The 57,671-nt window shown below is 69.7% G+C and carries 48 protein-coding genes and 1 pseudogene (1 of these 49 running past the window's edge); 17 read left to right on the top strand and 32 right to left on the bottom strand.

From position 1 onward, the window contains the following. The 9 genes and pseudogenes from ACJJV7_RS00905 to ACJJV7_RS00865 form a co-directional block, all read right to left on the bottom strand. Positions 1-332, bottom strand: the 5' portion of a protein-coding gene (locus tag ACJJV7_RS00905; protein WP_405373017.1) for a hypothetical protein. It extends 796 nt beyond the left edge of the window; 332 of the gene's 1,128 nt are visible here — the first part of the coding sequence; the start codon lies at positions 330-332; the stop codon falls past the left edge of the window. 67 nt (positions 333-399) lie between these two features. Continuing rightward, a complete protein-coding gene (locus ACJJV7_RS00900) occupies positions 400-1,857 on the bottom strand; it encodes a hypothetical protein (RefSeq protein WP_405373016.1) in 1,458 nt (485 codons plus the stop codon). A 116-nt stretch (positions 1,858-1,973) separates the two neighbouring features. After that, positions 1,974-4,418, bottom strand: a complete 2,445-nt coding sequence (locus ACJJV7_RS00895) for an ATP-dependent helicase (RefSeq protein WP_405373015.1) — start codon at positions 4,416-4,418, stop codon at positions 1,974-1,976. A 57-nt stretch (positions 4,419-4,475) separates the two neighbouring features. Continuing rightward, complete coding sequence (locus tag ACJJV7_RS00890) at positions 4,476-4,904, bottom strand: ATP-binding protein (protein ID WP_405373014.1); 429 nt, start codon at positions 4,902-4,904, stop codon at positions 4,476-4,478. Beyond that, positions 4,897-5,226: an STAS domain-containing protein gene (locus tag ACJJV7_RS00885; RefSeq protein WP_405373013.1), complete on the bottom strand. Its 330-nt coding sequence runs from the start codon at positions 5,224-5,226 to the stop codon at positions 4,897-4,899. The genes ACJJV7_RS00890 and ACJJV7_RS00885 overlap by 8 nt, the downstream gene beginning before the upstream one ends. Positions 5,227-5,249: 23 nt before the next feature. Beyond that, positions 5,250-7,192 (bottom strand): annotated as a pseudogene (locus ACJJV7_RS00880) (glycosyltransferase). A 2-nt stretch (positions 7,193-7,194) separates the two neighbouring features. Further along, a complete protein-coding gene (locus ACJJV7_RS00875) occupies positions 7,195-8,367 on the bottom strand; it encodes a PP2C family protein-serine/threonine phosphatase (RefSeq protein WP_405373012.1) in 1,173 nt (390 codons plus the stop codon). Positions 8,368-8,425: 58 nt separating this feature from the next. After that, positions 8,426-9,901: a glycosyltransferase family 2 protein gene (locus ACJJV7_RS00870; RefSeq protein ID WP_405373011.1), complete on the bottom strand. Its 1,476-nt coding sequence runs from the start codon at positions 9,899-9,901 to the stop codon at positions 8,426-8,428. 57 nt (positions 9,902-9,958) lie between these two features. Then, complete coding sequence (locus ACJJV7_RS00865; protein WP_405373010.1) at positions 9,959-11,062, bottom strand: FUSC family protein; 1,104 nt, start codon at positions 11,060-11,062, stop codon at positions 9,959-9,961. Positions 11,063-11,202: 140 nt separating this feature from the next. Here ACJJV7_RS00865 and ACJJV7_RS00860 point away from each other — a divergent pair, with 140 nt between their 5' ends. From ACJJV7_RS00860 to ACJJV7_RS00850, 3 genes are all read left to right on the top strand, one after another. After that, the gene (locus ACJJV7_RS00860; RefSeq protein WP_405373009.1) at positions 11,203-12,699 is read left to right on the top strand and encodes a serine/threonine-protein kinase; all 1,497 of its coding nucleotides are present in this window, start codon (positions 11,203-11,205) and stop codon (positions 12,697-12,699) included. 302 nt (positions 12,700-13,001) lie between these two features. Next, on the top strand, positions 13,002-14,717 hold the full coding sequence (gene ctaD, locus ACJJV7_RS00855; protein WP_405373008.1) for a cytochrome c oxidase subunit I: 1,716 nt from the start codon (positions 13,002-13,004) through the stop codon (positions 14,715-14,717). Positions 14,718-14,859: 142 nt separating this feature from the next. Beyond that, on the top strand, positions 14,860-15,576 hold the full coding sequence (locus ACJJV7_RS00850) for an SDR family NAD(P)-dependent oxidoreductase (RefSeq protein WP_405373007.1): 717 nt from the start codon (positions 14,860-14,862) through the stop codon (positions 15,574-15,576). Here ACJJV7_RS00850 and ACJJV7_RS00845 read toward each other — a convergent pair. The 7 genes from ACJJV7_RS00845 to ACJJV7_RS00815 form a co-directional block, all read right to left on the bottom strand. After that, positions 15,530-16,774 carry a glycosyltransferase family 4 protein gene (locus tag ACJJV7_RS00845; RefSeq protein ID WP_405373006.1) on the bottom strand — a complete coding sequence of 415 codons (1,245 nt, stop codon included), beginning with the start codon at positions 16,772-16,774 and terminating at the stop codon, positions 15,530-15,532. The genes ACJJV7_RS00850 and ACJJV7_RS00845 overlap by 47 nt on opposite strands. Further along, positions 16,771-17,658 carry an ATP-grasp fold amidoligase family protein gene (locus ACJJV7_RS00840; RefSeq protein ID WP_405373005.1) on the bottom strand — a complete coding sequence of 296 codons (888 nt, stop codon included), beginning with the start codon at positions 17,656-17,658 and terminating at the stop codon, positions 16,771-16,773. Before ACJJV7_RS00840 ends, ACJJV7_RS00845 begins: the two co-directional genes overlap by 4 nt. Before the next feature lie 40 nt (positions 17,659-17,698). Further along, entirely contained in the window at positions 17,699-17,965 is a 267-nt protein-coding gene (locus ACJJV7_RS00835) for a hypothetical protein (protein ID WP_405373004.1), read from the bottom strand. After that, entirely contained in the window at positions 17,962-18,291 is a 330-nt protein-coding gene (locus tag ACJJV7_RS00830) for an ATP-dependent DNA ligase (protein WP_405373003.1), read from the bottom strand. Before ACJJV7_RS00830 ends, ACJJV7_RS00835 begins: the two co-directional genes overlap by 4 nt. Next, positions 18,291-18,482: a hypothetical protein gene (locus ACJJV7_RS00825; protein WP_405467798.1), complete on the bottom strand. Its 192-nt coding sequence runs from the start codon at positions 18,480-18,482 to the stop codon at positions 18,291-18,293. The genes ACJJV7_RS00830 and ACJJV7_RS00825 overlap by 1 nt, the downstream gene beginning before the upstream one ends. Before the next feature lie 431 nt (positions 18,483-18,913). Then, positions 18,914-19,384: a hypothetical protein gene (locus ACJJV7_RS00820; protein WP_405373001.1), complete on the bottom strand. Its 471-nt coding sequence runs from the start codon at positions 19,382-19,384 to the stop codon at positions 18,914-18,916. Between the two features lie 39 nt (positions 19,385-19,423). Then, positions 19,424-19,918 (bottom strand): GNAT family N-acetyltransferase, encoded by a 495-nt coding sequence (locus tag ACJJV7_RS00815; RefSeq protein ID WP_405373000.1) that lies wholly within the window; start codon positions 19,916-19,918, stop codon positions 19,424-19,426. A gap of 95 nt (positions 19,919-20,013) precedes the next feature. On the opposite strand from ACJJV7_RS00815, the gene ACJJV7_RS00810 reads away from it, so the two are divergent. Continuing rightward, positions 20,014-20,217, top strand: coding sequence for a hypothetical protein (locus tag ACJJV7_RS00810; RefSeq protein WP_405372999.1), 204 nt, complete (start codon positions 20,014-20,016; stop codon positions 20,215-20,217). Positions 20,218-20,259: 42 nt separating this feature from the next. Here the strand turns inward: ACJJV7_RS00810 and ACJJV7_RS00805 are convergent, their stop codons facing one another. Continuing rightward, a complete protein-coding gene (locus ACJJV7_RS00805) occupies positions 20,260-21,579 on the bottom strand; it encodes an APC family permease (protein WP_405372998.1) in 1,320 nt (439 codons plus the stop codon). Next, on the bottom strand, positions 21,576-22,649 hold the full coding sequence (locus ACJJV7_RS00800; RefSeq protein WP_405372997.1) for a YihY/virulence factor BrkB family protein: 1,074 nt from the start codon (positions 22,647-22,649) through the stop codon (positions 21,576-21,578). The genes ACJJV7_RS00805 and ACJJV7_RS00800 overlap by 4 nt, the downstream gene beginning before the upstream one ends. Before the next feature lie 190 nt (positions 22,650-22,839). On the opposite strand from ACJJV7_RS00800, the gene ACJJV7_RS00795 reads away from it, so the two are divergent. Beyond that, complete coding sequence (locus tag ACJJV7_RS00795) at positions 22,840-24,081, top strand: maltokinase N-terminal cap-like domain-containing protein (protein WP_405372996.1); 1,242 nt, start codon at positions 22,840-22,842, stop codon at positions 24,079-24,081. A 1-nt stretch (position 24,082) separates the two neighbouring features. Here ACJJV7_RS00795 and ACJJV7_RS00790 read toward each other — a convergent pair whose 3' ends face one another. From ACJJV7_RS00790 to ACJJV7_RS00780, 3 genes are all read right to left on the bottom strand, one after another. Then, on the bottom strand, positions 24,083-24,286 hold the full coding sequence (locus tag ACJJV7_RS00790; protein WP_405373043.1) for a DUF3072 domain-containing protein: 204 nt from the start codon (positions 24,284-24,286) through the stop codon (positions 24,083-24,085). A 191-nt stretch (positions 24,287-24,477) separates the two neighbouring features. After that, on the bottom strand, positions 24,478-26,772 hold the full coding sequence (treS, locus tag ACJJV7_RS00785; RefSeq protein ID WP_405372995.1) for a maltose alpha-D-glucosyltransferase: 2,295 nt from the start codon (positions 26,770-26,772) through the stop codon (positions 24,478-24,480). Between the two features lie 94 nt (positions 26,773-26,866). Beyond that, positions 26,867-27,139: a biopolymer transporter Tol gene (locus ACJJV7_RS00780; RefSeq protein ID WP_405373042.1), complete on the bottom strand. Its 273-nt coding sequence runs from the start codon at positions 27,137-27,139 to the stop codon at positions 26,867-26,869. Positions 27,140-27,292: 153 nt separating this feature from the next. Here ACJJV7_RS00780 and ACJJV7_RS00775 point away from each other — a divergent pair, with 153 nt between their 5' ends. Next, positions 27,293-27,715, top strand: a complete 423-nt coding sequence (locus ACJJV7_RS00775) for a hypothetical protein (protein WP_405372994.1) — start codon at positions 27,293-27,295, stop codon at positions 27,713-27,715. Between the two features lie 90 nt (positions 27,716-27,805). Here the strand turns inward: ACJJV7_RS00775 and ACJJV7_RS00770 are convergent, their stop codons facing one another. From ACJJV7_RS00770 to ACJJV7_RS00750, 5 genes are all read right to left on the bottom strand, one after another. Then, entirely contained in the window at positions 27,806-30,904 is a 3,099-nt protein-coding gene (locus tag ACJJV7_RS00770; RefSeq protein ID WP_405372993.1) for a S8 family serine peptidase, read from the bottom strand. 171 nt (positions 30,905-31,075) lie between these two features. After that, positions 31,076-32,161: an ABC transporter permease gene (locus ACJJV7_RS00765; protein WP_405372992.1), complete on the bottom strand. Its 1,086-nt coding sequence runs from the start codon at positions 32,159-32,161 to the stop codon at positions 31,076-31,078. Then, on the bottom strand, positions 32,158-33,090 hold the full coding sequence (locus ACJJV7_RS00760) for an ABC transporter ATP-binding protein (RefSeq protein ID WP_405372991.1): 933 nt from the start codon (positions 33,088-33,090) through the stop codon (positions 32,158-32,160). The genes ACJJV7_RS00765 and ACJJV7_RS00760 overlap by 4 nt, the downstream gene beginning before the upstream one ends. A 9-nt stretch (positions 33,091-33,099) precedes the next feature. Then, entirely contained in the window at positions 33,100-34,329 is a 1,230-nt protein-coding gene (locus ACJJV7_RS00755; protein WP_405372990.1) for an MFS transporter, read from the bottom strand. Between the two features lie 91 nt (positions 34,330-34,420). Next, on the bottom strand, positions 34,421-35,413 hold the full coding sequence (locus ACJJV7_RS00750) for a glycerophosphodiester phosphodiesterase family protein (protein ID WP_405372989.1): 993 nt from the start codon (positions 35,411-35,413) through the stop codon (positions 34,421-34,423). Positions 35,414-35,548: 135 nt separating this feature from the next. Between ACJJV7_RS00750 and ACJJV7_RS00745 the strand changes: the two genes are divergently transcribed. The 6 genes from ACJJV7_RS00745 (at position 35,549) to ACJJV7_RS00720 (ending at position 44,156) form a co-directional block, all read left to right on the top strand. Next, positions 35,549-36,448: a Bax inhibitor-1/YccA family protein gene (locus ACJJV7_RS00745; RefSeq protein WP_405372988.1), complete on the top strand. Its 900-nt coding sequence runs from the start codon at positions 35,549-35,551 to the stop codon at positions 36,446-36,448. Positions 36,449-36,581: 133 nt separating this feature from the next. Beyond that, positions 36,582-37,802 (top strand): ROK family protein, encoded by a 1,221-nt coding sequence (locus tag ACJJV7_RS00740; protein ID WP_405372987.1) that lies wholly within the window; start codon positions 36,582-36,584, stop codon positions 37,800-37,802. 123 nt (positions 37,803-37,925) lie between these two features. Next, positions 37,926-39,284 carry an extracellular solute-binding protein gene (locus ACJJV7_RS00735; RefSeq protein WP_405372986.1) on the top strand — a complete coding sequence of 453 codons (1,359 nt, stop codon included), beginning with the start codon at positions 37,926-37,928 and terminating at the stop codon, positions 39,282-39,284. Between the two features lie 7 nt (positions 39,285-39,291). Beyond that, positions 39,292-40,239, top strand: a complete 948-nt coding sequence (locus ACJJV7_RS00730) for a carbohydrate ABC transporter permease (RefSeq protein WP_405372985.1) — start codon at positions 39,292-39,294, stop codon at positions 40,237-40,239. A gap of 1 nt (position 40,240) precedes the next feature. Further along, positions 40,241-41,089, top strand: coding sequence for a carbohydrate ABC transporter permease (locus ACJJV7_RS00725; RefSeq protein ID WP_405372984.1), 849 nt, complete (start codon positions 40,241-40,243; stop codon positions 41,087-41,089). A gap of 37 nt (positions 41,090-41,126) precedes the next feature. Further along, positions 41,127-44,156 carry an alpha-mannosidase gene (locus ACJJV7_RS00720; protein WP_405372983.1) on the top strand — a complete coding sequence of 1,010 codons (3,030 nt, stop codon included), beginning with the start codon at positions 41,127-41,129 and terminating at the stop codon, positions 44,154-44,156. 58 nt (positions 44,157-44,214) lie between these two features. Here ACJJV7_RS00720 and guaA read toward each other — a convergent pair whose 3' ends face one another. Genes guaA through ACJJV7_RS00700 form a run of 4 tightly spaced genes read right to left on the bottom strand, consistent with a single transcriptional unit; the run spans position 44,215 to position 48,347 of the window. Next, the gene (gene guaA, locus ACJJV7_RS00715) at positions 44,215-45,795 is read right to left on the bottom strand and encodes a glutamine-hydrolyzing GMP synthase (protein WP_405372982.1); all 1,581 of its coding nucleotides are present in this window, start codon (positions 45,793-45,795) and stop codon (positions 44,215-44,217) included. After that, positions 45,792-46,313 (bottom strand): DUF3817 domain-containing protein, encoded by a 522-nt coding sequence (locus tag ACJJV7_RS00710; protein ID WP_405372981.1) that lies wholly within the window; start codon positions 46,311-46,313, stop codon positions 45,792-45,794. Before ACJJV7_RS00710 ends, guaA begins: the two co-directional genes overlap by 4 nt. Positions 46,314-46,323: 10 nt before the next feature. Then, the gene (locus tag ACJJV7_RS00705; protein WP_405372980.1) at positions 46,324-47,229 is read right to left on the bottom strand and encodes an SURF1 family protein; all 906 of its coding nucleotides are present in this window, start codon (positions 47,227-47,229) and stop codon (positions 46,324-46,326) included. Continuing rightward, a complete protein-coding gene (locus ACJJV7_RS00700; protein WP_405373041.1) occupies positions 47,229-48,347 on the bottom strand; it encodes a GuaB3 family IMP dehydrogenase-related protein in 1,119 nt (372 codons plus the stop codon). The genes ACJJV7_RS00705 and ACJJV7_RS00700 overlap by 1 nt, the downstream gene beginning before the upstream one ends. Before the next feature lie 89 nt (positions 48,348-48,436). Between ACJJV7_RS00700 and ACJJV7_RS00695 the strand changes: the two genes are divergently transcribed. Further along, the gene (locus ACJJV7_RS00695) at positions 48,437-49,525 is read left to right on the top strand and encodes an FAD-dependent oxidoreductase (protein ID WP_405372979.1); all 1,089 of its coding nucleotides are present in this window, start codon (positions 48,437-48,439) and stop codon (positions 49,523-49,525) included. A gap of 29 nt (positions 49,526-49,554) precedes the next feature. Here ACJJV7_RS00695 and ACJJV7_RS00690 read toward each other — a convergent pair whose 3' ends face one another. Together ACJJV7_RS00690 and guaB are read right to left on the bottom strand one after the other, a co-directional pair. Next, positions 49,555-51,705 carry an acyltransferase family protein gene (locus ACJJV7_RS00690; protein WP_405372978.1) on the bottom strand — a complete coding sequence of 717 codons (2,151 nt, stop codon included), beginning with the start codon at positions 51,703-51,705 and terminating at the stop codon, positions 49,555-49,557. Positions 51,706-51,789: 84 nt separating this feature from the next. Then, entirely contained in the window at positions 51,790-53,292 is a 1,503-nt protein-coding gene (gene guaB / locus ACJJV7_RS00685; RefSeq protein ID WP_405372977.1) for an IMP dehydrogenase, read from the bottom strand. 231 nt (positions 53,293-53,523) lie between these two features. Between guaB and ACJJV7_RS00680 the strand changes: the two genes are divergently transcribed. From ACJJV7_RS00680 to ACJJV7_RS00665, 4 genes are read left to right on the top strand one after another with little or no spacing between them, the layout of a single operon-like run. Continuing rightward, positions 53,524-54,843, top strand: coding sequence for a branched-chain amino acid ABC transporter permease (locus ACJJV7_RS00680; RefSeq protein ID WP_405372976.1), 1,320 nt, complete (start codon positions 53,524-53,526; stop codon positions 54,841-54,843). A gap of 6 nt (positions 54,844-54,849) precedes the next feature. Next, positions 54,850-55,830, top strand: a complete 981-nt coding sequence (locus ACJJV7_RS00675; RefSeq protein ID WP_405372975.1) for a branched-chain amino acid ABC transporter permease — start codon at positions 54,850-54,852, stop codon at positions 55,828-55,830. Then, on the top strand, positions 55,820-56,821 hold the full coding sequence (locus tag ACJJV7_RS00670; RefSeq protein WP_405372974.1) for an ABC transporter ATP-binding protein: 1,002 nt from the start codon (positions 55,820-55,822) through the stop codon (positions 56,819-56,821). The genes ACJJV7_RS00675 and ACJJV7_RS00670 overlap by 11 nt, the downstream gene beginning before the upstream one ends. Next, positions 56,818-57,585 (top strand): ABC transporter ATP-binding protein, encoded by a 768-nt coding sequence (locus ACJJV7_RS00665; protein WP_405372973.1) that lies wholly within the window; start codon positions 56,818-56,820, stop codon positions 57,583-57,585. Before ACJJV7_RS00670 ends, ACJJV7_RS00665 begins: the two co-directional genes overlap by 4 nt. Positions 57,586-57,671: the final 86 nt, after the last annotated feature.

Here is a 57,671-nt window from a genome sequence, read left to right as displayed (position 1 = left end):
TTCTCGGGAAGATCAGCGAGCGCCTGCAGCACGAGCGTGTTGTCGGGCATGCCCGGGTGGCCCTCGGTGCGGGGCGGTGCCTCGGCGGGCACGACCGGGAGCGGCGCCCCCGGCGCGGGCGCAGGGCGCGGAGCGGGACGCGCCGGCTGCCCGTAGGTGGACATCGAGATCGGCACGAACGGAACGGGCTCCGCCGTCGCGGCATCCGCTTCGGCGGCACTGACGGCGGCGTTGACGTCGTCGTGGACGTCGGAGACAGCGGCATCGCCGTCGACCGCGGCGTCTGCCGGCTGCTCGGACGGGTTCTTCGGGCGACGGGAGAACAGGGCCATGCGTTCAGAGTACGCGCCCCCGCGCCGTCGCTGTCCGCCCGCTGCGTCGTCAGAACAACCTGCAACCTCAGCGCAGCGGTGCGCGGTAGCCAGCTCGCTTCGCGGCGGCGGTCGTCGCGAAACACTCCTCGGGGTGGGTGCGACTGAAGTATGTGCTTCCGGGAACGTGGTAGATCCAATCGCCGGCGCCCTGATTGCCCTTGATGGGATGAGACCTCGGGCAGGATGTCCTGCTCGACGGTGCCGCCGGACCAGACGGTTTCTTGGCGACGGCAGGCTTCGCGACGGCGATGACCTTCGCCGCAGCCTTCACCTTCGCGGTGGCCTTCGACAGCTTCGCGACGGTGGTGTGGCCGGCCTTCTTGCCTGTGACCTTGACGGTGACGGCCTTGCCTTTGACTGTCGCCGTCGGGGTGTAAGTCGACTTCGTGGCTGCGGAGATCGCCTTGCCGTTCGCGTACCACTGATACGAGAAGGTGGTGCCCGGGGTCCACTTCCCAGGCTTGACCGTGAGCTTCGCCTTGACCTTCGCCGAGCCGGCGATCACGGGAGTCGCCGCAGTGGCCACCTTGGTGGTCGCCTTCGACGTCTTCGACGCCTTCGCGTAGCCGGGCTTGGTGCCGGTCATCGTGACGCTCAGCGCCTTGCCCGCGACGGCCGGGGTGGCTTTGTACGTGGAGCGGGTCGCCCCGGCGATCGCCTTGCCGCCCGCGAACCACTGGTATCCGAAGACGGTGCCCGAGGTCCAGGAGCCGGGCTTGGCGGTCACGGTGCTCCCGACGACCGCGGCGCCGGTCAACGAAGGCGTGCCGGCCGACAGTCGGTTCAGGACGGCCGCCGTCGCGTAGCTCGACTTGAACTGCCACTGGTCCTGGTGCGGACGCCCGAAGGCGTCGATCTCGCCGTACACGACCACCGCGAGGCGGTCGCCCGCCAGCGCCGGGGTGACCGCGAAGGAGGACGTCTTCGTCGTGCCGATGAGGTGATCTCCGGCGTACCAGTCGTAGAGGAGAGCGGTCCCGACGGGCCATGCGCCCGGGGTGGCGGTGATCGTCTGCCCGACGACAGGCGCCCCCGGAAGCGTCGGATAGGTCGCCGCACCCTGGACGGATTCGAGATCGGCGTTCACGTCGGTGAGGGAGCTGCCGGGCGTGACCTGGATCTCCGCGGCGGAGTCGAACCCCATCGCATCGTTCCACCATTCCCGCCAGTAGGTTTCACCGTCTTCGTCGTAGTCGGTGTCTGTGAAGGCGAGCCGGTAGGCGCCGGCCGGGAGTCCGGTGAACGAGTACGTCCCGTCGGCGCGGATGCCGGCCTCGAAAGTCGCGACGACGGCGCCCGCGTCGACCTGATAGGCGGTGGCGAGCCCTGACTCCCAGCCGATGTCGTCCGCCGACACGACTCCGCTGATGGAGCCGGTCGCTTCGTCCGCGACGGCGGCCTGGGGCAGTGCCCAGATCGTCGTCGCACACAGCACGGTCGTCGTGACGGCGGCCAGGATGCGGCGGCGCGCAGTGATCTTCATCGATGTCCCCCCAGGAAGGGCGCCAGTACGCGACGCCGTCCTCCCACCCGGAGGATGAGAGAAGTCTCACATAGGGAGTTCGCTCGGTGGCTAACAGTCAGATCACGACAGCGGTCTCAGATCTTGGTGATCGGCGCGACCTTGATGAGCAGCTTCTTGGGACCGGCGGTGTCGAACCGGACGTGGGCCACCCGCTTGGCTCCTTCACCCGTCACCATGTCCACTTTGCCCTCGCCGAAATCGTCGTGTCGGATGCGGTCGCCCGCGGTCAGCTCGAGGTCGCCGTTGTCGCGGACCTTCGACGGGATCCGGTTGGCGAACTTCGCGATCGACCCTGACGGCTTCTCGCGCTTCGGCAGCGGCACGAGGTCGTCGCCGTACCGGTTGCCGCCGCCGAACCGGGAGCCACCTGCGGCGACTCGCCCGTTGATCGCCCGAGACTGCATCCCGCCACGCGAGTTGACGTCGCCGGGCGACTGGCGCCAGTCGATGAGGGCGTGCGGAATCTCCTGGAGGAACCGGCTCGGCATCGCCGCGGTCACCTCGCCGAACTGCGCCCGGGTCATCGCCAACGAGACGTAGAGGCGCTTGCGCGCCCGCGTGAGCGCGACGTAGAACAATCGCCGCTCCTCCTGCGGACCGCCGGGCTCTCCTGCCGAGATCCGGTGCGGGATGAGGTCCTCCTCGACGCCGGTGACGAAGACCGCATCGAACTCGAGGCCCTTCGCGGTGTGCATCGTCATCATCGAGACCGAGCCGGACGAATCGTCGAGGTCGTCGGCATCGGCCACGAGGGTCACCTCGGTCAAGAAGTCGAGCAGCGTTCCCTCGGGGTTGTTCCGCGCGAACTCGCGCGTCACGGCGACCAGTTCGTCGAGGTTCTCGACGCGCGCCTCGTCCTGCGGGTCTTTCGACATGCGCAGAGCGTCGTAGTAGCCCGACTTGTTCAGCAGGACGTGGAGTCCCTCGGTCACCGTCGTGGGCGGGGCGACCTCTCCCGAGCTCGGGAGCATGATCTCGGATGCCTCCGCGATCACCGCATCGAGCTGCGCGATCGCCTGCTGGACCTTGGCTCCGACGCCGAGCGCCGAGGCGTTGGCGAGCGCGTCGCGGAAGGTGATGCCCTCGGATGCCGCATACCGCGCGATCGCGGTCTCGGTCACGTCGCCGATACCGCGACGCGGCTTGTTGAGAATGCGCCGGACCGCCATCTCGTCGGCGGGGTTCGCCACCGCCACCAGGTAGGCGAGCGCGTCTTTGATCTCGGCGCGCTCGTAGAACTTGGTGCCGCCCATGATCTTGTACGGCACCGCCGAGCGGATGAAGATCTCCTCGAGCGCGCGCGACTGGGAGTTGGTGCGGTAGAAGACGGCGACCTGCGCATAGTCGACGCCGCGTCGGCGGAGAGCCTCGACCTCGTCGGCGACGAACTGCGCCTCATCGTGCTGCGAGTACCCGGTGAACCCGACGATGGGGTCTCCGTCGCCGACATCGGTCCACAGCTTCTTGTCCTTGCGGTCGAAGTTGTTGCCGATCACCGCGTTCGCGGCCGACAGGATGTTCTGCGTCGACCGGTAGTTCTGCTCGAGGAGCACGACTTTGGCGCCGGGGAAGTCGCGCTCGAACTCGCTGATGTTGCGGATGTCAGCTCCGCGGAAGGCGTAGATCGACTGGTCGGAGTCGCCGACGACGGTGAGGGACGCACCCTCGAGCTCGGGGGCCTCGTCGGGCTCGAAGATCATCATCCCGCCGCTGGAGAAAGCGTCGCCGGCCTTTCCGACGACGGGACGGGTGAGCTCGTGGATCAAGGCGTACTGGGCGTGGTTCGTGTCCTGGTACTCATCGACGAGGATGTGCCGGAACCGCTTGCGGTAGACGTCAGCTACGTGGGGGAAGGCGCGGAAGAGGTAGACCGTCTGCGCGATGAGGTCGTCGAAATCGAAGGCGTTCGATTTCTGCAGCGCGCGCTGGTAGTCGCCGAAGATGTCGACGAACACCCGCTCGGCGGGGTCGCTCATGTTGGCGTGCCGCGCGTACGACTCCGCGTCGGACAGCTCGTTCTTGAGCTTGGAGATGCGACCCTGCACGGCGGCCGGCGTGAAGCCGAAGGCATCCCCTTCGTGCTGCTTCACGAGTCGCTTGATCAGCGCACGCGAATCACCGGAGTCGTAGATCGTGAAGCTCTTCGTGAACCCGAACTGGTCCGCCTCGCGGCGGAGGATGCGCACGCACGCCGAGTGGAAGGTCGAGATCCACATGCCCTGGGCGCTGTCGCCGATGAGGGCCCGGACACGATCGCGCATCTCGCCCGCGGCCTTGTTCGTGAACGTGATCGCGAGGATCTGACTGGGGTACGCCTCCCGCGTGCGCAGGAGCGAGGCGATCCGCCGGGTGAGGACACTCGTCTTGCCCGAACCGGCGCCGGCGACGATCAGGAGGGCGGGACCGCGGTGCGTGACCGCGTCGCGCTGCGGCGGATTGAGCCCCGCGAGCAGGTCTTCGTCGGGGCGGTCGTCCGCGCGGGCAGCTCCCAGGACCATGGGCGTGATGGATTCGGTCATGTCCGCCTCAGTCTACGTTCGCCCGCCGACACCGTTCCGGGCGCCGCCCTCGTCGAATCAGAGAGGTGGCGAGTCATCACGACGCAGGCGCCGCAGGCGCCACACGTTACCCTCGCCCGGTTCATGGGCCAGCTCGTCGAGTGCGGCGAGAGCGAGCGCCAGGCCCCGCCCGGACTCCGCATCGGCATCGGGCATGTGCACGTCGTCAAGGCGGATCAGCGCGGGGTCGGCATCATCGGCGAGAACCGCGGTGAGGGCGCTCTCGTCGACCGAGAGGTGGACGGAAACGTGCGGCGGAGACATACCCTGCGCGTGTTCGACCATGTTGGTGACGAGCTCGCTCACCGCTAGGGCAAACAGCATCCGATCATCGTCGGAGACCTCCGGAACGGCGACCCACAGCCGTTCGACCGCATCGTGGACAGTATCGACCAGTCCGAGCTCCGCCGTATCCTCGACGCGCACTTCGGCGATCGGCTCACTCATCGAAGGCGCCGCCCGCCGTCGGATAGGCACGCAGCACCCTGTCGAGGTTGGTGAGTTTCAGAACCATGCCCACGGCCTCCGGGACCGCGGCGATACGAAGGTCGCCGCCCGCGAGGCGCGCCACTTTCAGCCCTCCGATGAGCGCACCGATGCCCGAGGAATCGATGAACTCAGTCGCCGCCAGATCGATGGCGACCCGGGCCGCACCTGACGAGACCAGGTCGTCGATGGCCGACCGAAGCCGCGGCACGCCGGGCGCGGTGAGGCGCCCCGATACGGCGACGATCGCGTGGCTTCGTTCGACGGTCACGGTGATGTCCATACAACTCCTCTATCGATGGGGGGTCAGTCGAGTGCGGCCTCGGGCTGTCGATACCCGCGGTACCGCGCGGCCTGGATCAGCACGCTCAGAACCAGGATGTCGTACGCGACCCAGACCGTGTTCACCAGCGTTCCGGTGCCATCGGCCGTCCCCCCGATCACACGACCGATCCCCACGACGACGGCGACCCCCAGAAGCGCCATCGCGGTCAGCTGTGGCCAGATCATCCGCCAGGGCGGTCCGCCGGAGGCTCGGCCGTCCTTTCGCGTCACGACGAAGGTCAGGGACCTACCGAAGACCACGTTTGCGAAGGCCGTGACGCACGCGTTGATCCAGACCGGAAGAGGGCGAGTGAGTACTGCTGACCTCGCCAGGTCCTGATTCCTTTGGCGACCACGACGAAAAGAATCTGATTGACGATGAAGTAGGGGAGGAACCGCGCGAAGAAGTCCACCGACCATGCCGTCACAGGCAGCACACCCAGCAGGAGATAGATGATCGGCGCCGCGAGGTAGATGACGGCGGCGAACCCGCTGAGGTAGCTCCACATCGTGCCGAAGTACATGAGGCGCTGCCCGAGGCTGAGACCTGCCTTCGCGAGCGGATTGTCGCGGAGGAACACCTGCATCGTGCCTTGCGCCCACCGAAGCCGCTGAGTAAGCATCGTTCGGAGGTCCTCCGGCGCGAGCCCGTGAGCCAGGATCTCGTGGTGGTAGACGCTCTTCCACCCCAGCGAGTGGAGCTGCATCGCGGTCGCCATGTCCTCGGTGACGGAGATCGTCGCGAGCGGCTGGAGGGGCTGCGCTTCCCCCGGGCGGTCGATTCGGACGGCATCGACGAGTGTGTCGACGGCTGCCACGGCGGCGAGGGGGGACAGTTCCCGCACAGCGAGCGCCTCCAGCGCCTCGTCGTCGATGACGAAGGCCTCCAACTCTGCGTCCCGCTGGAGTGCGAGGGTGGCGAGCTCGGCGACGTCAGCGCGAATTCCCTCGATGTCGACGGACGCCAGTCGACGAGTCGCCTGCTGCAGACGCCCGTGGACCTCGGCCGTGACCTCCGCGATCGGAGCACCGACGGCGATATCGGCTCGCGCCTTCTGGACGGCGGCGGTGAGGTCCGCGATCTCGCGTGCCACCTCCGGGGCGATCGTGCGATCGGATGCCGCGCGGCGCAGCATCCGATGCGAGGTCTTCAACGCCCGGACGACCGAGGTCTCGAGGTCTCGCACGTAGCCGACTATTCCGAGCTGCATGAGCGCATCGCGTCGAAGAATCGCATTCGACCCGCAGAAGAAGGCGGCATTCCAGCCGTCCTTCCCCTGCTGGATCGGCCCGTAGAACAGCGGCGCCTGACTGCCGAGGGGATCCGCTTCATCGACGTTGACGAACCACTGCGGGGTCTGCACGAGGGCAACCTCGTCGTCGTCGGCGAAATACCCCAGCGTGTTTTCGAGGATGAGCGGGTCGGGCACCTGGTCTGCGTCGAGGATCAGGAGAAACTCTCCGTCGGTCTGCATCAACGCGTTGTTCAGGTTGCCGGCTTTGGCGTGCCGCGGCTTGTCGACCCAGTCCGACGAGCGGGTGATGTAGCCGATGCCGGCTCGTCGGGCGGCTGCTTCGAGATCGGCTCTGCTGCCGTCGTCCAGAATCCACGTCTCGTGCGGGTATGTGATGCGCTGCGCCGCGAGAGCGGTGGTCATCACCATGTCGATCGGCTCGTTGTATGTCGCGACGAAGACATCGACCGTACCCGCGGGGACAGACGTCGGCCGTGGGCGTTCCTTCGCTCGCCACATCGTGACAGCGAACAACAGGGTGTCGATGAGGCTGTACGTCTCCGCGATGATCAGCGGCACGGCAATCCACCACGCCTCCCAGTTCACGGAGGCTAACCACCGCCAGGCGACGTAATTGACACCCAGGAGGACCGAGAGCAGCGCCAGGACGCGAATCACGACGAAACGCATTGTCACGGGTTCCGTCGCACGACCAGGAGGGTGACGTCATCGGGCGCCTTCGACGACCGCGCGAGATCGATCCCGACGGCGACCGCGCCCTCCGGCCCATGTGAGCGAAGCGCCGCGAGCACTTGTCCGAACGGATCGTCGATGTCCAGGATGTCGAGGAGCCCATCGCTACAGCACACCAGGGTGTCCCCCGGTTCGAGGACGACGCGTGCGACTCTGCGAGGCTCGTCCGCACCGAGGCCGAGCGGAAGGCCTGTCGTCGGAATGCGCTCCCAGGAATCGTCGCCCCGGAGGACAAAGGTCAGGGAATGACCGGCATCCACGAGGTCGACCGTCCCGCTCGGCCCGTCGATGTCGGCAGCGACGGCAGTGACGAACATGTGGAGTTCGGCGAGGTCTTCCGTCATCTGCCGATCGAGGTCCTCGACGGCCTGGAGCAGCGGCCGCTCGGGAGCTGTTCGAAGGGACGCACGGACACCCGCCGCGATCAGTCCTGCACCGATTCCCTTCCCCATGACGTCGGCGAGGACGAACCGCACCCGGTCGTCGATGCGGCGCCAGTCGTACACGTCGCCCATGACCGAGCTCGCGGCGAACGCGTCAGCGGCGAGTTCATACCCAGGCAATTCAGGCGCACGACGAGGGAGAAGCGCACGCTGCACCTCGCCGGCTCGGTCGAACTCATGCTCGCGTGCGATCTCGGTCTGCACCCACCGTGCCATCTCACGAAGAAGGTCTCGCTGGTCGGCGTCGAGATGGCGCGGCTTCGTGTCGATGATGCACAGCGTCCCGATAAGCTCGCCGCCCGGCGCCTCGAGCGGCTGCCCGGCATAGAAGCGGAGGTGCGGGTCACCGGTGACAAAAGGGCTCGCACTGAATCCGGTGTCCGTCGTTGCATCCTCGACGACGAGCATCGAGCCCTGTGCGACGGTGGCGCCGCAGAAGGACCCTTCGCGCGGCGCCTCTCGGATTCCGTCGAAGCCCTGTTCGGAGAGCCGCCACTGCCTGTCACGGTCGAGTAGCGTCACGCTGACCATCGGGACGGCGAAGAGTTCGCGCGCAAGTCGGGTGACACGGTCGATGCGCTCGTCCGTGGGGTGGTCGAGGATGTCTAATTCGTCGAGAGCACGTTGACGCGCTCGCTCCTGTGGCGGCTGGATGTCGTACGTGAACATGAGATGAGCCTCATACGGGTGCGCCACCGAACGCAACCCCGCACCCCATCCCGATAGGTCAGATGCGGGCTCCGACACGAGAGACCGCGATGACCGATCGAGCGGCGGTCGGCACCCGCAGCACCGAGAAGGTGAGGGCGAGCACCAGCGGGAGGAGCGGTGCGGCGAGTCCGAGCGCGCTCCCCGACGCGAGCACCGCCACCGTCATGATGAGGAGCGCGATCACGAGGTCGGGCCTGAGCATCGTGAGCCGTTCGCGCACATCCGACCCCACGGCCTTCTTGGGCGTCACGGTGAACACGGCGCGTCGCCCCACCCCGACGCGGAGCGCTGCGCCGAGCACCACGAACGTGGTCGAGGCGTAGAGCGCCCCGCCGAGCAGCGCGAAGACCACCCCTGCCGCGGTGCCGTGCTCGCGCACCCGCCGCACCGCCTCGGGCAGCAGCGGCAGGAGCGCGCTCGTCGCGCCCGTGACCATCATCCAGACCGGCGGTGGGCTGCCCGCCGCTGCGACCGTGGTGCCGGCGACGACGGCGACGATCCCGGCGACGGCCGCGGCGGGCACGAGGGCCGTCTCGATGACGATGTCGAGCGTCTCGCGGAGCGGGATGCCACGGGCCCATCCGCGGACGCGCAGCAGCTCGACGGCGCCCTCCGTCGTCTTCCGCATCTGAGCGCGGAACGCTCGGTAGTCGACGGGGTAGTCCTCGGTGAAGGTGGCGGCCACGTCGACGACACGCCAGCCGCGACGCCGGAGCGCGATCGTGAAGGCGAGGTCTTCGGCGACGACGGTGGGGAAGCCCCCGGCATCGTCGATCGCCGTCGCGCGGACGAGTGCCCCGCGCCCGAGGAAGGCGGTCACGCCGCCGGCGGCGCGACCGCGGCGAGTGACCCCGAGGTGGGTGGCCAGGAGCGGGCCGAAGTAGCGGGAGAACCAGGTCGTGCCCCGCGCCGCCACGGGCATCGCCTGCGCGACCGCGACGTCGGGCGAGGCGAGCACGGCGCTGCAGGCGGCCACGAGTCCGGCGGGGAGCACGACGTCGCTGTCGCAGATGAGATAGGCGTCGTACTGTCCGCGGAGCGCTGCGACCGCATGGTTCAGGTTGCCCGCCTTCGCGCCGACGCGATCCGGGCGCCGGAGGATGCGGCATCCGAGCTGCGCAGCGAAGCGGTCGATACGGTCGCGTGTGGCCGGGCCTCGCGAATCATCCAAAATGACGATGTCGGCATCGCCGTGAGCGCTCAGGGCGATCGCCGACAGATCGACGTCGTCGGTGACGCAGTAGAGCGCGGCGACCCGCAGATCGGATGCCGGCAGGTCGCCGAACCGGTCGGCGCGATGACCCGCGGCGCGGATCCAGAGCACGGCCGCCCGCAGCCCCGTCCCCCAGATGACCACGCTCGCCGCGACCAGGACGAGGGCGGCGGGCCGCGGCTGGGCCGTGGTCGCCCATCCGAGGAGGAGGCCGGAGAGCGTCAGCCAGACGATGACGGCGAGGAAGACGCTGAGGTCGACGCGGCGAGGAGAGGTCACAGGGGCGATTTTATGCATACTGAGTATCTATAAACATCCGGGAACCCTGAGTATCTCTCAGGACAGCGCGCGGTAGACCCGTCGCGACACATCGGTCATCCGGCCGAGCGACGCGGCGAGCCACCAGCCCGGCTGGTCGTGATTGTCGGATGCCGTGCCGGGTTCGGGCAGCGACGCGGCATAGGCGTCGATCGCCCGCCACGCGGCATCCATCCGCGTCTCCACCTCATCGTCTCCGGGCGGCGTCGCCACCAGCTCGGCCACGCGTCGCACCGCATCGGCGAGGAGGCCGTGGTCGCCATGCCTGACGTCGAGTTCGTCCTCCTGCGCCAGCACATCGAGGATGTCGCGGGCGAGGTAGGTGGTCCGCTCCAGCCCCCACCAGCGCTGGGCGTTCTCGTCGCGGACGCCGCCGACACCACGCGCCCGGATGTTGGCGCGCTCGGAGCGCGATGCCTCTTCGACGTCGGCGGCCACCGCGGTCGCCATCTCGGCGAGCGCATCGCCGTCTTCTCGCAGCGATCCGACCGTAGGGCTCCCCTGCCCGAGGGAGTCGGCCGCCCGGTCCAGGGCTGTGGTCACTGCGGCGCGGAGCTCCGACAGGCGGTCGCGCGCTGACCGGAGGTAGAGCGGCGGCACGAGCACGAAGTTCGCGATGACTCCGACGAGCACGCCGAACGCCATCGTGAACATGTATGACGAGGAGAACCCGTCGGCGTCGTGCCCGCTGAGGAGGAGGACGAACAGGCCGGCGAGCGCGATCCAGTCACGACCGACCCCCAGAACACGGATGCCGCCGAGTGCGACGCCCGCGAAGACGACGACACCCACGGCGACGAGGCTCGGAGCGCCGACGGCGACCAGTCCGAGGCCCACAAAGCCCACCGCGATGCCGCACGCGAGGCCGATGAGGGCCTGTGCCCCGGCCCGAGCCGTGTCGGCGACCGTCGGATACATGCTGACGAGCACGCCGAGTGGTGCGTAGTACGAGTACTCGGAGTCGGCGAGCGGAATCCAGGGGGCGAGGTACCAGGCGACCACGGCGGCGACGGCGGTCTTGAGGGCCAGGATGAGCCGGCGCGGAGCGAAGGTGTCGCCCCCCGCGCGACGGACCGTGAGGGCGAGTTGCGCGGCGGTGTGGCGCGGGGTGGGGCGGGACATGGCGCTCACGCTAGCCAGTGGCGACCCGATGACGAGGGGGCTTGCATTGAAGACCCCTCGCCGTCAAGCCACCCGGAGTATCCGCGGCCCGCGGATACTGTCGGCCATGCCGCACCCGAAGCGGCGCACAGGAGGACTTCGTGAACGCACCGGACGAGCCGTCGACAGCGGCGTTGCTCGACGGGCGATATCAGCTCGGCGAATGCATCGGGCAAGGCGGCATGGCCCGGGTCTACCGCGCGGAGGACGTCATCCTCGGTCGCACCGTCGCGATCAAGATGATGCGCACCGACGCCGACGAACTGAGCATCCCGCCGCGCGCGCGGACAGAGATGGCTCTCCTCGCTTCGCTCAACCATCCCTCTCTCGTGACCCTGTTCGACGCGAGCATCGTCCCGGGGCGTCCCGAGTACCTCGTGATGGAGCTCGTCGATGGCACGTCGCTCGCCCACGCGCTCCACGCCGGACCCCTGGATGCCGCCGAGGTCGCCGGTATCGCTGGCGAGCTGGCCTCGGCGCTCCACGTCGTGCACGCGGCCGGAATCGTCCACCGGGACGTCAAGCCCTCGAACGTGCTCCTCGCCCACACGCCTCGCCCCGCCCGCGCCTATCTGGCCAAACTGGCGGACTTCGGTGTCGCCTATCTCGTCGACAGCACCCGACTGACGTCGCCCGGCATGGTCATGGGTACTGCGGCGTACCTCGCCCCCGAGCAGGTCCGCGGCGAAGCGGCCGGCACCCCGGCCGACATCTACGCCCTCGGGCTGCTGCTGCTCGAGGCGCTGACGGGCGAGCGGGCGTTCCCCGAAGCGTCGGGGATCGGCCAGGTCATGGCACGGCTCGTCGAGACCCCCGCGGTGCCCGAGTGGGTCGGACCGGAATGGACGTCGCTGCTCGCGTCGATGCTGGCGCGCGACCCGGCGGCGCGACCCGACGCACTCGACGTCGCGCACGCGTCGGCCGAGCTCCCGACGCGGCTCGAGCGGCCCGCGGTCGCACCGGCGCCCACGCCCACCGCACCCCCGCGACCGGCGTCGACGCTCGATCAGGTCACGCAGCCGTACACAGCATCCGACGGCGCGCCCGTAGCGCCCGCACCTCCTCTCACCCGCGCCGACGCAGCCCCTCGTCGGCGGCGTCGCCATCGGCCGCTCAGCCACCGGATCACCCTGATCGGTGTGGCGTCGGTCGCGGCGCTCGGACTCGTCATCGGTGGGCACCTGTGGGCCGGTGGGTTGACCGGCCCGACCGGCCCCGAACTCACCGTCCCCCAGATCAGCGACCCTGCGCCCACCCTCGAGGTCGAGCAGATCGCCGACGAAGACGACGTCGTCGAGCCTCTCGTGAGCGACGGGGTCTCCGAGGGAGAGACCCCCGCCGACGACGACGCGGCCCCGCAGAAGACCGCCGTCCCGGCACCCGCGGACACGACGACACCCCGCAAGAGCGGGCCGGGCTCGCAGGCCGCACGGGATGCCGCGAAGGCGGACGAGAAGGCAGCCCGCGAATCCCGCAAGGCCGAGCAGAAAGCTGCGAGCGACGCGGAGAAGAAGGCCAAGGCCGCGGAACGGGAATCGTCCGGCAACGGCAACGGCAACGGCAATGGGAAGGGCAACGGCTCGGGCTCAGAAGACTGACCCTGACCCCTCGCGACACACGCGGTCACACATCGACACCTCCGTTCACTTCGGATGCGGGTGTCGGGGCCTCGAGCTAGCGTGAGGGACATCGCGGCGATCCGGGTGGTTCCGGGCATCGGGTCATACCGAATGTGCAGCGGGTTCGACTCCCGCCGTCGCGTCGACCACCCCTCGCAGACGACTGCCTCGACGGCGGCGTGCCCTCTCCGCCCCGTCGAAGTCAAGCCCCCTGCGCACGAGGCCTTCCCGACCGAATCTGGCCGCCACCTCCTGTGATCGGTTAATGGCGGACGGACGACATGGCGACACCCACGACGGCGCGCGAAAGCGCTCGGATCCGAGAACCCCGGAAGGGCAATGTGGTCGTCCGGTGGGTCACCTCCACCGACCACAAGACCATCGGGTTCATGTACATCATCGCCGCGATGCTGTTCTTCCTCTTCGGCGGGCTCCTGGCGCTTCTCATCCGCGCAGAGCTCTTCGAACCCGGCATCCAGGTGATGCCGACGAAGGAGCAGTACAACCAGCTCTTCACGATGCACGGCACGATCATGCTGCTGATGTTCGCCACCCCGCTGTTCGCGGGCTTCGCGAACACCCTGATCCCCCTGCAGATCGGGGCACCGGATGTCGCGTTCCCGCGACTGAACGCCTTCTCGTTCTGGCTGTTCCTGTTCGGCTCGCTGATCGCGGTCGGCGGCTACCTGACACCGCAGGGAGCGGCCGGGTTCGGGTGGACGGCGTACCAGCCGCTCGCGAACGAGAGCTTCACGCCGAGCCTCGGCGGAGACCTGTGGATGCTCGGCCTCGCGATGAGCGGTTTCGGTACGATCCTCGGCGCCGTCAACTTCATCACGACGATCATGACGATGCGCGCCCCGGGCATGACGATGTGGCGGATGCCGATCTTCACCTGGAACAGCCTCATCACCAGCATCCTCATCCTGATGGCCTTTCCCGTGCTCGCCGCAGCCCTGTTCGCGGCCGCCGCCGACCGCATCCTCGGTGCGCACATCTACGATCCGGCCAACGGTGGCGTGCTCCTCTGGCAGCACCTGTTCTGGTTCTTCGGCCACCCCGAGGTGTATGTGATCGCGCTGCCGTTCTTCGGGATCGTGTCGGAGATCTTCCCCGTCTTCAGCCGCAAGCCGATCTTCGGCTACAAGACCCTCGTCTACGCCACCATCGCGATCGCGGCCCTCTCCGTGGCGGTGTGGGCGCACCACATGTACGCGACGGGCGCGGTGCTCCTGCCGTTCTTCGCCCTGACGACCATGCTGATCGCGGTTCCGACCGGAGTGAAGATCTTCAACTGGATCGGGACGATGTGGCGCGGGTCGATCACCTTCGAGACGCCGATGGTGTTCTCGCTCGGCTTCCTCGTGACCTTCGTCTTCGGTGGTCTGACCGGCATCATCCTGGCGTCGCCGCCCCTCGACTTCCACGTTCACGACTCCTACTTCGTCGTCGCGCACTTCCACTACGTGGTGTTCGGCACGGTCGTGTTCGCGATGTTCGCCGGGTTCTACTTCTGGTGGCCGAAGTGGACCGGGAAGATGCTCAACGAACGCCTCGGCCTCGTGCACTTCTGGCTCTTGTTCATCGGCTTCCACATGACCTTCCTCATCCACCACTGGCTGGGTGCAGACGGGATGCCGCGCCGCTATGCCGACTACGCGAGCGAGGACCAGTTCACCTGGCAGAACCAGCTCTCGACCGTCGGCTCGATGATCCTCGCCTCGTCGATGATCCCCTTCCTCCTCAACGTGTGGATCACGTCCCGGACCGGGCCGAAGACCACCGTCAACGACCCCTGGGGCTACGGCGCGTCACTCGAGTGGTCGACGAGCTGCCCGCCGCCACGACACAACTTCACCTCGATCCCGCGCATCCGCAGCGAACGGCCGACGTTCGACACGAACCACCCCGAAGCGGGTATCCCCACGGGCGTGGGACCGGCGAAGGATGCACCCGACGCGCCCGTCCTCGACACCGAGAAGGGGGAGGTCACCTGATCCGTGGTCGCGGCCTGGTCGCGCCGCCCGCGGGACCATCGGGGGTGTCCGGGCGCGGCGCCCCTCGCGCCCGCATCCACGAGAGGATGGAGGCAGCGGTGTCCGCCGCCCCGGTCACCGCCCTGGCGCGAGGAGAAGACGCATGGCACGCATCCTGGTCACCGGCTCGTCCACCGGATTGGGGTACGCGACCGCGCGCGACCTCGCCGCTCAGGGACATGATGTCGTGGTCCACGCCCGCAACACGGCGAAGGTCGCTGCGGCCCCGGTCGGGCGCGCGTGGCTCGGCGCCGTGATCGGCGATCTCTCCGACCGGCGCGACGTCGACGACATCGTCGAACAGGCAGCACCCTTCGGCGTCTTCGATTCGATCATCCACAACGCCGGTGTGCTCGACTCTCCCGAGGTCGTCCCCGTCAACGTGGTCGCGCCTTACCTGCTCACCGCGCTCCTCCCCGCGCCCGAGCGCCTCGTCTACCTGAGCAGCTCGATGCACCGCAGCGGTGCGGCCGACCTGAGCCGGTTCACGCAGCGGACGGCGGGTTACAGCGACACCAAGCTGTGGGTCACCGCCCTCACGCTCGCCATGGCAGGAAGGTGGCCGGATACGGCGAGCCACGCCGTCGATCCGGGATGGGTGCCTACGAGGATGGGCGGCGCCGGAGCCACCGACGACCTGGTCGCCGGGCACGAGACGCAGGTGTGGCTCGCGACGGCGGAGGATCTCGATCCGGCCACGGGCGGCTACTGGCACCACCGCCGCACGCAGGACCCCCATCCCGCCGCGCGGGATGAGGCGTTCCAGCAGGCGCTCATCGCTCTGCTGGAAGACGAGACCGGCGTGCCGCTCCCCCGCTGAGGCCGGCAGGCACGGGGCCGAGCAGGTCGTCCGCGGCAGCGCGCAGGTCGATTGCCACCGGGCCTGGAGCGAAACGCTCGACGGTCCGGGACGCGCGCTGTGCCCGTTCCTGAGCCGCACCGGGGTTGCCCAGCGTCCGTTCGAGCGCATCGGCGAGCGCGGCCGCATCTCCCGGCGGCACCATCAGCGCGTCGACGCCGTCGGCGCAGAAGTCGTCGAACCCGCTGCCCGTGGTCACCACGAGTGGCGTGCCGATCGCCATGGCCTCCAGCGCGACGAGGCCGAAGCCCTCCCATCGCGACGGGCACATGACCACGTCAGCCGCCGCGATGGCCGCGTAGAGACTGTCGTCCGCGACATGACCGAGCCAGGTGACCCGGGTGCGGTCCTCCGGTCGAACCATCGTGAGCAGCGCCGACCGCGTCGGCTCGAAGCGGGCGTCGCCACCCGCCCCCGCCATCACGAGCCGTACGGAGGGCCCGTGCTCGCAGAGGAGCCCGAAGGCGGCGACGGCATCCTCGACGCCCTTCCTCCGTTCGGCCCGCCCGAGGAACAGCACGACCGGGCCCTGGCCGCCCGGCCAGCCGGCCGGTGCCGGGGCGCCGCGGGCGGCCGCACGCACCCCGGCGACGTCGATGCAGTTGCGCACGATGCGGGTCGCGCCGAGGCCTCCGGTCATCTCATGCGTTCGCTCCTGCATCGCTCGCGAGATGGCGATGATTCCGCGGGATCGCCGGATCTGCCGCGCCTCGAGGACAGCCTGCGCGCGCGCGACGATCCGCCCCGCGAGCGGCAGGTCCCGGGGCCGGAGACCCGCGACCTCATGGGCGAGGGCGATGCCGGTGGCGAGGTTGGTGAGGAGGGGCGCATCCGCGGGCAGGGCCGACCCCAACCCCATCCACTCGGGCGCGAAGACCCGGTCGTAGCGCCGTCGCAGCATCCGCCTCGTGTGAAGCGCCCGCGCTGCCAGGGCGACGAGGCGCGGCATCCGCTCTGTCCGTACGACATCGAGACGACGGATGCCGTCAGGGCGGGCGCCCGCGACGGTGGGACCGTCGGAGAACACGAGCAGATCGATCTCGACGCCCAGCCGGGCCAGCGCGGGCACGAGCGCGGCGTAGTGGCGGCCGATCCCGCCCGTGTAGGCGGTCAGGCCGGCGAACTCGGTCGTGGCGACGAGCCACCGCTCCGTGGTCACCGGTACCGCCGCGGCACCGTCCAGGGCCGGCCGAACTCGAGGTTGAACGATTCCGGCTCGAACGGACTGTCGCCGCCGGCGGGAAAGCTCGTCAACTCGCCGAACACGATGCGGCCGTCGACGTCGTACAGGTCCACGCGCACGAAATCCGTGCCCGCACCGAGGCGCTCCGCGACCCTGATCATCTCCTCAAGCGCCGCGGGTCGCCTCGGCGTGGGGTCCGCCCACGGCGGGCCGCCGCTGAGCGGCAGGTGGGTCCAGTTCCGGTCGAAGAAGTCCTGCGTCCGACCGGCGAACCTCCCGGCATCCACCTGCACGAAGTGACAGTGCCCATGGAAGACGAAGAACTTGAGGTCGTCGGGAATCCGGTCGGCCTCCCCTCCGAGCATCTCCTCGACGAGGATCCGCCGGGGGACCTGGCCGTACACCCACTCGCGGTTCGGGCCCTGACCGTAGAGCTGCGTGAGCCAGTCTGCCGCGATCCGGGCGAGTTCGGTTCGCGGGGCGTACTCCGGCCGCACGTGGCGGTAGACCCAGCTGCCATCGGCCGGAAGACGCGCATGCGCCGGGGCCGACGGCGACACGATGATCGCCGCGCCGCTGCCGTGCGTGGGCTTCATGACGAAGGATGCCGGGAGCCGGGCGCCCGCGAGCACTTCCGGGGAGTCGAAGACGCCCCAGGCGCGGGGAAGGTACCTCTCCCCCACTCGATCGGCCACATAGTCCCGGACCGCCGCCTTGTCGGCGAACGTCACGACGAGCGGCCGGTGGTCCCGCAGCATCTTGTACCGCACCTTGTCGCGGAAGGTGAGAGGTTCGCGCGTGCGCCAGAGTCGCCACGCCCGCACGAGACGACTGCGCTCGCGCCACCGTGCCCGCTTCACGACACCGACGCGCGATCGAGATCGCGACGGCTCATGCCGGTCACGCCGTCGGGATCCGGCCGGACGGCGTCGCGGGCTGCGGCGACCGGCCGCCGAGGTCATCGGGGTCGGCGATGGGGATCAGCGCGATCGGCACGCCGGGAGCGACCAGAAGGTGGGCATCACGCCTGACGCCCTCGCCGTCGTTGACGCACAGCCAGACGGTCTCGCCCGCGAGACCGCGGGCGATCTCCGACTGGAGCTTCTCCATCGTCTCGCCGCCGACACTGTAGTTCGCCCCGCCGTAACGGATGTCGATGCGCTTCACAGCGCGCCCTCCGATCCGGAAGGCGCGATGTCGGCCGGCTCCGACATGACGAAGAGGCCTCCCCCCGAGTTGGCGGCGAGCATCATCTGCTCGATCCAGGCCCGGTTGAGGGATGCCTTGCGCCCGCCGTAGAACTTGTAGGCGATGGTCGTGCGAGCGGTGATCCACACGATCGTCGCGCCGTCGCCGATGCTCGCGTCGTCGCGCCAGGTGAAGTGGAACGCCTCGCCGCGGCGCTGTTTCATGCCGATCACCATCTGGAGGTGTGCCAGCACCCGATCATCGAAATCCGCCTTCACGACGTTCTCGTACAGGAACTTACCCATCAGCTGTTCCCCTTTCGCGCCCCGGGGGCTTCGGGCTCGGGAAGGAACGTGAGACCCTCGACGCTGTTTGCCGCGATGGCGAGCTCGTCGAGCCAGTGCGGATTGAAGTCGCTGATCTGTCTACCCAAACGGCACACGAGCGAGATGTCGGGGTGGACCCACACCGTGGTGCGCCCGTCCCCGAGAGACATGTCGTCTTTCCAAGAGAAGTGGAACCCCTCACCGCGTCTGAGCTTCGAGAGCATCACGCGGTGCACGTGTGCCAGATCGCGGTCCGCCGCGTCCACGCGGAGTCCGACTCCGAACGTGAGCCGTCCCATTGTTCCTCCGGATTTCCTGCTCGCCAGCCGAAGGCGAGCTGTGAGGCCAGTATCCGACGGCGCGCGGGCGTCGGCAACCGGGCCTCTTGCGCACATCGCACCGCCGGTCTATTTTTCTCGGGTCCGGAGTTCGCGTCGCGCGGCCCACGCCCGGACGAAGCGCCCTTGCGCTCCTGGTTTCCGGGGTTTCCCGAAGCGGCCGGATGCGGCGGGGAACGAGATCACAGGTCGGTCGGGCTGCGCAACCCCCGTTGCGCAGCGGATATGCGCGTGATTTTCTGGCGGGTCTAGCCGGGTGAAGATCAGATCTCGTCCCAGAACACCGGGTCGGGCTTCGTGTCGACATCCGTGCCCCGTGCCGGGGCATGGACGGCGGCGATCCGCGCGCGCACGGACGACAGCGCCTCGGCGTCGTCGAGGTCTCTCGGACGCACCCAGTCAGGGGCGTCCACAACGGCGATCGCCGAGCCCCCGCTGAGCGCGATGCGTGAGCGCGCCGTCGCGCCTTCGGCCGTCACGAACGGAACGTCGACGATATCGGCGCGATCGTCCTCGGCGAGCGCCAGCCAATAGGCCATCACAGCGTCTGCCAATGCAGCCGTGGTGCGGAATGTCCCCACCTGGGTGGCGAGAGATTTCATGGGCCCCCGATTCACTCGATCCGACAATGCGCCAAAGGCCGACTTCGTCCTCAACCCCGCCACCAATCTGATGTCCGAGAGCACGAACTCCGACGCCGGGCCCCCGGCGAACGACGAAGCCGTCGCGTACATGCGCCGCCGCATCGACATGCTTCGCAACGGCGTTCCCGCTCATCCCGCCGAGGGCGGTTCCGACCACGGCGACTGGGACGTCTGAGCGCCTGATGGACGCCGCATCGGAACGTGAGGGATGGCGTCTTCGACGAACTGCTCGCCGTCGACGCGGAAGCCGAACCTCCCGTACCAGTCGGCGAGGTGCTCCTGCGCGTCCAGCACAATGCCTCGGGATGCATCCCGCGCACCGCACTCGTTCACCGCTCGCTCCATGAGCTGTGCGCCCACGCCACGCCCGCGCGCGTCGGCCGACGTCACGACGCGTCCGATCCGCCACCGCTCGCCCTCGTCGAGGAGTCGGAGCGTTCCGAGGACGTCGTCGCCGTCCTGCGCCCAGACGTGCATGCTGCCCGGCTCGATGTCACGGCCGTCGAGCTCGGCATACGCCGCGCGCTGTTCGACGACGAACACCTGCACGCGGAGCCACAACATCCGGTACAGCGTCGTCGCGGGAATGCCGGCGAGCGGCGAGACGGAGATCGTGAAGGGCACCCGACAACGCTACGCGGCTCCGGCGCCCCCACCACAACCGCGCCGCGTCCGCAATCCCCTGCCGAGCCGGGCGGGGCGCGGGGCACCCTGCCGTCATGAGTGACACCGACGACATCCGCCAGCCACTGGACCATCTCCTACCCAAGGACGAGCGCGACCCCGCCATCGAGGTCGAGGAACCGTCATACCCCGGAACCGACTCCCCTGCGGGTGAGTCTGCGGCGTCCCCGGAGACGGCCGCAGAGCCCGACAAGGCCGCCCGACACGGCGTCGCGAAGCTCCCCCCGACCTCCCGGTGAGCGACCGAGTGGGGCTCCCTGCGCGGGGAGCCCCACTCGGCCTCACGGAGAGACGCGCCGGCGGGTGAGGCGGGTGAGCGCGAAGAGCGCCACCCCCACCGCGAGCAGGATCCCGCCGAAGAGCCAGACCGTACCGCTCTGCTGGGTGAGCAGCAGGATGCAGGAGCCGATCCCGAGGATCGGGACGAACGTCCACACCCGGAAGTGATCGTGATCGACGGTGTCGCGCCGGAGGACGAGCACCGACACGTTCGCGCTCAGGAAGACGAAGAGCAGGAGCAGCACGACGGTCTCGGCGAGCAGGCCGAGGTCGCCGACGAGGCTCAGGAGCATGGCGATCAGTGTCGTGACGAGGATCGCCACCCAGGGCGTGCGACGGCGTGGCAGCACTTTTCCGAGCACCGCCGGCAGCAGGCCCTGCTCCGCCATCCCGAACGCCAGCCGGCTGGCCATGATCATCGTGAGCAGAGCGCCGTTGGCCACGGCGACGAGGGCGATCGCGCTGAACAGCCACGTCGGGATGCCGGCGCCCGTCGCCGCGACGACGTCGAGCAGGGGGCCGGTCGAGTCGATCAGATCGGCGGCAGGAAGCGCGATCGAGCTCGCGAGCCCCACGAGCACGTACACCGCGCCGGCGGCGATCAGCGATCCGAACAGGGCCCGAGGATACGACCTGCGGGGATCCTTGACCTCTTCGATCACGTTCGCCGAGGTCTCGAACCCGACGAAGGAGTAGTAGGCGATGATGGCGCCGCCCAGCACGGCCGTCGGCAGCGCGGCATCCGTGGGAAGTGAGAAGACCCGGCTCGGGTCTCCGCCGCCTCCGCCGAGGAGGAGGGCCACCGCGACGATGACGATCACCAGCCCGCTGAGCTCGATCACGGTCATCACGAGGTTCGCGCCCATCGATTCCCGGATGCCGCGGGCGTTCAGCCCTGCGAGGAGGGCGAGAAACACGATCGCGACGAGCGGCACCGGCAGATCGACGAACGTGCGGAGGTATTGCCCCGAGAACGCGATCGCGAGTCCGGCCGCGCTCACGACGCCGGCGGCCAGCATGCTGAACCCCACGAGGAATGAGACGAGCGGACTCTTGAACGCGCGCTCGGCGAACACGGCGGCGCCGCCCGCATGCGGGTACTTGGTGACGAGCTCGGCGTACGAGCCCGCGGTCAGCAGCGCGAGGACGAGGGCGACGAGAAGCGGGGCCCACAGCATGCCGCCCACCTCGGCGGCGAGTACGCCCATGAGCGCGTAGATCCCTGCGCCCAGGACATCGCCGAGGATGAAAGCGAACAGCAGCGGCCCGGTGATCCCACGACGGAGGCGGGCGGGAGCGGCGGTCTCCGAGGCGGCGCTCACCGCTCGCCGCCGTCGCGGTCGTCGTCGCCGTGCGCGAGCCGGATCCGCCGCCCCTCGGCGATGTCCTCCTGCTCCTTCTTCGCCTTCTTCTCGGCGACACGGGTATCCCGGGCGGGGAGCTGGATGTCCTCCTCCGCCGCGATGCCGCCCTGCAGCTGACGGCCGCGTTCGAGCTCCGCGTCGAACTCGGCGCCGAACAGCAGCACGTTGTTGGCGATCCACAGCCAGAGCAGGAAGACGATGACGCCCGCGAGCGACCCGTAGGTGCGGTCGTAGTTCGAGAAGTTGGCGACGTAGAAGACGAACCCGGCGGTGGCGATGATCATCACGACGATCGCGATGAGCGCGCCCATGCTGATCCAGCGGAACTTCGGCTGCTTCGCGTTCGGCGTCGCGTAGTAGAGGACGGCGACGAGGAGCACCACGACCAGGAGCATCACCGGCCACTTGGCGATGTTCCACGCGAGCTGCACGCCCGCGCCGACGCCGATCGCCTCGCCGATGGCGCGGGTCACGTCACCCGAGATCACGAGCCCGAGCGCGAGGAGAGCGAGGCTCACGACCGCGATCAGGGTGACGACGAGCTGCAGGGGGCGCAGCTTCCAGAACGGGCGCCCCTCGTCGATCTCGTAGATGCGGTTCATCGCACGGCCGAAGGCGCCGACGTACCCGGATGCCGACCAGAGGGCGACCAGGATGCCGAAGATGAGGGCGAGTCCCGCCCCCGGCGCCTGCGCCACCTGGGTGATCGGGCCCTCCAGCGCCGCTGCCGTGTCTTCGGGGGCCACCTGCCGCACGATGCCGAGGACGGCGTCGGCGGCAGCCTGCCCCTGCCCGATCACGCCGAGCAGCGAGAAGATCGCGATGAGGGCGGGGAAGAGCGCCAGGACGGCGTAGTAGGTGAGACCGGCCGCGGCATCGGTGCACTGGTCGGCGGAGAACTCGCGGACGGTCTTGCCGACGACGTACTTCCAGGAGCGCTTCGTGACGTCGCCGGGGCTGTCGGGCTTGCTCGCCGCGTCGGGGTCGGGCGCGCCGCGGCGGGTGCTCTGCGTGCGGTGATCGGACATGGTGCTCCTCGAGAGGGTCGGAGAGGCGGAAAAGCGTCGCCGCCACCCTCCCCGCCCGGCGGCTCTGCCCGGAGGGGGTTGTGCGAGCGCGTCGTCCATGGCACAGCGCCAGCCGTGAATCGCCCTACTCTTCTGACGCGGACCCGTCCAGCCCTTTCCTCGGGCACCCCGAACACGCGAGGGTGAGAGGGTGCAACTCGAACACGAACTCGGCGCCTGGGTGGCGCGCCAACGCTGGTATGCGGGCAAGAGCCACGAACCGCGGTTCCGTGTGCTCGACGCGCGGCCCGTTCCCGGAGCCGTGCAGTATCTGCTGATGGACGACGCAGGCGCCCTGCCGACCCTCTACAACGTGCCGCTCGCGCGCGTGAGCGAGGCTCCCGACGAGGCCGCGGTGATCGGCCACGACGGTGAGGGCTACCTGATCGACGCGCCCCGGCATCCGGAGTACACGACAGGCCTGCTGGCCGCGATGGGCGTCGACGTCGATCGCGTGACCGAGTCGCGGATCCTCACCGGCGAGCAGTCGAACACATCGATCGTCTACGACGTCGACGGCGAGCCGACCATCATCCTCAAGCTCTTCCGGACGCTCCACCACGGCGAGAACCCCGACGTGACCGTCCAGCGGGTGCTGAGCGACGCGGGCTCCCCCTACGTCCCGCACTTCCTCGGCAGCCTCGACGCGGAATGGCCCGACGTCGGACGCGGCAGCGGAACCGCCCACGGCACGCTCGGGTTCGCCCAGGAGTTCCTGCGCGGCGTGCGGGACGGCTGGTCGATCGCCCTCGAGGCCGCGCGGGAAGGACGCGATTTCACCGACGCCGCCCGAGACCTCGGTGCCGCGGTCGCCGGAGTGCACGGCGCCCTGGGCGATGCTCTCGCCACGGTCGACGCAACGCCGGACGACGTGGCAGCGGTCGGACGCGCCTGGCGTCGACGCCTCGCGATCGCCTCGTCGGAGGTTCCGGCGGTCGCCGAGCGACTCGCCGAGATCGAGGCGGTCTACCAGACTGCTCTCGAACGCCCCTGGCCCCCGCTCCAGCGCATCCACGGCGACCTCCACCTCGGTCAGGTCCTCGCCGTGCCGAACGGCGGATGGCGGATCGTCGACTTCGAAGGAGAACCGCTCCGACCGATGGAGGAGCGTGCGATCCCCGATCTCGCCCAGCGGGACGTGGCCGGGATGCTGCGCTCGTTCGACTACGCCGGCGCGGTCGGCGGTGGGCCGGACTCCAGCGAGTGGGCGGCCGCCTGCCGCACGGCATTCATCGAGGCGTACGGCTCGACCGCCGGAGCGGTCGAGCTCGACCCTGTCATCCTCCGCGCACTCGTGCTCGACAAGGCCGTTTACGAGTCGATCTACGAGGCCCGCAACCGGCCGGACTGGCTGCCCGTGCCGCTTGCGGGCATCGACTTCGCGCTCCGCTGACCTACTGTCCCCGACCGGTCGCCTGCTGCAGGCGGTCGATGTGGTCGGAGGCCTCGGCCTTCGTGAGGGTGGCGGGGATCTCCTCGCCCGCCTCACGGGCGAGGGTGTCGAGGTAGCTGCGCTGCGCGCCGGTCATCGGCTCGTCTCCGGTGACCCAGTCGTCGGTGTCCTTGACGGCCGTGTCGCCGTCACCGCCGCCGAGCATCTCGGTGGGCTCGTCGGCGCCGGTCTGGCTGGTTCTGGAGTCGACGGTTCCGGGCTGGAGGTCTTCGGGCACGGACGAGGGGTCGGCGCCATCGGGATAGGTGTTCTGATCGCTCATGCTTCGACGCTAGGCGCGTCGCGCAAGGCCGACGAGGGCCTTGCGCTCGAGCACTCAGACCCTCGTCGATCGCGTCACTCCGAGGCCGGAACCTCTTCGGGGTCGAGGAGCAGGAACATCGCGCCGTAGCCGGGCAGGGCCACCGAGAAGCTGCGGAGGTCGTCGACGTGGCCGACGGTCTCCCCCGACGCGGCGTCGGTGACATGGCTGCGCGGCACGAGGGCCTCCGACCGCACGGTGCCCTCGATGGGGTCGGGGCAGAAGTTCAGCACCGTGACCTGCATCCGGGCGTCCGCGTCGGCGTCACCCTCGTCGAGCCGGTGCACGAGCACGAGCATGCCGGCGTGGGCCACTTCGGGGACGTCGACCTGGGATGCCGTCGCGATGCCGTGTTCGCGGCGGAGGTCGAGGATCCCCGACAGCCGCGACGCGAACGAGTCCGGATCCTCGAGCTGCGCGGGAAGCGGACCGTAGAGCGCCCGGCCACGCGGCATCCCGGCGGCAGACCGTGTCGCGCTGGGGTCGACGTCGAGCAGATCGTGCGCGCCGCGCTCGATCCACCGCGTGTCCCCCGCCGACAGCAGATCGGAGACCTGGTCGGCGGGAACGGTGAGCATGCCGACGAGGTCCCATCCCGAGAGCGCGAAGACGCCCGGCTGCCAGGCGTTGTAGGCGCACAGCAGCAGGTGGGCGTCGCGGATCGCGGGCACGTCGTCGTCGGTGATCTCGTCGAGACGGGTCGCCCCGCGGGTCGCCGCGATGAGGGAGGTCGACGTGCAGGCGATGCCGTTCTGGGTGAAGACGCGGTTGAAGTCCGCCGCTCCCGTCAGGCTCTCCGTGAGCTCGGCGCGGATCGTCTCGGCGAGCTCGCCGCCGGTGATGTCCTCCCCGCGGAAGCGGTAGACGTCCTCACCGTGACGGGTCGCCCAGTGGACGAGCTCGTACGTCAGCTCGTCGTGGTTCTGCATCCCGTGCACGAGCTGCACCGGCTGCACGCCGAGCTCCACCGAGGTCGTGAGTGCCAGGCGGAGGAACTCGGTCTGGCCGGTCGCGAGGGCGTGGTGGTACCCGGGGCGGCCGATGAAGTCGTACGACAGGTCGGCGCCCACGGCTCCGGTGTCGCGGATGTCCTCGATCGTGAGGTTGAGCTCCTGGAAGGTGAAGCCGCCGACCTTCCGCACCATGCCGGCGATGATGTGGTTCGCGGCATGCGAAAGGGGGTGCCCTTCGGACCAGGCCGGCCCGCCCGCACTCTTCTCGACGCCGAGGAAGCCGTTCGCGTCGAGGCGGAGCGCGCTCGTGCCGAGCTCGCCGAGCGAGTGCAGTGCATCGCCGATGACGAGCCGCATGCCCGCGAATGTGGGGTCGAGCCAGTTGATCGACGGCTGCCCCTGCTTGAAGTAGTGGAGGTACACCCAGCGGCGGGTGACGCCGTCGGGGCCGGTGACGGCCGAGGTGGCGCTCCAGTTCGTCTCCTTCACGCCGGGCGTGTAGAAGATGACGCGCTGCAGCGCGCCGATGATGTATCCGCGCTCGGCGAGCTCGTGCTCGGTGGCGGGATCGAGGTTGACGCTGTCGGCCTCGGCGGGGACGTCGGGGAGCAGCTCCCAGTCCTCCGGCGGGATCTCGACCATGTGGTAGATCCCGGGGTAGTCCTTGAAGCCCATCTCGGCGAGGCGGAAGTCCGCGCCCTTGCCGGTGTGACCGGGGACGATGTCGTCGATCACGCTGCCGCCGTGCGAGTCGGCGACGTCGCACAGCGCGCGGAACTCGTCCTCCGTGCCGAACGCGGGATCGATCGCCGTGCTGATGCGGTCGAAGTGACCGTCGACGCTGGGGGTGTCGAGCCAGCCCGCGATGCCACCGGCCTGCTTGACGGGGCCGGTGTGGATCGCGGTGATGCCGATGCGTTCGAAGACAGACCACAGCTGGTCGTCGCCGAGAGCCGCCAGGAATGACTGCCCCGGCCGGTTGATGAGGGAGATCGGGTACGCCGTGAACCACACGTCACTGGCCGAGATCGCTCGGCGCGCGTCGGGGCGGGCGTAGGCGTTGCGCCACATCGCCGGCTGACCGGAGAGCTGCCGCGCGAGCACGTCGGCATCCTTGAGCATGGACTGACGCACGAGCCATTCGACGTACGACGGATTCGTGCCGTTCGCCGAGCGCGGGTCGGTACGGATGCGGCGGACGCTCCCCCCGCGGAACTGGTCGCGCGGGCGCAGACGCCGCGGGCGCGCCGGATAGCGCTGCTCGTCGTAACTGATCTCCGACATCTCGAGATCAGAGTCCTCGTCCGTCGAATCCAGTCCGGAAATGTTGATGGGGCCGGTGTACAGGTCTTCCGGCCGATCGTCGTCGCGCGCCATACCGCCAACGCTACGGACTCTGCCCGTCGGTAACGAGGGCTGGCGCACCCGTGTTGCGGACGGTATGCGCACCGGATGCCGTCCGCGGCACGGATCAGGGGGTCTCGTCGAGCTCCCGGAGGGCCTCCCGTGCGCGCGCCAGGCGGTCGGCCTCCGGCTCATCCCACCAGTAGGGCCCGCGTTCTCCGAGTCCGTGCTTCGCGAGCCCGACGCGACGGCGCGCCGCGGCGACCGCATCGTCGTCTCCGCGCCGTTTCGCCGCCCCGACCGCTGATCGGCCCCGGCCGAGGTGCGAGGCCAAGGCCGCCACGACGTCCTCGGGGAGCGACGGATCGGTTCTCCGCCACCGCCGCCCGTCGATGATCATCCACCGGCTCGCGTCGTCGTCGTCCACCGCCCCAGTATGCGCCGCGGCACAGGATGCGGCGCGGTCGTCCCGCTGCGAAGGAGCCCGCCCGGGCACGCTGCCGGGGGTCGCCTCGGGCCGGCCGGCGGCGTAGCCTCGGCGCAGGAGGTCCCCATGAATCTTCGACGTCCACACCGGGCGATGAGCGCGGCATCCGTCCTCATCGCCGCCGCGATCCTGACGGCCTGCGCGAGCGGAGAACCCATGCCCACATCGCCCGGCGGCTCCTCGAGCCGCCCGCCCCTTCCGACCTCGTCCGCGGGGCCGCTCGGACCGACGGGCGCCCCCGCCGAGCTGCCCGCCGCGAAGTGGGCGGCCATCGAAGCCGATCTCGCCGCTCGCGGCGTGACGGCCGCGCCGGAGCTGACGTCCGCTGACGCCGTGACGTTCTCGGACGGCTCGCTCGGGTGCCCCGCTCCCGGACAGTCGTACACGCAGGCCATGATCGACGGGCTCCGCGTGATCGTGACCGCAGGCGGCGACACCTACGACTACCGCTTCGGTGGCGGCGACGAGCCGCGGCTCTGCGAGCGCTGACCCTCTCTGCCACTCGCACGGCGAATCCGGCGGCCACACACGACAGAGGGGGCGGTGCGCGAACGCACCGCCCCCTCTGCCGTCGTCGTCCTACTTGATCGGAACCAGCAGCGCCTCGTCGGCGCCCGACTCATTGTCGGGGACCACGATCATCGAGCCGAGCGGCTTCTGCACCGCGAAGGCCGACGCGTCGGTGCGCACCGACACGGTGGCCTTCTTCCCGCGCGGCACGACCTCGTACTGCCCGTTCCCGATGGCGGGGTCGGCGGGATTGTAGGTCGCGACACCGGCGAAGGCGTCAGTGCCGTCGGTCGTGGCGCTGTACGACTGCACGCTGTAGTCGAACGCCCCGGTGATCCCGAGGTCCTTCAGGAGCACCGGCAGCAGGATCGTGCTGCTGTCCGTCGGCGCCTGCGCGAGGAACCCGGTCGGGATGGTGGCTCCGCCGCCGACCTTCTGGGCGAACACCTCCGTGACACCGTCGACGCTGCCGGCGCGGACCGCACCGGAGTCGTAGGAGAACACGACCCAGTCGGGCGTGCCGTCGCGGTTCGTGTCGATGGTGACGTCGAACTCATTGCTCGCCGCGTTCGACCAGCGACCGTGGGTGCTGATCGCGAAGACCGCGACCTCATCGCCCGTCGGTGTCGTGAACGACTGGACGCCGGCGGCGCGCAGGTCGTAACCGGTGTCGGCGATCGCCCGCGGAGCATCCTTCTTGTCCGACAGGCCCCACGTGTACACGTCGGCCGCGGCATCGAGGGCGCCCTTGCGGTTGCCGAGGGTGAGCGTACGGTCGGCGTCGATGATCTTGCCGCGTGAGCTGAGCGCCCCCGAGACGGTGACATCGCTGTTCGAGCGCGGCACCAGCAGGTACGGCACCCGGAGGGTCGAGCCCTTCGCGGAGAAGACGACGTCGCCCGAGATCTCGTGGAACGCGAACTGATCGGCGCCGAGGGACGACGGCACAGCGGATGCCGGTGCCGACACGGTCACGCGGACCTTCGCCGTCTTGCCGGGTCGGACGGTGACCTTCTTGGCGCTCAGCGAGACCTTCGCCGCAAGCGACTGCGCCGACGGGGCCGACGTCACGGTGTACGTGACCGACGTCGTGCCGTCGTTGCGGAGGGTGACCGTCTTCTTGCCGCCCACCGTCTTCGTCGACTCCTCGAACCCGAGGCTCAGGGCGGCTTCCTGCATCCACCCGTTCTTCGTCTCGAACCGGTCGCCGGTCGCGGTGACCTTGGTGGCCACCGCCTGAGCGGTGTCCACCAGGCCGACGCCGCCGCGGACCGGCGCGTTGCCGGCGACCTTGTCGGGGTCGGCGGTCGAGACGATCGCGGCGGAGATCTTCGCGGCATCCCAGCGCGGGTGCGCCTGGACGGTCAGGGCTGCCACACCGGCGACGTGGGGCGCCGCCATGGACGTGCCCGACTTGATCGACGGAGCGCTGCCCGTGCCGACCGCGACCGAGGAGGTCGACACCCCGGGGGCGGCCACGTCGGGGCTGATCGAGCTGTCGCCGCTGCGCGGTCCCGACGAGGTGAACGATCCGTACCCGGCGAACCCGGGGTTGGCGATCTCGGCGCCGACCGCCGTGGCCGAGGCTCCGTCCGCGAACGCGGCGCCCGACGAGGAGCGCACGCCGAAGAACGGAATCGTCACGGTGTAGGGGGTGCCGTCATCGGGGTTCTCGAAGATCGGGCCTTCGTAGGGCGGAAGGTCGTCGGTCGAGTTGACCATGACCACCGCGGCGGCACCCGCCTGCTGGCCGAACAGCGGCTTGGCGGCGCGCGCGCACGTTCCGCGCGAGACGACGGCGAGCTGGTTGCCGCCCTCGACGATGCCGACCCGCGTGAAGTCGGATGCCGCGCAGCCGAGCGCCTCGTTCGCGGGAGTGCTCGGGTCGTCAGTCAGCCGCACGACGCTCAGCGTGCCGAGGCCGTCGACGGATTCGGCGTTCGCGACGATCGCCTCAACGGCCGCGCCGCCCACGGTGATGGTCGCGCCGGGGAAGGTCTCCGCACTGTCGACGGCCGAAACCGCCACGACGCCGTCGCCGGAGCCGGGCGAGCCGGTGAGGTAGGGGCTCGGGCCGGCGTTGCCGGCCGAGGCGACGACGACCACGCCGGCGCCGACGGCGTTCGCCGCGGCGATGGCGCTCGGGTCGTCACCGCGGCCGAACGAGGAGCCCAGCGACATGTTGATGACGTCCATGCCGTTGTCCACGGCCCAGTCGATCGCCTGCACGGTCACGTCGGTCGAGCCGTCGCAGCCGAAGATGCGCACCGCGTACAGGTCGGCTTCGGGCGCGACACCCGGGCCGACCTTGAAGTCGACGCCCGGAGTGGACTCGTCGTACGGTCCGGCGTAGGTGCTGCCGTCGGGGAGGACTCCCGAACCGCCCGTGGTGCCGGCGACGTGAGAGCCGTGGCCTTCGCAGTCGAGCGGGTTGGGGTCGGGCTGCGGAACCAGAGCGGCGCCCTCGCCGCCCGGGTCGTACGCGTCGCCGACGAGGTCGATGCCTCCCTTGATGCGGGGAGCCTGCGGCCCGAAGAGGGCGGGGTCGGCCGACGCGGTCGAGGTCGCCGCGGCTGCCTCGAATGCCTCGACGGTGCCGGGGCCGCCGAAGCCGGCATGCGTGTAGTCGATGCCGGTGTCGAGCACCGCGACCTTGACGTTCTTGCCGGTGTACCCGGTGTTCTCCCACACGCTCGGGACGCCGAGGTACGGAACCGAGACCGCGTTGTCGAGCTCGTGACGCACGACCTGGTGCACACCGACGACGCCCGGGAGGCCGGCGACCTCATCGAGCTCGCCGGCGGGAACGGAGACCTGGATGCCGTTGTAGGCCGACTGCATCTGGGCGCGGATCTTGCCGCCGCGCTCCACGATCTCGCTGCGGATGGCGTCCTGCGCCTGCTTGAGATCCGACTTCACCGCCGACCGCTCGCTCTTGGTGAGCGCGCGCCCCTCCTCCGCCTGGACGACGGCGACCGGGTCACCGGCCATCTCGATGACGACCGTCACCCGGCGCTCCTTGTCGAGCGCCCCCGGGACGATCGAGGTGTCGAGGGAGCCGGTGGTGTCCGCTCGATCGAACCGCGAGAGGGAGCCGCCGTCGGCGTCGGGATTCGGCGCCGCGGCGAAGGCCGTGGTGGTGGGCAGCGAGAGGGCGAGGACGCCCACAGCCGCCAGTATGCGTCGGTGCAAAACAGGACCGCCTTCCATCAGAGACGTCTCGGCGTGGTGGCCGAGGCTGATTGGAGGCTATGCATCCCCTGTCGATCCCCCAAGCATCGATCGGCCAGATGAGAGGATCCTCACCGGCCGATCGGCACTGCAGCAGACCTGAGCGGGTCAGGCGATGCGGGTCCCCGGCGGCAGCTTCCGCGCCGGCGTGCGGGTTCGCATCCCCGCCCAGCCCAGCAGGAGACCCGCGAGGACGATCTGGAGCCCGAGACCGACGAACCAGCTCGGCACGGTCGTGGCGACGACCTCGGCAGCCGACGCACGCGGTTCGTCCGCCTGCCGTGAGCACTCGTTGTAGGTCGACTCCAGCTCGGGCGGGAGTTGCGTCTGCCGGAGCCCGTACTTCACGCCGCCGAAGAGGTCCACCGGTTCGCCGATGTTGGAGAAATCGGCGGGGGTCGCGTCGGCGAGGATCGCGAACGGGTTCGGGGCCAGCATCCACCACACCCGATCGAACCGGGGGACGTCGTACGTCTGGACGCTCTCGTCCTCGCAGATGAGCTGGGTCGGGTCGTTCCAGCAGTCGTCCGACCCGTCCTTGCACTCCGGAGCACCGGTCACGGGGTCGTATTTCGCGGACTGGTAACGGTGCGTCTGCTCCGAGGTCATGCTGCTGCCGACCAGGCCGAATCCGATCAGGGTGCCCACGCACAGCGCCGCGACCACCAGGTAGGTCGCGGCGACCGAGAAGAGCGGGCGGGCGAGGATGCCGCTGAACGCCGTGCCGAGCGCGGCGACGACACCCGCCTCCACGACCAGCACCGCTGTCGAGACCACGACGGTCAGCGGGTTGACTCCGCCGCCCACGGCCGCCGCGACCACGAGGAACGGCACGGCCACGACCGCGAACGCGAGACCGGTGATCCAGGCGGCGAGGAACTTGCCGAGCAGGATCTCGGCGGTGCGCGCCTGGGTGACCTGGATCGGGGCGAGGGTGGCGGCATCCCGATCGCCGTTGATCGTGTTGCCGCTCAGCGTCGGCGAGACGAGCACGACCAGCAGGAGCGTGATGAAGACCACGACGGAGTACACGCCCGGCCCTCGGTCTTCGAGGCTGGCGAACGTGAAGAACGAGAGGATCGTCGTCGCCAGAAGAAGCAGCGCGAAGATGCCGAGCAGGACGTACCAGGACACCGTCCGGATGCGCTGCGTGAGGTCGAGGCGGGCGATGGTCCACAGCCGAGAGAAGCTCATCGCGCATCTCCTTCGAGGTCGAGGAAGGTGTGTTCGAGCATGCCGGTCGCGACGGAGAACTCCGCGACCGGGAGTCCTGCCGTCACGAGGGCGGTCAGCGCCTGCGCAGCGGACTCGTCACCCGAGAAGGAGAGGAGGAGGTCGCGTCGGTCGATCGGGATCGTCGCGACGTCGAGGCCCAGCGCCCCGGCCACCGGCAGCGCCGCCGCCGTCGCGTCACGGTCGGACAGCCGGACGCGCCAGGTGCGGCCGCGCGCCGCGGCCTCGGCGATGCGGTCGGCGCGGACGGTCTCCCCACGCACCAGGAAGACGGCGTCGTCGACGACCTCTTCGAGTTCGGAGAGGATGTGGCTCGAGATGAGGATCGTGCGACCGTCCGCGGCGAGGCGGCGCAGGAGCACCCGCAGGTCGATGCGGGCCTGCGGATCGAGACCGGATGCCGGTTCGTCGAGCAGCAGCACCCGCGGATCGTGGACGAGCGCCCGCGCCAGGCCGAGCCGCTGCTTCTGACCGCGGGAGAGCACGCGCGCCGGTGCGTCGCCGAGATCGGCGAGGCCGACCGTGTCGAGCAGCTCCGCCGCGCGCGCCCGGGACTGCGCGCGGTCGAGGCCCGACAGCCGCCCGGTGACGTCGATGGTCTCGCGCGCGGTGAGCGACGCCCACGCGCCGAGGCTGTCGGGCATCCAGCCGAGGAGGGCCCGCGCTCCGGAGGGGTCGCCGACCGGGTCGACGCCCGCGATCCGGATCGACCCGGCATCGGGGGCGAGGAGGGAGGCGAGCATCAGGAGCAGCGTCGTCTTGCCCGAACCGTTCGGTCCGACGAGCCCGGTGACGGCGCCCTCGGGGGCCTGGAAGGAGACGTCTCGAACGGCGTGCACCTTGCCGAAGGACCGGCGCACCCCCTCTGCGACGATGCCGGCGGTTGTCATAGCGACACCCTAGAGGGAGACGGCGAACTCCTGGGGGACGCGGGCACGGACCCGCAGGTTGGCGAGGCCGGCGGCGAGGAGGAGCGCTGCGGCGACCACCGGCGCCCAGAGCGCCGCCTGCGCACCCGACGACTCTCCGAGCGCGCCGACGATCATGCTCGCGAAGGCCTGACCGACGACGACCGAGGAGCCGAGGATCGTCATGACGGTGGCCTCGCGTCCCCGCGGCGAGCGCGCGGCCGCGAGGGCGTACAGCGTGGCGAGGGTCGGCCCGATGCCGCAGCCCGCCAGCGCCAGCGCCCAGCCCATCGAGATGGCACCGGCTGCGCCCGCGGCGAGCACGGCGCCGATCACCAGGATGAGAGTGAAGGAGATCCACCGCCACGGCAGCGTGAACCAGCGCGGCAGCAGGCCGACGCCGAGGGCGAGGATTGCCGACCCCACGCCCATGATCCCGTAGAGGATCCCGGTCTGCTCGGGGAAGCCGCCCTCATCGGCGAAGGCGGTGAGGGAGGTCAGCATCGCCCCGAAGAAGAGGCCCGTCGCGAGCGTTCCCGCGGCGGCGAGGAGGATGCCGGGCTGGAGCACCGCCCGCGCCGGCTCCCTCGTGTGCCGCGACGAGCCGAGACCGCCGGTGCGCGCGGTGGGGTGCAGGGCGAAGGCGGCCACGAAGACGACGGTGAGCCCGGCGGCCGCGAGCACCGGCGCGGCGGGGTTCGCCGCGATCGCGATGACACCCACGAGCACCGGCCCGAAGACGAAGACGATCTCGTCGACGGCCGACTCGTAGCCCATCGTCGACTCCTGCACCCGGCCGGGTTCGGCGACGTCGAGCCTGCCGACGGCGCCGACCATGCGGGCGCGGGACATCGGCGACACCTGGGGCGCGGTCGCGCCCGCGAGCATCGACACGAGCAGCAGCGCCGCGTCGGGGGTGGCGCCGTACGCCACGGAGACGAGCGCCACGAGCACGCTCGCGTGCACCACGGCGGCGATCAGCAGCACCGGTCGCTGGCCGAACCGATCGGCGGCCGCGCCGATGAGGGGGCCGGTCGCGATCGTGCCGATGCCGACGGCAGCGGAGGTCAGGCCGCCGAGGGCGAGCGAGCCGCGGGCGTCGACGACCATGGTGAGGACGCCGACGACGATCATGGCGTAGGGAAGACGGGCGATCAGGGCGATCGCGAAGTACCAGAGTCCGACCGCGCGGACGAGCGCGGCCATGGATCGGCGAGACATGGGACCTCCGAAGACGGGGGCGTCGTGCCGCCTTGACGGGGATCAGGTAGATACACGGGGCGCCGACAGGCCGTCGGCGCCGTCTGGAATCTTACCGGTCGACCCTGCGGAAGTACTCGACGCCCAGGTCGGGGTGGTCGACGAAGACGCCGTCGACACCGGCATCCGCCAGCATCTTCCACTCCGCCTCCCAGTCACCGAAGGCGGTGTCGTCGGGGCCCCGGCGGAACTCCGGCGCGAGAAACGCGTTCTCGGGCCGGCACGTCCAGACGAAGACGCGCAGTCCGCGGCGGTGCGCCTCGGCGACGACGGACGGCTCAGCCGGGTCTGCTTCGCTCGCCAGCACGATGGCCTTGTCGAGGCTGATGCCGTCGACCTCGGCGGCGAGGCGGTCGAGTCCGTCACCGGTCAGCTGCGACGCGTAGGTGGGGGCGTCATCGCCCAGGGCGGCGGCGAGGTCGGCCGCGGTGCCGCCCGCCTCGAGCAGGTAGACATAGGAGGCACGGATGCCGTGGGCGCGCAGGTCCGCGAGCGCGGACTGCTCGAAGCTCTCGACGACGAGGGAGCGTTGCCCGTCGCCCCATCCCGCTCGGCGCAGTTCGGACGCGAGCAGGGCGGCGACGTCGACGCCGAGGCCGGCGAAGTACGTCGCGTGCTTGATCTCGAGCACGACGCCCGTCTCGGTGCCGCCCAGGAGGTCGAGCAGATCGCGGAGCCGCAGGATCGGCTCGGTGCCGTCGGCGGTGGCGCTTCCCGGCCGCAGCCGGGGAAGGCGCTCCCGGCAACGGAGGGTGGCCAGTTCCTCCCAGGTGAAGTCCTCGGTGAACCAGCCGGCGACCTCGTGACCGTCGATCGACGCGGTGCGCCGGCGGTCGGCGAACTCGGGGTGGTCCGCGATGTCGGTCGTCCCGCCGATCTCGTTCTCGTGCCGCACGACGGCGACACGGTCGCGGGTGAACACGACGTCGGGCTCGACCGCGTCGACACCGGCGGCGAGCGCCTGCAGATACGACGACCGGGTGTGCTCGGGGCGGTAGCCGGGGGCTCCGCGGTGGCCGATGACGAGAGGGCGACGACCGGACATGAGCCCAGGCTATCGGTCATATTCCGCGCCGCTCATAGAGCACTCACAGCGCCCGGCCTCTTGCGCGGATTTGCGGTCCGATACGCTGGATTGACAGCACAGAGCTGTGAGTCGACCTTTGGAGTGACACACACCATGGCAGCGTCCGGCAATTTCGCCTTCAACAACCCGGTCTTCCAGGAGAATCAGCGCCCCGGCCTGACTCCTCCTGCCCAGCAGACCGCTTCTTCGAGCGCCTCGCACCAGGCGTCCGACATCGCGGCGAGTGCGCAGCTGGAGGGCATGTACGCCGCCCCCAACGCGAGCGCCGCGCAGACGGGCCGCATGACCGTCGAGGACACCGTCCTCAAGACGGCCGGCCTCTTCGGCATCCTTCTCGTCACCGCCCTCGTGGGCTGGTTCTGGACCCTCGGCGGAACGCTCACCCCCGCTGAGGCGCAGTCGGTCACGATGCTCCCCTGGATCATCGGCGCCCTCGTCGGCTTCGTCCTGGCCCTCGTCATCACGTTCACCTCTCGCAAGAAGGTGCGCCCCGGCCTCATCTGGGCCTATGCGGCCGCAGAGGGCCTGTTCGTCGGAGGCATCTCGGCGTTCTTCGAGATCCAGTGGACCGGCATCGTCATCCAGGCCACGATCGCGACGCTCTCCGTCGTCGGTGTGACCCTGGCCCTCTTCGCCAACGGCAAGGTCCGCGTCAGCAAGAAGGCCAACAAGATCTTCCTGATCGCCATGGGCGGCTACCTCGTCTTCGGTCTCGTCAACCTGGTCCTCATGTGGACCGGCGTGACCGACGGTCAGTTCGGCCTCTACAGCGCCGAGATCTTCGGGATGCCGCTGGGCCTCGTCATCGGCCTGCTCGTCGTCATCATGGCGGCGTACTCGCTCGTGCAGGACTTCGACCTGATCCAACAGGGCGTCCGCAACGGCGCCCCGCGTCAGTTCGCCTGGGTCGGCGCCTTCGGCATCATGGTCACCGTCGTGTGGCTGTACGTCGAGATCCTTCGCATGATCGCGATCCTGCGCGGCAGCGACTGACCCGCACCGCGCTCGATCGAAGGCCGTCCGGTTCGCCGGGCGGCCTTCGTCGTTGCGTGCCCCGGTGAGCGGATGCCGTCACGGCGGACGGCGTCGGCCACGCGTGGGCAGTATGGTGCGACCGGAGGACTTCATGAGACGCGGCTCGAATCTGCCTGCGGTCGGCACGTACAACCAGACGCTCGTGCTCGACCTCATCCGGCGCGCGCCCGAGGGTGTGAGCCGCAGCGAGCTCGCGGCCCGGACGGGCCTGTCGGCTCAGACGCTGAGCAACGTGGCCCGGCGCCTGGTCGACGAGGGCTGGGTCATCGAAGGCACGCCGGTCGCCGCCGGCCCCGGCAAGCCCCGGACTCCCCTGCGGCTCGATCCGTCCGCACGGTGCGCGGTCGGCATCCATCTCGATCCCGCGGTCGACACACTCGTCGTCGTCGACCTGACCGGTGCGGTGATCGCGCACACCGAGCACACCCCGCGTCAGTCGGGGACGGCTGCAGACCTCGTCGCCGACCTTGCCGCCGCCGTCGACGCCCTGCTCGCGGCGTCCGATCTCGATCGCAGCCGTGTGCTCGGCATCGGCGTCGCCGCCCCCGGCCCCCTCGACGCCGAGCGCGGCACCCTTCTCGAGCCACCGCTGCTGCTGCCCGCGTGGCACAACGTGCCGCTCCGCGACCGGCTGCACGAGGCCACGGGGCTCGGGACGACCGTCGAGAAGGACGTCGTCGCCGCGATGGTCGGCGAACTCTGGACCGATGCGCAGCAGGAGCTCGACGACGCGATCTTCTTCTACTACGGCGCCGGCGTCGGCGCCGGCCTCGCCGTGGGCGGCACGCCCCTCCGCGGCCGCACGGGCAACGCGGGCGATGTCGCGCACCTCGTGGTCGAGGAGGGCGGCCCGCTCTGCGGCTGCGGCCAACGCGGATGCCTCGGCGTCGCGATCGCCCCCGAGCGGCTCCTCGTCGACAGCGGCATCCTCGCCGCCGGGGCCACCCCGACGGCGCCGGAACTCCGCGCCCACCTCACCGAGCTCGGCACGAGGATCGGCCGGGGCGACTCCCGCGCGGTGGCGGCCGTCGATCGGGCGGGTGAGAACCTCGCTCGCGCGGTCGTGCAGATGAACAACCTCCTCGACGCCGACGTCGTGGTCGTCGGAGGTCCGCTGTGGGGATCGCTCGTGGGAGCGGGGGCCACTCTCGAGCGCGCCCTCGCGGCGAGCCCGGCGATGGCGACGGTGCGCGGCATCCGTCTGCTGGAGAGCACCCTCGGTACGGATGTCGCGGCCGTCGGCGCTGCGTGTCTGGTGCTCGATTCGGCCCTGACGGCGCGGCCCACCGACCTCATGATCGCGTCGCGCTGAGCGCCGACGCCGAATCGTGATCGTCGATCTCGCACGGACTCTTGCCCTTTTAGTCCATTTGCTTTAGAAAAGACGTGCGCAGGCAGCTTGCGCGCGTCAGGATCAAGCGAAGGGGCTTTGACCATGAAGACATCCACTGCGACTCTTGCGCTCGTCGGCGGGACGGCGATCGCACTCGCACTCACCGGTTGCGGCGGCGGAGGCGGGCAGGGCGGTGCGTCCGACGACGCCATCCGCGTCGCGTACCAGAAGACCAAATCGTTCACCGCGATGGACACCCTGATGAAGAAGGCGAAGGAGGAGTACGAAGCCGCGAACGACGGCATGACCGTCGAGCTCGTCCCGATCGAGGCCGAGCAGGATCAGTACTTCACCAAGCTCGCTCTGATGAACGGGTCGAAGGACACCGCACCCGATGTCATCTACGAGGACACGTTCCAGATCCGATCGGATGCCGCGGCGGGATACCTGCAGCCCATCGACGACTACCTCGCCGACTGGGACGAGTGGGAGCAGTACGACGAGGGCGCCCGCCAGGCCGGCCTCGGCGACGACGGCAAGACCTACGGCGTCTCGCTCGGCACCGACACCCGCGGCATCTACTTCAACAAGGAGATCTTCGCCGCCGCCGGTCTCCCCGACGACTGGGCTCCCACCAGCTGGGACGACATCCTCGAAGCGGCACGCGCCGTCAAGGAGAGCAGCCCCGACGTCATCCCGCTGAACATCTACGCGTCGCAGGCCCTCGGCGAGGCGACGTCGATGCAGGGCTTCGAGATGCTGCTGTACGGCACGGAGGACGAGCTGCTCGACACCGACTCGAACAAGTGGGTCACCGGGTCGCAGGGCTTCGTCGACGCCCTCGACTTCTACAAGACGCTCGCCGACGAGGACCTCGGACCCGACCCGGCACAGGCGCTCGACGCCGGCTGGGGCACCAAGGTGAGCACCGAGCTCATCCCGCAGGGCGGCCTCGCGATCGCCATCGACGGATCGTGGCTGCCGAGCCAGTGGATCGAGGGCGAGAACGCCTGGCCCGAGTGGCAGGACACCATGGCCTTCGCCGCCATGCCCACCCAGGACGGCGGCGGAGACGGCTTCACGTCGATGTCGGGCGGCTGGACGCTCGCGATGGGCGCGAACGCCACGAACCCCGACGCCGCCTTCGACTTCATGGCCCAGGCCCTGACGTTCGAGAACGCCCTGTCGTACCACCAGGAAGCCGGTCAGATCGCCGTTCGCAAGGATGTCGCCGAGAGCCAGGAGTACCTCGACTACAACCCGTCGTTCGAGTTCTTCTCGTCGCTCGTGCCGTTCACGAACTTCCGCCCCGCGACGCCGGACTACTCGCAGATCTCGTCGAACATCCCGGTGGCGACCGAGTCGGTGTTCACCGGGCAGGCGAGCCCTGCCGACGCGCAGGCCGCGTACGACACCGCACTCGTCGGCATTGTCGGCGAGGAGAACACTCAGGCCGAGTGATCTCACGATGACCGCAACCGCCACACTCACCACCGGCGGTCGGCACCGCCCGGGCCGGGGGTCCACCCCTCGGCCCGGGCGGTCAGCCGCCGCCCGGGCCGCCTTCCGGCTGCTCCCCCTCCTCCCCGCGACGCTCCTGCTCCTGGCCTTCATGCTGGGACCGATCGTCTACGCGCTGTACGGATCGCTGACCGACCGGGCGATGACCGGCCCCCGCGCGGCCGATCCGCAGTTCATCGGGCTCGACAACTACACCGCCCTCTTCGGCTCCTCGGAGTTCTGGCTGTCGCTCGGCCTCACGGTGGTCTTCGTGCTGGCATCGGCGGTCGTGGGGCAGAACGTCCTCGGGATGCTGCTCGCGGTGCTCATCCGCGGCGCGGTCAAGCCGCTGAAGTCGATCGTGGGCGGACTCGTCGTCCTCGCCTGGGTGCTGCCCGAGATCGTGGCGGCGTTCGCGCTGTACGCGTTCTTCCAGACCGACGGCACGATGAACGCCTTCCTGGGATGGTTCGGTCTCGAGGGCACCAGCTGGCTCTACTACTTCCCGATGCTCTCGGTGATCCTGGCGAACATCTGGCGCGGCACGGCCTTCTCGATGATGGTCTACAACGCCGCCCTGTCAGAAGTGCCGCCCGAACTCACCGAGGCCGCCACGATCGACGGGGCGAATGCGTGGCAGCGCTTCATCCAGGTGACCATCCCCGTCATCCGCCGCTCGATCTCCACGAACCTGCTGCTGACGACGCTGCAGACCCTCGGCGTCTTCACGCTCATCTGGGTGATGACCGGCGGCGGGCCGGGGACGCAGTCCTCGACCCTCCCCGTGCTCGCCTTCCAGGAGGCGTTCAAGTTCGCTCAGGTCGGATACGGCACGGCCATCGCCGTCGTCACCCTCCTGATCGGCGCCGTCTTCTCCGCGGTGTACATCCGCATCCTCAAGCCGGAGGTCGACTGATATGGCCGCGATCGTCTCTGTCGCCGCGCCGCGCAAGCGCGGGCAGACACTCCTGTCGTCCGCGATCCTCGCCGGCATCGGCATCCTGTTCCTCGTTCCGCTGCTGTGGATCGTTTTCGCCTCGTTCGACGGCGACGCCAAGGTCACGATGAAGATCCCCGAGACCTGGACGCTCGACAACTACACCCAGGTCATGACCTGGGAGCTGACCTGGCAGCCCCTCCTGAACTCGATCCTCATCTCGTTCGGCACGGCCGTGATCACGGTGGTCGTGGGCGTCCTCGCGGCTTATCCGCTGTCGCGCTACAAGATGCGGTTCCAGAAGACGTTCATGTACGGCATCCTCTTCGGGACGGGGCTGCCCATCACCGCGATGATGGTGCCCGTCTACGCCCTGTTCGTCTCCTTCGGACTGCTCGACTCGGTGTGGGGCGTGATCGTCTTCATGGCCGCGACGTCGCTGCCGATGGCGATCTGGATGCTGAAGAACTTCATGGACTCGGTGCCGATCTCCCTCGAAGAGGCCGCCTGGGTCGACGGGGCAAGCTCCATGCAGGCGCTCGCCCGCGTCGTGATCCCGCTCATGCGCTCCGGCATCGGGGTCGTCTTCATCTTCGTGTTCACGACCGCGTGGGGGAACTTCTTCGTCCCGTTCGTGCTGCTGTTCACGTCGTCGAAGTTCCCTGCCGCCGTCTCGATCTTCAACTTCTTCGGACAGTACGGCTCCATCGCCTACGGGCAGCTCGCCGCCTACTCGGTGCTCTATGCGGCGCCCATGGTGCTGCTGTACGTCCTGGTCCAGCGGTTGTCCGGCGGCGCTTTCGCGCTGGCCGGATCCGTCAAGGGCTGACCCGCTTCTCCACTCCCGCTCTCTCGAGAGGAACAACATGCACGACCGCTCCGCCCTGGCCATCCTCCGCATCGAACGCTTCCTGCAGGAACGACTCCTCCCCGCGGTGCACCGCGACTCCCGTCCGCTCGACCTCTCCGCCTGGGAGGCTCCCGGCGAGCCGGTGACGTTCGAGGAGGCCGCCGCCGGCGCATTCGAGCCCATCGCCGCCGGCGACGCCTGGGGGCGCCCCTGGGGAACCACGTGGTTCCGGGTGACGGGCGCCGTGCCCGCAGACTGGCGGACGGATGCCGGGAGCCTGCCCGAGGGCACGCGCGCCGAACTCGTGGCCGACCTCGGCTTCACCGTCGGTCAGCCGGGCTTCCAGTGCGAGGCGATGGTGTGGTCGACCGACGGACGCCCGGTGCGAGGAATCGCGCCGCTCAACAACGCGGTGGCCGAAGCGGTGGCCGCGGACGGCTCTGTCGACGTCTTCATCGAGGGCGCCTCGAACCCCGACGTCGGAAGTCTCTTCACGTTCGCCCCCACCCCGGTGGGCGACCGCGCGACGGCCGGCGGCGAGCCGATCTACCGGCTGCGCCACGTCGACGTGCGCCTCCGTGACCTCGAGGTCACGGCGCTCCTCGCCGACACGGCGGCCCTGCTCGGCCTCGCCGTGCAGCTCGACGCCGGCTCGCCTCGGCGCGCTGACATCCTCGTCGCCCTCGAGCGGATGGTCGACGCCGTCGATCCGCACGCCGTCGCGGCGACGGCCTCGCGCGGACGCGAGATCCTCGCCCCGGTGCTCGCGAGCCCCGCGGCATCCAGCGCGCACACCCTGCACGCCGTCGGGCATGCGCACATCGACTCCGCATGGCTCTGGCCCGTGCGCGAGACGGTGCGGAAGGTCGCCCGGACGTTCTCGAACGTGCTCTCGCTCATGGACGAAGACCCCGACTTCGTCTTCGCCGCCTCGTCGGCGCAGCAGTACGCGTGGATCAAGGAGTACTACCCCGATCTGTTCGAGCGCATCCGCGCGCGGGTGGCGGAGGGGCGATTCGTCCCCGTCGGCAGCATGTGGGTCGAATCCGACACCAACCTGCCGGGCGGCGAAGCGCTCGCCCGCCAGTTCGTCGCCGGCAAGGGCTTCTTCCTCCGCGAGTTCGATCTCGACACCCCGGAGGTGTGGCTGCCCGACTCGTTCGGCTACACGGGCGCCCTCCCCCAGATCGCGAAGGCCGCCGGCGCGCGCTGGTTCCTCACGCAGAAGATCTCGTGGAACGAGACGAACCGGATGCCCCACCACACCTTCCGATGGGAGGGCATCGACGGCACACGCCTGTTCACCCATTTCCCCCCGGTCGACACGTACAACTCGATCGTGTCGGCGGCCGAGCTCGCCCACGCCGAGCGCAATTACGGCGATAAGGGCCACGGCACCGTCTCGCTCCTGCCCTACGGCTTCGGCGACGGCGGCGGCGGACCCACCCGCGAGATGACGGCGGCGGTCGCCCGCACCGGATCGCTCGAGGGGTCGCCGAAGGTGGTGCACTCCTCGCCGAGTCGCTTCTTCGAGGCGGCCGAGGGCGAGTACCCCGAGCCCGAGGTCTGGGTGGGCGAGCTGTACCTCGAGTTCCACCGCGGCACCTACACGAGCCAGCTCGAGACGAAGCAGGGCAACCGGAGGTCGGAGCACCTGCTCCGCGAGGCCGAGCTGTGGGCCACCGCCGCCGCCGTCCGCACCGGCACCGCGTACCCGGCGGAGCGACTCGCGCGGGCCTGGGAGACGGTCCTGCTGCAGCAGTTCCACGACATCCTGCCCGGTTCGTCGATCGCCTGGGTGTACCAGGATGCCGAGGAGGGTTACGCCCGCGTGGCCCGTGAACTCGAGGACATCATCGCCGTGAGCCTCCGCGCCCTCGCGGGCGACGGCGACGGCGTGCTGCGCGTGAACGCGGCGCCGCACGCCCGCGCCGGCGCCCCGGCGCTGGGCGGCGCCACCGGCCTCGACCCGGCTCCGGTCGTCCCGGCTCCCGAGGGCGCGGGCTGGGTGCTCGACAACGGCGTCGTCCGCGTCGTCGTCGACGGGCGCGGCCTGGTCACATCGGCGATCGACCTCGCCTCGGGTCGCGAGTCGGTCGCCCCCGGCGCCGCCGCGGGGCTCCTGCAGCTCCACCGCGACACCCCCACCCAGTGGGACGCGTGGGACGTCGACGTCCACTACCGCAACACCGTGACCGACCTCACCGAGGTCGACAGCGTCGCTGCGGTGGGTGAGGCGATCGTCGTCGAGCGCTCGTTCGGGGCATCGCGCGTGACGCAGCGCATCACGCTCGCCGCGGGGTCGCGCACCGTCGAGTTCGCCTTCGACCTCGACTGGCGCGAGACGCAGAAGCTCCTCAAGCTGGCGTTCCCCATCGACGTGCACACCGACCGCGCGACGTCCGAGATCCAGTTCGGCCACATCGACCGCGCCACGCACACGAACACCTCGTGGGATGCGGCCCGGTTCGAGACGGTGGCGCACCGCTGGGTGCGGGTCGCGGAGCCGGGCTTCGGGGTGGCCGTCGTGAACGACTCCACGTACGGCCACGACATCACGCGCGCCGCCCGCGCCGAGGGCGGCGGAACGGTGTCGACCGTGCGGCTCTCGCTCGTGCGCGCGGCGCTGTTCCCCGACCCGACGCAGGATCAGGGGGCTCACTCGCTGCGCGTCGGCCTGGTGGTCGGGGCGGACGTGACGGATGCCGTGACGGAGGGCTACCGCATCAACCTCCCCGAGCGCGTGGTCGAGGGGGCCGCGGCATCCGAGATCGCACCGCTCGTCGAGGTCTCCGACCCCGGTGTCATCGTCGAGGCCGTGAAGCTCGCCGAGGACGGCAGCGGCGACATCGTCGTGCGCCTCTACGAGGCTCTCGGGCGCCGAGTGTCGGCGACCATCACGGGCGGCTTCGAGGCGACCGGCGTGACCCAGACCGACCTTCTCGAGCGGGGCGTCCCGGCATCCGCTCTCCGTTCCGGCGAGGGGGCGGTCGCCTCGCTGGAGCTCCGGCCGTTCGAGCTGGTCACGCTCCGCTTCTCGCGCTGACGCGAAACGGCGGATGCCGCATCCTCGAGGGGTGCGGCATCCGTCGTTCAGGGGAGGGTCACTCCCACTCGATGGTCCCCGGCGGCTTCGAGGTCACATCGAGCACGACGCGGTTGACGTCGCGGACTTCGTTCGTGATGCGGTTCGAGATGCGTGCGAGCACGTCGTAGGGCAGGCGGGTCCAGTCGGCCGTCATCGCATCCTCGCTCGAGACGGGACGGAGCACGATCGGGTGACCGTAGGTGCGTCCGTCGCCCTGCACGCCGACCGAGCGGACGTCGGCCAGCAGCACGACCGGGCACTGCCAGATCTCGGTGTCGAGGCCGGCCTTGGTCAGCTCCGCACGGGCGATGGCGTCGGCATCACGCAGGATCTCGAGACGGTCAGCGGTAACCTCACCCACGATGCGGATGCCGAGGCCGGGCCCCGGAAAGGGCTGCCGGCCGACGATCGCCTCGGGGAGGCCCAGCTCGCGGCCGATCGCGCGGACCTCGTCCTTGAAGAGGGCCCGCAGCGGCTCGACGAGGTCGAACTGCAGGTCTTCGGGCAGGCCGCCCACGTTGTGGTGGCTCTTGATGTTCGCGGTGCCCGAACCCCCACCCGACTCGACGACGTCGGGGTAGAGGGTTCCCTGCACGAGGAACCGGATGGGGTCGCCTTCGGCGGCGGCCTCGGCGATCAGGTCCTGCTGCACCTTCTCGAAGGCGCGGATGAACTCGCGACCGATGATCTTGCGCTTCTGCTCGGGGTCGCTGACGCCCGCGAGGGCTTCGAGGAAGGTCTCACGCGCGTCGACCGTGATGAGGCGGACACCGGTCGAGGCGACGTAGTCGTTCTCGACCTGCTCGCGCTCGCCCTTGCGGAGGAGGCCGTGGTCGATGAAGACGGCGGTCAGCTGATCACCGACCGCCTTGTGCACGAGAGCGGTCGAGACGGCGGAGTCGACGCCGCCGGAGAGCGCCGAGATGACGCCGCCCGTGCCGACCTGAGCACGGATCTTCTCGACCTGCTCGGCGATCACGTTGTCGCTGTTCCAGTCGGCCGGGAGCCCCGCGGCGCGGTGGAGGAAGTTCTCGATGACCTGCTGGCCGTGGTCGGAGTGCTTGACCTCGGGATGCCACTGCACGCCGTACAGCTTGCGGGCGTCGTTCGCGAACGCGGCGACGGGGGTCGCCGCCGTGCGGGCCAGCACCTCGAACCCGGCGGGTGCGCTGGCGACCTGGTCGCCGTGGCTCATCCACACGTTCTGCTCGACGGGCTGGTCGCCCAGGAGGACGTTGTCGGTGACGACGGTGGCATCCGTCGCGCCGTATTCGCGCAGGCCCGTGTTCGCGACGTCGCCGCCGAGGGTCTTCGCCATGTACTGGAAGCCGTAGCAGATGCCGAGCGTCGGAACCCCGAGCTCGAACACGCCAGCGTCGAGCTGCGGTGCGCCGTCTTCGTAGACCGACGACGGGCCGCCCGACAGGATGATCCCGACAGGCTCCTTCGCGGCGATCTCGGCGGCCGTGGCCGTGTGGGGCACGATCTCGCTGTAAACGCCGGCTTCACGCACGCGACGCGCGATCAGCTGGGCGTACTGGGCGCCGAAGTCGACGACCAGGACGGGGCGCTGCGAGGTTTCGGTCTGCTCGGTCAACGGGTCTCCGTGGGGGTTTCGAGGGGGACGGATGCCGCGTCTGCTTCGCGCGAGGCCAGGTGCTCCCGGACCTCCCGCGCGACGCGCGCCTCCATGAAGAACGACAGCAGCGGCACGACGCCGCCGAGGGCCAGGACGATGAAGCGGGGGAAGCCCCAGCGCATCAGGCTCCACAGCCGGAAGCACGCGAACAGGTACACGACGTAGAACCAGCCGTGGACGACGAGGATCGCGAGCGAGACGTTGACGCCGTCACCGGTCGAGATGATGTCGCACTGGTCGATTCCGGGCACGAACAGCGAGAACCACTGGCAGTCGGGTCCGGGGATGGCGGTCGCGAACCAGAGGAGGCCACCCGACCCGCCGGCGAAGAGCTCGACGTGCAGGGGCGTGTACTTCAGGATCATCTCGGCGAGCAGCAGGAGCAGCCCGACACCCGTGATGATCGACGCGATCTGGTAGAACCGCAGCGCGCCGCGGATCGCCGGAAACGAGGCGAGTTTGGGCTGAACGGGCATGGTTCCCAGTCTACGGGCGCGTGGACGGGTGGTCGGCGCCTCCGGCGTCGACCACGGCGAGGCCGGAGGCGGGGTCGCTGTCGCCGGAGTCGTCCGCTCCCTCGAGGTCTTCGACCTCCTTCTCCCAGGCGTCGCGGGTCAGGCGGTACCACATGTAGAACGCGAAGCCGGCGAAGACCGCCCACTCGATCGCGTAGAAGATGTTCAGCCAGTTCACCGAGGAGAGCTCGCTCGGAGCGGGCGAGTGGATCTCGCCGAGGGTCCCGAACGCCTCCTCCGAGGTGAGGTAGGGCCGGTAGACGTCGAGGTCTCCGATATCGCTCCACTGCGACAGCAGCGCGGCGGGCGACATCCGGGAAACCTCGTAGGGGTCTGCTCCCCGGGGCGGCAACTGGGCGCCCTCGTCGGAGATGAGCCGGCCGGTGAGGGTGACGTCCTGCGGCGGAGCCGCGCTCAGAGCGGATGCCGCGGCATCCGCATCTGTCCTGCTCGTCGTGAACCCGACCGCGACGGCGAGCGAGGTCGGCCCGTCGGTGCCGGTGGTGTCCGTCGCGACACGGAACTGCCCCGCCACCCAGAAGCCCGGCTCCCCCTGGTCGAACCGCGACGAGATGACGGTGAAGTCGTCCGCGACGAACGACCCGGCGACTTCGACGCGCTGCCCCACGAGCGGCTCGGGGAGATACTCCCCGGGTGAGCTGACGTCGCCGATCGGGCGGAGCTGCTCGGTCGCGCCCGCGACGGGCGGGTCGGTGTCGATCGCGTTGCCCAGCTGCCACTGCCCGAGCCACGCGAAGATGCCCGCGACGATCAGGGCGACCGCCAGCATCCCGATCCAGAACGGGCGGAGCATGACCTCCCGCAGCGTCGGCGGGAAGACGTCGGGGACGTCGTCGACGGAGCGGGCGTCTGTCATCAGCGCGACGAGTACGGCGCGACGACGACCTCGACGCGCTGGAATTCCTTCAGGTCGGAGTACCCGGTGGTCGCCATCGACTTGCGGAGCGCGCCGATGAGGTTCGCGGTGCCGTCGGCGACGGGCGCCGGCCCGTAGAGGATCTCCTCGAGCGGAGCGACCTGGCCCGTCTCGACGCGCGTGCCGCGCGGGAGCTTCGCGTGGTGCGCCTCGGGGCCCCAGTGGAAGCCGCGACCGGGCGCATCGGTGGCCCGCGCGAGCGCGACGCCGAGCATGACGGCGTCGGCACCCATCGCGAGCGCCTTGACGATGTCGCCGGACGTTCCGACGCCGCCGTCGGCGATGACGTGCACGTAGCGTCCGCCCGACTCGTCGAGGTAGTCGCGGCGGGCTCCGGCAACGTCGGCGACCGCGGTCGCCATCGGCGCGTGGAGTCCGAGCGTGGCGCGGGTGGTGGATGCCGCTCCCCCACCGAAGCCGACGAGCACGCCGGCTGCGCCGGTGCGCATGAGGTGCAGCGCGGCGGTGTAGGTCGAGGCGCCGCCCACGATGACGGGGACGTCGAGGTCGTAGATGAACTTCTTGAGGTTCAGCGGCTCGGTCTCGCTCGAGACGTGCTCGGCCGAGACGGTCGTGCCGCGGATGACGAAGAGGTCGACGCCGGCGGCGACGACGGTCTCGTAGAGGTCCTGCGTGCGCTGCGGCGTCAGGGCGCCGGCGACGGTGACGCCGGCCGCGCGGATCTCGGCCAGGCGGTCGCGGACCAGCTCGGGCTTGATCGGTGCGGAGTACAGCTCCTGCATGCGGCGGGTGGCCCCGTCGGTAGGGAGGGCCGCGATCTCGGCGAGCAGCGGCTCGGGGTCGTCGTACCGGGTCCAGAGCCCCTCGAGGTCGAGGACTCCCAGGCCGCCGAGCTGGCCGAGCATGATCGCCGTCTGCGGGCTCATGACCGAGTCCATCGGCGCTCCGAGGACGGGGATGCCGAAGCTGTAGGCGTCGATCGACCAGGTCGTCGAGACGTCCTCGGGGTTGCGGGTGCGCCGCGAGGGCACGACCGCGATGTCGTCGAACGCGTAGGCCCTGCGGGCGCGCTTCGCGCGACCGATCTCAATTTCCATGCTCACGACCCCAGCCTACCGGTGGCACCTGCGGCGTGCCCGGTCGGCCGGGCGACCGGGCACCCGGAGAGGCATGGGATGCTGGCCGCATGGCACGCATCGTGGTCGTCGGCGGCGGCATCATGGGACTCTCGACCGCGTGGGCGCTGACGCGCCGGGGCGAACGGCCGATCGTGGTCGAACGGTTCGGCCGCGGCCACCGCGAGGGCGCGTCGCACGGCGAGACCCGCAACGTGAACAACGCCTACGCCGACGCGCACTACCTCGACCTGCTGCAGCGCGCCCGAGCGGGCTGGGAGACGCTGGGCACGGTCGACGGCGAATCGCTCCTGCGCCTGCACGGCCTGGTCACGCACGGCGGGGGTGAGGACCTCGGCGGCGACACGAGCGGGCTGGCCGGTATCGCCGCCCGCCTCGGCGAGCGCGGGATCCCGGCCGAACTGCTGTCGGCGGGCGAGGCCGGGCGGCGCTGGCCGGGAATGCGCTTCGCCTCGGACGTCCTCTTCTCCCCCGACGCGGGTGTCGTCCGCGCGTCGGCCGCGATGCGCGAGCTCGAGCGCTGCGTCCTTCTCGCAGGCGGCGACGTGCGCTGGGAGGCTCCCGCGCAGCGCATCGTCGACACCGGCTCCGGCGCGCGCGTGACGCTCGAGGGCGGTGCGGTGATCGATGCGGATGTCGTGATCGTCACGGCGGGCGCGTGGACCGAGCAGCTGCTCCCCGGCATCCGCCTGCCGGAGCTCGTCGTGACCGAGGAGACGCCCGCGCACTTCGCTCCGCGCAGCGACGCCCCGTGGCCGTCGTTCAACCACTACGTCGGGCCCGCTCCGATCTACGGCATGCCCACCCCCGGCGAGGGGGTGAAGGTGGGGCTCCACCGGGTCGGCGATGTGGTCGACCCCGACGAGCGGCCCCACCGGGTCACGCACGCAGAGACGCTGCGCGAGTACGTGCGCGAATGGATGCCGGGGCTCGACCCCGATTCCGCGGTGCACTTCTCCTGCACGTACACGTCGACGCCGAACAGCGCGTTCGTGCTCGACCGGGTCGGGGCGGTCGTCGTCGGCGCGGGATTCTCGGGGCACGGCTTCAAGTTCGCACCCGGCGTCGGGGAGACTCTCGCCGACCTCGCACTCGATCCGTCCGCCCGCGCGGCGGAGCCGTTCCGGCTGCCGGGCTGACAGCGGTCGGCATCGACGCGGGCGCCGCGTCAGCCGCTGGCGAGGGCGCGGTCCATCTCCTCGGACAGCTGCGGGATCATCGTCCGCGCGAACGTGTCGGTGAGGTGATGGTTGTCGGAGTAGACGACGACGTTGCCGATGACGGCCTTGCAGCGCTCCTCGGTGCAGAACGTGTCGGTGAAGTCGGCGAGCGTGGCCTCGGGCGCGAGCGCGATCGCCTCGGCCGTGACCTCTTCGCCGCGCAGACCCCGGTCGCGGCTCACTCCGCAGCTGTCGGGAGAGTCGTAGCGCAGCGCGACGCAGTCGGGGATGTTCCGCGCCATGCGGGGCACGTCGCGGAGGACGAGCACCTGGATGCCGGCCTCCTCGAGCTGGTTCCAGTACTCGGCCAGACCGACGGCGCCGGGCTCGCCGGCACTGCCGTCGTCGACGAACTGCGCGGCAGCCGACCACGTCGTGATGACGAGGTCGGGTCGCTGGGCGAGGATCTCGTCCATCACGACCGCGTTCGGCGCGGTGCAGACGCTCTCGTTGCGCTCCTCCTCGACACGGGGCGTCGTGCTGAACGGGCACGCGTTGTGCAGATAGGTCCGCAGCGACCAGCCGTCGCTCTCCGCCATGTCAGCCAGGGCGGTCGAGTAGACACGCGCATGCGAGTCACCGACGAGCACGACCGACTGGTCGGCATCCGCTGGGCCCGCGGTGCACGAGACGGTCGTGGCCGCACGCTGGTCGGACACGCACTCCTCATCGCTGAACGCGATGTTGCGGTCATCGCCGGCGCGCAGCGGGCTCGGGGTCACGGCGGCGCCTGGCGTTGTGAAGGTGGGGATCTCGTCGCCGGTGACCGCGGCCGCACCGAGCGCGGGCAGGCTCTGGGCCTGAGTGGCGAGGGCGTCCCACTCCCGTGCGGTGGCCGAGCTGGTCGCGGGGTAGGCGAAGGTCATCCCGGCCACCACCACCATGGCGATCAGCGCGGCGATGAGCGTCCGCGGCGTCGAGGAGCTGAAGAACGTGGCGCGGCGGACCGGCTGCTCGATCCAGCGGTAGCTGAAATGAGCGAGGACGAACGAGACGACCGTCATCGCGAACAGATCGATGTACCCGACCTTCCGGTCGGCGATGACCGGCCAGAGCACGATGACCGGGAAGTGCCACAGATACAGCGAGTACGAACGGTCGCCGATCCACTGCGTCACCCGCAGCCGCGACACGAACAGCCAGGGGTCGTAGGCGCGGAGCGTCACCGGGCCCTCGTCGCGGCCCGGCGTTCCCGCCAGGATGACGGCGATCGTGCCGAGGATGACCGGCAGAGCCGTGACTCCCGGGAACGGGGTCTCGTTGGTGAGCACGACCGCCGACACGGCGATCGCCGCGAGACCGCCATAGGCGAGTACGTGACGCCACACCTCGGTGATGCGCCGAAGGGTGATGACGGCCAGCAGCCCGCCCGCGCCGAGCTCCCACACTCGCGTCGTGGTGATGAAGTAGGCGTCGGCACGGCCGTCGAGCACGGCGACCGTCGAGAAGACGAACGACGCGAGGACGACGACGCCGAACATCGTGGTGAGCAGTCGCCGCAGACGGAGCTCGTCGGTGGCGGCGCCCCGCTCGCCCGTCGAGCGGCGCGCGACGATCCACAGCGCGGCGAAGACGATGAGCGGCCAGAAGACGTAGAACTGCTCCTCGACCGACAGCGACCAGAAGTGCTGGAAGGCGGTCGCGTCGTTCTCGGCGGCCGAGTAGTCGACGGAGTCGGAGGCGAGCACCCAGTTCTGCACGTAGAAGATCGAGGCGAGCGCCTGGCGCTGCAGGTTCTCGAGGCTCGTGACAGGGGAGAAAACGGCCGTCAGGCCCACGGTCACGGCGATCGCGACGAGGCTCGCGGGAAGGATGCGCCGGGCTCGCGCGGCCCAGAACGCTCCGAGCTTCACCCGGCCCGATCGCGACGCCTCCCGCACCAGGTGACTGGTGATCAGGAAGCCCGAGATGACGAAGAAGACGTCGACGCCGATGTAGCCGCCGGTCAGCCGCTCGGGGCGCAGGTGATACACGAGCACGAGCAGCACGGCGATGGCGCGAAGCGCCTGGATGTCCGTGCGGAACCGCTGCGGAACATGCGGTGCCCGCTGCCGTTTGCCGTCGGTGACGATCGGCAGCTCAGCGGGGGAAGTGGGCACGTCGCGAAAGTCTAATTGCTGTCGAACCGATGACGCATCCGTGCATCGCTTATGAACAGCGGATGCCGCGCCTCCCCCGCCCGCTCAGCGCTTGTAGTTCGGGGCCTCGACCACGATCTGCACGTCGTGCGGGTGCGACTCCTTGAGCCCGGCGGAGGTGATCCGGACGAACTTGCCGCGGGCCTTCAGCTCTTCGACCGTTCGGGCGCCGACGTAGAACATCGACTGCCGAAGCCCTCCGACCAGCTGATACGCGACGGCCGAGACCGGTCCGCGGTAGGCGACCTGACCCTCGATGCCCTCGGGGATGAGCTTGTCGTCGGTGGGGACGTCGGCCTGGAAGTAGCGGTCCTTGGAGTACGACGTCTTCTTGCCCCGGGTCTGCAGCGCGCCCAGCGAGCCCATGCCCCGGTAGAGCTTGAACTGCTTGCCGCCCTGGAAGACGACCTCGCCCGGCGACTCGTCGGTGCCGGCGAGGAGCGACCCGAGCATGACGGTGTCGGCCCCGGCGACGAGCGCCTTCGCGATGTCGCCCGAGTAGTTGAGACCACCGTCAGCGATGAGCGGGATGCCGGCTTCGCGCGTCGCGAGGGATGCCTCGTAGACGGCGGTGACCTGCGGCACGCCGACACCGGCGACGATGCGCGTGGTGCAGATGGAGCCCGGCCCGACGCCGACCTTGACGGCATCCACACCCGCGTCGATCAGCGCCTGTGCGCCTTCGCGGGTGGCGACGTTGCCGCCGATGACGTCGATGTGCTCGAACGAGGCGTCGGCCTTGATGCGGCGGACCATGTCGATGACGCCCGCGGACTGGCCGTTGGCGGTGTCGACGACGATCACGTCGACACCGGCGTCGCGCAGCGCCTCGGCGCGCTCCCAGGCGTCACCGAAGAAGCCGATCGCCGCGCCGACGCGGAGGCGGCCCTGGTCGTCCTTCGTCGCGAGGGGGTACTTCTCGCTCTTGTCGAAGTCCTTGATGGTGATGAGCCCCGCCAGCTTGCCGTCGTCGTCGAGCAGCGGCAGCTTCTCGACCCGGTGGTGGGCGAACAGCGCGATGACGTCGTTCGCGCCGATGCCGACGGGCGCGGTGACGAGGTTCTCGCTGGTCATGACGTCGCGGACCTTGGTGGTCTGACGTTCGAAGCCCGACACGAAGCGCATGTCACGGTTGGTGACGATGCCGACGAGGCGGCCGTCGTCGTCGATGACGGGGAGTCCCGAGATGCGGTACTGCCCGCAGAGCGAGTCGACCTCTTCGATGGTGGCGTCGGGGGTCGTGGTGATCGGGTCGGTGATCATGCCCGACTCGCTGCGCTTGACCCGGTCGACCATGGCGGCCTGATCGGCGATCGAGAGGTTGCGGTGGATGATGCCGAGTCCGCCTTCGCGGGCGATGGCGATCGCCAGGCGCGTCTCGGTGACCGTGTCCATCGCCGCGGACAGCAGCGGTGTCGCGACGGTGACGCGCCGTGAGACCCGGGACGAGGTGTCGGCCTCGGACGGGATGACGTCGGTGTGGCCGGGAAGAAGCAGGACGTCGTCGTACGTCAGTCCCACGAATCCGAACGGGTCGTTGTGCTCCATGTACTCTCCTGCGTCGCTCCGGGTCTGTACGAATTCTAAGGCGCGCGGAGCCCGTTTCATTCCGGATGCCGCGCCCCGCCCGCTCGGGAGCGCTCTCGCGGATCTCGCGCCGAGCCGTGTTCGCTGGTTGCGGCGGGGAAACACACCGGCAACAATCGCTGGATACGGTCGTGTGGCGCCGAAGGCACCCGTACCTCAGCGCGCTGACCATGCTTCTAACAGGAGGTGTCGGTGACGACCACCGAATACTCGCGCGCCCGCAATCGATGGAGACGTGCGTTCGTCGCGCTGATCGCCGGAATCTTCTCCGGTGTGCTCCTGCTCGGCATCGCGAACCCCGCTGCGGCGGAGACCCAGAACCCCGAGGACTACGCGTTCACCATCCAGGGCAACGTCCGGGTCGCGGGTGAGCCCGTCGAGGGTGCCACGATCGCCGTGACCAGCCCCGGATTCGAGGGCGAGGCCACGACAGCCGAGAACGGCTCGTGGCGCGTGCCGGTACCGACCAAGGACGGGACGTACACCGTCGAGCTCGTGGAGGACTCGCTCCCCGAGGGCGTGGCCGCCCCCGAGGGGTTCGGCTTCACCCAGGAGGTGGAGTTCGGCCCGACCAGCACGGTCACCCGTAACTTCACCCTGGGCGCCGCCGAACGCGTGACCACCTCCTTCTGGGACCAGTTCGCCTCGCGAGCGGTCAACGGCCTCAACTTCGGCCTGATGCTCGCCCTCGCCGCGATCGGCGCGTCACTCGTGTTCGGCACGACGGGCCTGTCGAACTTCGCGCACGGCGAGATGGTGACCTTCGGCGCCCTCGCCGCGCTGCTGTTCAGCGTCGGCCTCGATGCGCCCATCTGGGTCGCGATCCCGGCGGCGGTGATCGTCTCGGGACTCTTCGGCTTCGGAATGGATGCCGGACTCTGGCGACCACTGCGACGGAAGGGCCTCGGCACGGTCCAGCTGATGATCGTCTCGATCGGTCTGTCGCTCGCGCTGCGCTACATCTTCCAGATGTTCGTCGGCGGCGCCACAACCACCCTCCCGGGTGGGGCGACGACGACGATCGCCGGACTCGGCCCGATCCGCCTGTCGATCACCGACGTGGTCAGCATGGGCGTCTCGATCGCCGTGATCATCGCCTTCGCCTGGTGGCTCATGCGCACTCGCATCGGGCGGGCCACGCGCGCCGTGTCCGACAACCCGTCGCTGGCTGCGGCGAGCGGCATCGACGTCGACGGTGTGGTGCGGGTCGTCTGGATCCTCGCCGCCGCTCTCGCCGGTCTCTCGGGCGTGCTGTGGGCCTACTTCCGTCCCGGCATCAAGTGGGACATGGGAACCAGCATCCTGCTGCTCATCTTCGCCGCGATCACCCTGGGCGGTCTCGGCACCGCTTTCGGTGCTCTGGTGGGGTCGATCATCGTGGGCCTCCTCGTCGAGCTCTCCACGCTGTGGATCCCGTCCGACCTCAAGTACGTCGGCGCGCTGGTCGTGCTGATCGTGATCCTTCTCTTCCGTCCACAGGGCCTTCTCGGGCGCCGAGAGCGAATCGGATAGCGGCTGATGAACATCCTGCAGATCCTCACCAACACAGCGGCGCAGATCCTGTCGCCGACCACCCTCGGCTTCGTGCTGGCCGCGATCGGACTCTCGATCCACTTCGGCTTCGCGGGGCTCCTCAACATGGGTGTCGCCGGCTTCATGGCCGTCGGCGCATACGGATTCGCGATCTCGACCCTCTCCTTCGGGGTGTCGTGGCCGCTCGCCGCGCTCATCGGACTCGTCGCCGCCGTGGTGTTCTCGCTCATCATGGGCATCCCGACGCTGCGCCTCCGGGGTGACTACCTCGCGATCGTGACCATCGCTGCCGCCGAGGTCGTCCGCCTCCTGTTCCTGACGTCGACCTTCCGCGAGGTCACCGGATCGGCCGACGGCCTGTCGGGCTTCCAGGCGGCGTTCCGGGCGAGCAACCCGCTCCCCCCGGGCCGCTACGGGTTCGGCCCGTGGACCTACCAGTCCGACCAGTGGTGGGTCATCATCATCGGCACGATCACCATCGCGATCGTCGTCACCTTCGTCTGGCGGCTCATGAGCAGCCCGTGGGGCCGCGTCATCCGCGGCATCCGTGAAGACGAGGATGCCGTGCGCTCCCTCGGAAAGAACGTGTTCGCGTTCAAGATGCAGGCGCTCATCGTCGGTGGCGTCATCATCGCCGCCGGCGGCATCGTGACCGCCATGGGCACGAACGTGAACCCGAACGTCTACGTCACCTCGCAGACGTTCTACGTGTGGACGGCGCTGCTGCTCGGTGGAGCCGCGACCATCTTCGGACCCGTGCTGGGCGCCGTGCTCTTCTGGGTGGTCCGTGCGTTCCTGTCCAACCTGCTGCCCGCGCTCGTCGAGATCGGCTGGCTGCCGTTCCTGAGCTCGGAGCAGAGCCAGATGCTCGTGTTCGTCCTGGTGGGTGTCGCACTGATGCTGCTGGTGATCTTCCGGCCGCAGGGCATCCTGGGTAACAAGAAGGAGCTGACCTTTGTCCGCTGACGTTGCAGCCCCGACCCCGCGCCCCAAGGCCACCGGTCTCCACAAGGGCGAGATCCGTCCCGGCGTGGAGAAGGTCGACCCGATCATCGTCGCCGACGGGGTGAAGCGTGTCTTCGGCGGCCTCACCGCCGTCAACGTCGAGCACCTCGAGATCCCGAGGAACGCCATCACGGCGCTCATCGGACCCAACGGTGCCGGCAAGACGACGCTGTTCAACCTGCTGACCGGATTCGACAAGCCGAACGAGGGCGACTGGTCGTTCGACGGCCAGAACCTCGCCGGCATCCCCGCGTTCAAGGCGGCCCGCATGGGCCAGGTCCGTACGTTCCAGCTGACGAAGTCGCTGGGCCTGCTGACCGTGCTCGAGAACATGAAGCTCGGCGCTCCCGACCAGAAGGGCGAGAGCATCTGGCGCAGCATCCTCCCCTTCCTCTGGAAGGGCGAAGAAGCCGAGATCGAGGAGAAGGCGCGCGGACTGCTCGCCCGCTTCAAGCTCGACGCCAAGGAGAAGGACTTCGCCGCGTCGCTCTCGGGCGGCCAGCGGAAGCTCCTCGAGATGGCGCGTGCGCTCATGAGCGACCCGACGCTGGTCATGCTCGACGAGCCGATGGCCGGGGTCAACCCGGCGCTGACGCAGTCGCTGCTCGATCACATCCTCGACCTCAAGGACCTCGGCATGACCGTGCTCTTCGTCGAGCACGACATGCACATGGTCCGCCACATCGCCGACTGGGTCATCGTCATGGCCGAGGGTCAGGTCGTCGCCGAGGGCCCGCCCGACACGGTCATGAAGGAGCAGGCCGTCATCGACGCGTACCTCGGTGCACACCAGGACGTCGACCTCGGCGTGGTCACCGGCCGCTACGAGGGCGAGCTCACCGCCGAGGCGCAGGAGCTCCTCGACGCGCAGCAGGAACTGCACGGCGCGGTCGAGGCGGACACCACCACGACCGCGGACGACGGAACGCACACGACGGAGGACAACAAGTGAGCGACACCGCAGCAGCGCCTTCGGGCGCGACCGCCACCGCATCGGCCCCGAACGTCGTGGAGTTGAAGGACGTGCACGCGGGCTACCTGCCCGGCGTGAACATCCTCAACGGCGCGAACCTCACCGCGGCCAAGGGCGAGTTGATCGGCATCATCGGCCCCAACGGCGCCGGCAAGTCGACGATGCTCAAGGCGATGTTCGGTCAGGTGAAGGTCCGCTCCGGCGCCGTCACCCTGAACGGCGACGACATCACCGGCCTCCGCGCCAACAAGCTCGTCTCGAAGGGCGTCGGCTTCGTGCCGCAGACGAACAACGTCTTCCCGAGCCTGTCGATCGCGGAGAACCTGCAGATGGGCGCCTACCAGCGCCCGAAGATCGTCAACGAGCGCATCGAGTTCGTGACGTCGATCTTCCCCGACCTCGGCAAGCGGCTGCAGCAGCGCGCCGGGTCACTGTCGGGCGGCGAGCGCCAGATGGTCGCGATGGGCCGCGCCCTGATGATGGACCCGTACGTGCTGCTCCTCGACGAGCCGTCGGCCGGACTGTCGCCGTCCCGTCAGGACGAGGCGTTCCTGCGGGTCTCGGAGATCAACAAGGCCGGCGTCACGACGATCATGGTCGAGCAGAACGCGCGCCGCTGCCTGCAGATCTGCGACCGGGGCTACGTGCTCGACCAGGGCCGGGATGCCTACACCGGCACCGGCCGCGAACTTCTCAACGACCCCAAGGTGATCGGCCTCTACCTCGGCACGCTCGGCACCTGAGCACCCCGTTTCGGACAGCACCCTCGGCGATCTTCGCCGGGGGTGCTGTCCGAAACGGGGTGCTCAGGTGCCGAGCGTGCCGAGGT

The organism is Microbacterium sp. Ld4 (genome assembly GCF_045066555.1).
GTDB lineage: Bacteria > Actinomycetota > Actinomycetes > Actinomycetales > Microbacteriaceae > Microbacterium.
The sequence above is the reverse complement of the archived record's forward strand: the minus strand, read 5'-3'. Positions and strand labels throughout refer to the sequence as shown.

Excerpts from the sequence above, each read along its gene's own strand:
- ACJJV7_RS00900 (WP_405373016.1), bottom strand. The coding sequence starts at position 1,857 with ATGAAGATCACTGCGCGCCGCCGCATCCTGGCCGCCGTCACGACGACC.
- ACJJV7_RS00895 (WP_405373015.1), bottom strand. The coding sequence starts at position 4,418 with ATGACCGAATCCATCACGCCCATGGTCCTGGGAGCTGCCCGCGCGGAC.
- ACJJV7_RS00890 (WP_405373014.1), bottom strand. The coding sequence starts at position 4,904 with ATGAGTGAGCCGATCGCCGAAGTGCGCGTCGAGGATACGGCGGAGCTC.
- ACJJV7_RS00885 (WP_405373013.1), bottom strand. The coding sequence starts at position 5,226 with ATGGACATCACCGTGACCGTCGAACGAAGCCACGCGATCGTCGCCGTA.
- ACJJV7_RS00875 (WP_405373012.1), bottom strand. The coding sequence starts at position 8,367 with ATGTTCACGTACGACATCCAGCCGCCACAGGAGCGAGCGCGTCAACGT.
- ACJJV7_RS00865 (WP_405373010.1), bottom strand. The coding sequence starts at position 11,062 with ATGTCCCGCCCCACCCCGCGCCACACCGCCGCGCAACTCGCCCTCACG.
- ctaD (WP_405373008.1), top strand. The coding sequence starts at position 13,002 with ATGGCGACACCCACGACGGCGCGCGAAAGCGCTCGGATCCGAGAACCC.
- ACJJV7_RS00850 (WP_405373007.1), top strand. The coding sequence starts at position 14,860 with ATGGCACGCATCCTGGTCACCGGCTCGTCCACCGGATTGGGGTACGCG.
- ACJJV7_RS00830 (WP_405373003.1), bottom strand. The coding sequence starts at position 18,291 with ATGGGTAAGTTCCTGTACGAGAACGTCGTGAAGGCGGATTTCGATGAT.
- ACJJV7_RS00825 (WP_405467798.1), bottom strand. The coding sequence starts at position 18,482 with ATGTCTCTCGGGGACGGGCGCACCACGGTGTGGGTCCACCCCGACATC.
- ACJJV7_RS00820 (WP_405373001.1), bottom strand. The coding sequence starts at position 19,384 with ATGTACGCGACGGCTTCGTCGTTCGCCGGGGGCCCGGCGTCGGAGTTC.
- ACJJV7_RS00810 (WP_405372999.1), top strand. The coding sequence starts at position 20,014 with ATGAGTGACACCGACGACATCCGCCAGCCACTGGACCATCTCCTACCC.
- ACJJV7_RS00800 (WP_405372997.1), bottom strand. The coding sequence starts at position 22,649 with ATGTCCGATCACCGCACGCAGAGCACCCGCCGCGGCGCGCCCGACCCC.
- ACJJV7_RS00790 (WP_405373043.1), bottom strand. The coding sequence starts at position 24,286 with ATGCTCGGCGGCGGTGACGGCGACACGGCCGTCAAGGACACCGACGAC.
- treS (WP_405372995.1), bottom strand. The coding sequence starts at position 26,772 with ATGGCGCGCGACGACGATCGGCCGGAAGACCTGTACACCGGCCCCATC.
- ACJJV7_RS00780 (WP_405373042.1), bottom strand. The coding sequence starts at position 27,139 with ATGATCATCGACGGGCGGCGGTGGCGGAGAACCGATCCGTCGCTCCCC.
- ACJJV7_RS00775 (WP_405372994.1), top strand. The coding sequence starts at position 27,293 with ATGAATCTTCGACGTCCACACCGGGCGATGAGCGCGGCATCCGTCCTC.
- ACJJV7_RS00765 (WP_405372992.1), bottom strand. The coding sequence starts at position 32,161 with ATGAGCTTCTCTCGGCTGTGGACCATCGCCCGCCTCGACCTCACGCAG.
- ACJJV7_RS00760 (WP_405372991.1), bottom strand. The coding sequence starts at position 33,090 with ATGACAACCGCCGGCATCGTCGCAGAGGGGGTGCGCCGGTCCTTCGGC.
- ACJJV7_RS00755 (WP_405372990.1), bottom strand. The coding sequence starts at position 34,329 with ATGTCTCGCCGATCCATGGCCGCGCTCGTCCGCGCGGTCGGACTCTGG.
- ACJJV7_RS00750 (WP_405372989.1), bottom strand. The coding sequence starts at position 35,413 with ATGTCCGGTCGTCGCCCTCTCGTCATCGGCCACCGCGGAGCCCCCGGC.
- ACJJV7_RS00745 (WP_405372988.1), top strand. The coding sequence starts at position 35,549 with ATGGCAGCGTCCGGCAATTTCGCCTTCAACAACCCGGTCTTCCAGGAG.
- ACJJV7_RS00740 (WP_405372987.1), top strand. The coding sequence starts at position 36,582 with ATGAGACGCGGCTCGAATCTGCCTGCGGTCGGCACGTACAACCAGACG.
- ACJJV7_RS00735 (WP_405372986.1), top strand. The coding sequence starts at position 37,926 with ATGAAGACATCCACTGCGACTCTTGCGCTCGTCGGCGGGACGGCGATC.
- ACJJV7_RS00730 (WP_405372985.1), top strand. The coding sequence starts at position 39,292 with ATGACCGCAACCGCCACACTCACCACCGGCGGTCGGCACCGCCCGGGC.
- ACJJV7_RS00725 (WP_405372984.1), top strand. The coding sequence starts at position 40,241 with ATGGCCGCGATCGTCTCTGTCGCCGCGCCGCGCAAGCGCGGGCAGACA.
- ACJJV7_RS00720 (WP_405372983.1), top strand. The coding sequence starts at position 41,127 with ATGCACGACCGCTCCGCCCTGGCCATCCTCCGCATCGAACGCTTCCTG.
- ACJJV7_RS00710 (WP_405372981.1), bottom strand. The coding sequence starts at position 46,313 with ATGCCCGTTCAGCCCAAACTCGCCTCGTTTCCGGCGATCCGCGGCGCG.
- ACJJV7_RS00705 (WP_405372980.1), bottom strand. The coding sequence starts at position 47,229 with ATGACAGACGCCCGCTCCGTCGACGACGTCCCCGACGTCTTCCCGCCG.
- ACJJV7_RS00700 (WP_405373041.1), bottom strand. The coding sequence starts at position 48,347 with ATGGAAATTGAGATCGGTCGCGCGAAGCGCGCCCGCAGGGCCTACGCG.
- ACJJV7_RS00695 (WP_405372979.1), top strand. The coding sequence starts at position 48,437 with ATGGCACGCATCGTGGTCGTCGGCGGCGGCATCATGGGACTCTCGACC.
- guaB (WP_405372977.1), bottom strand. The coding sequence starts at position 53,292 with ATGGAGCACAACGACCCGTTCGGATTCGTGGGACTGACGTACGACGAC.
- ACJJV7_RS00675 (WP_405372975.1), top strand. The coding sequence starts at position 54,850 with ATGAACATCCTGCAGATCCTCACCAACACAGCGGCGCAGATCCTGTCG.